The organism is Micromonospora sp. NPDC049151 (genome assembly GCF_040648395.1).
Lineage (GTDB): Bacteria > Actinomycetota > Actinomycetes > Mycobacteriales > Micromonosporaceae > Micromonospora.
On record NZ_JBEZDP010000009.1, the window covers coordinates 1 to 56998 of the forward strand.

55 protein-coding genes and 1 other RNA gene (1 of these 56 cut by a window edge) are annotated in these 56998 nt (G+C 70.6%); 25 read left to right on the top strand and 31 right to left on the bottom strand.

Annotated elements, in window-relative coordinates:
• Nucleotides 1–78 precede the first annotated feature (78 nt).
• The 4 genes from AB0B20_RS12680 to AB0B20_RS12695 all read right to left on the bottom strand — a co-directional run bounded on the left by AB0B20_RS12680 (nt 79) and on the right by AB0B20_RS12695 (nt 2077).
• Nucleotides 79–465 (bottom strand): glycosyltransferase, encoded by a 387-nt coding sequence (locus tag AB0B20_RS12680; RefSeq protein WP_357470370.1) that lies wholly within the window; start codon nt 463–465, stop codon nt 79–81.
• On the bottom strand, nt 453–1265 hold the full coding sequence (locus AB0B20_RS12685; protein ID WP_355093801.1) for a GntR family transcriptional regulator: 813 nt from the start codon (nt 1263–1265) through the stop codon (nt 453–455). Before AB0B20_RS12685 ends, AB0B20_RS12680 begins: the two co-directional genes overlap by 13 nt.
• Nucleotides 1266–1407: 142 nt before the next feature.
• Nucleotides 1408–1710, bottom strand: coding sequence for a hypothetical protein (locus AB0B20_RS12690; RefSeq protein WP_278104340.1), 303 nt, complete (start codon nt 1708–1710; stop codon nt 1408–1410).
• A 34-nt stretch (nt 1711–1744) separates the two neighbouring features.
• Entirely contained in the window at nt 1745–2077 is a 333-nt protein-coding gene (locus AB0B20_RS12695; protein WP_355093799.1) for a hypothetical protein, read from the bottom strand.
• A 548-nt stretch (nt 2078–2625) separates the two neighbouring features.
• Between AB0B20_RS12695 and AB0B20_RS12700 the strand changes: the two genes are divergently transcribed.
• Nucleotides 2626–3048, top strand: coding sequence for a GntR family transcriptional regulator (locus AB0B20_RS12700; RefSeq protein WP_355093797.1), 423 nt, complete (start codon nt 2626–2628; stop codon nt 3046–3048).
• A 168-nt stretch (nt 3049–3216) separates the two neighbouring features.
• On the opposite strand, the gene AB0B20_RS12705 is transcribed toward AB0B20_RS12700, so the two are convergent.
• From AB0B20_RS12705 to rnpB, 5 genes are all read right to left on the bottom strand, one after another.
• Nucleotides 3217–3891, bottom strand: coding sequence for a hypothetical protein (locus AB0B20_RS12705; protein WP_357470375.1), 675 nt, complete (start codon nt 3889–3891; stop codon nt 3217–3219).
• A gap of 31 nt (nt 3892–3922) precedes the next feature.
• Complete coding sequence (locus AB0B20_RS12710) at nt 3923–4834, bottom strand: hypothetical protein (RefSeq protein WP_357470378.1); 912 nt, start codon at nt 4832–4834, stop codon at nt 3923–3925.
• 74 nt (nt 4835–4908) lie between these two features.
• On the bottom strand, nt 4909–5250 hold the full coding sequence (locus AB0B20_RS12715) for a hypothetical protein (RefSeq protein WP_355093791.1): 342 nt from the start codon (nt 5248–5250) through the stop codon (nt 4909–4911).
• Nucleotides 5251–5819: 569 nt separating this feature from the next.
• On the bottom strand, nt 5820–6035 hold the full coding sequence (locus AB0B20_RS12720) for a hypothetical protein (protein WP_231921457.1): 216 nt from the start codon (nt 6033–6035) through the stop codon (nt 5820–5822).
• Nucleotides 6036–6440: 405 nt separating this feature from the next.
• Nucleotides 6441–6849, bottom strand: an RNA gene (rnpB, locus tag AB0B20_RS12725) — RNase P RNA component class A.
• A gap of 157 nt (nt 6850–7006) precedes the next feature.
• On the opposite strand from rnpB, the gene AB0B20_RS12730 reads away from it, so the two are divergent.
• Nucleotides 7007–7768, top strand: coding sequence for a sulfite exporter TauE/SafE family protein (locus tag AB0B20_RS12730; protein ID WP_210897247.1), 762 nt, complete (start codon nt 7007–7009; stop codon nt 7766–7768).
• Between the two features lie 24 nt (nt 7769–7792).
• On the opposite strand, the gene AB0B20_RS12735 is transcribed toward AB0B20_RS12730, so the two are convergent.
• Nucleotides 7793–9016 (bottom strand): MFS transporter, encoded by a 1224-nt coding sequence (locus AB0B20_RS12735; RefSeq protein ID WP_357389100.1) that lies wholly within the window; start codon nt 9014–9016, stop codon nt 7793–7795.
• A 56-nt stretch (nt 9017–9072) separates the two neighbouring features.
• Here AB0B20_RS12735 and AB0B20_RS12740 point away from each other — a divergent pair, with 56 nt between their 5' ends.
• A complete protein-coding gene (locus AB0B20_RS12740) occupies nt 9073–9540 on the top strand; it encodes a MarR family transcriptional regulator (protein ID WP_357389102.1) in 468 nt (155 codons plus the stop codon).
• Between the two features lie 57 nt (nt 9541–9597).
• On the opposite strand, the gene mctP is transcribed toward AB0B20_RS12740, so the two are convergent.
• The 7 genes from mctP to AB0B20_RS12775 all read right to left on the bottom strand — a co-directional run bounded on the left by mctP (nt 9598) and on the right by AB0B20_RS12775 (nt 16310).
• Nucleotides 9598–11250: a monocarboxylate uptake permease MctP gene (mctP, locus tag AB0B20_RS12745; RefSeq protein WP_357470650.1), complete on the bottom strand. Its 1653-nt coding sequence runs from the start codon at nt 11248–11250 to the stop codon at nt 9598–9600.
• A gap of 58 nt (nt 11251–11308) precedes the next feature.
• Complete coding sequence (locus tag AB0B20_RS12750) at nt 11309–11551, bottom strand: DUF3311 domain-containing protein (RefSeq protein ID WP_357389104.1); 243 nt, start codon at nt 11549–11551, stop codon at nt 11309–11311.
• Between the two features lie 126 nt (nt 11552–11677).
• Nucleotides 11678–12823: a bifunctional RNase H/acid phosphatase gene (locus tag AB0B20_RS12755; protein ID WP_357470384.1), complete on the bottom strand. Its 1146-nt coding sequence runs from the start codon at nt 12821–12823 to the stop codon at nt 11678–11680.
• Between the two features lie 5 nt (nt 12824–12828).
• The gene (locus AB0B20_RS12760; protein WP_151501372.1) at nt 12829–13566 is read right to left on the bottom strand and encodes a C4-type zinc ribbon domain-containing protein; all 738 of its coding nucleotides are present in this window, start codon (nt 13564–13566) and stop codon (nt 12829–12831) included.
• Nucleotides 13556–14413: a Nif3-like dinuclear metal center hexameric protein gene (locus AB0B20_RS12765; RefSeq protein ID WP_357470387.1), complete on the bottom strand. Its 858-nt coding sequence runs from the start codon at nt 14411–14413 to the stop codon at nt 13556–13558. Before AB0B20_RS12765 ends, AB0B20_RS12760 begins: the two co-directional genes overlap by 11 nt.
• 89 nt (nt 14414–14502) lie before the next feature.
• Complete coding sequence (locus AB0B20_RS12770) at nt 14503–15084, bottom strand: flavoprotein (protein ID WP_357389110.1); 582 nt, start codon at nt 15082–15084, stop codon at nt 14503–14505.
• Nucleotides 15081–16310, bottom strand: a complete 1230-nt coding sequence (locus AB0B20_RS12775; protein WP_357389112.1) for a helix-turn-helix domain-containing protein — start codon at nt 16308–16310, stop codon at nt 15081–15083. The genes AB0B20_RS12770 and AB0B20_RS12775 overlap by 4 nt, the downstream gene beginning before the upstream one ends.
• Before the next feature lie 264 nt (nt 16311–16574).
• On the opposite strand from AB0B20_RS12775, the gene AB0B20_RS12780 reads away from it, so the two are divergent.
• Nucleotides 16575–17246, top strand: a complete 672-nt coding sequence (locus tag AB0B20_RS12780; protein WP_357470390.1) for a bifunctional DNA primase/polymerase — start codon at nt 16575–16577, stop codon at nt 17244–17246.
• A gap of 409 nt (nt 17247–17655) precedes the next feature.
• On the opposite strand, the gene AB0B20_RS12785 is transcribed toward AB0B20_RS12780, so the two are convergent.
• From AB0B20_RS12785 to AB0B20_RS12805, 5 genes are all read right to left on the bottom strand, one after another.
• Nucleotides 17656–18387, bottom strand: a complete 732-nt coding sequence (locus tag AB0B20_RS12785) for an FAD:protein FMN transferase (protein ID WP_357470653.1) — start codon at nt 18385–18387, stop codon at nt 17656–17658.
• A gap of 98 nt (nt 18388–18485) precedes the next feature.
• Complete coding sequence (locus AB0B20_RS12790; RefSeq protein WP_357389116.1) at nt 18486–19088, bottom strand: FMN-binding protein; 603 nt, start codon at nt 19086–19088, stop codon at nt 18486–18488.
• A gap of 13 nt (nt 19089–19101) precedes the next feature.
• Nucleotides 19102–20517 (bottom strand): ferredoxin reductase family protein, encoded by a 1416-nt coding sequence (locus tag AB0B20_RS12795; RefSeq protein WP_357389118.1) that lies wholly within the window; start codon nt 20515–20517, stop codon nt 19102–19104.
• Nucleotides 20514–21887 (bottom strand): DUF1501 domain-containing protein, encoded by a 1374-nt coding sequence (locus AB0B20_RS12800; protein ID WP_357470656.1) that lies wholly within the window; start codon nt 21885–21887, stop codon nt 20514–20516. Before AB0B20_RS12800 ends, AB0B20_RS12795 begins: the two co-directional genes overlap by 4 nt.
• Before the next feature lie 14 nt (nt 21888–21901).
• Entirely contained in the window at nt 21902–23953 is a 2052-nt protein-coding gene (locus AB0B20_RS12805) for a DUF1800 domain-containing protein (RefSeq protein ID WP_357470393.1), read from the bottom strand.
• 446 nt (nt 23954–24399) lie between these two features.
• Here AB0B20_RS12805 and AB0B20_RS12810 point away from each other — a divergent pair, with 446 nt between their 5' ends.
• Nucleotides 24400–24657, top strand: a complete 258-nt coding sequence (locus AB0B20_RS12810) for a DUF3040 domain-containing protein (RefSeq protein WP_354872192.1) — start codon at nt 24400–24402, stop codon at nt 24655–24657.
• Nucleotides 24658–24708: 51 nt separating this feature from the next.
• On the opposite strand, the gene AB0B20_RS12815 is transcribed toward AB0B20_RS12810, so the two are convergent.
• Nucleotides 24709–25656, bottom strand: a complete 948-nt coding sequence (locus tag AB0B20_RS12815; protein ID WP_357470397.1) for an SWIM zinc finger family protein — start codon at nt 25654–25656, stop codon at nt 24709–24711.
• Complete coding sequence (locus AB0B20_RS12820) at nt 25653–28934, bottom strand: DEAD/DEAH box helicase (protein WP_357470402.1); 3282 nt, start codon at nt 28932–28934, stop codon at nt 25653–25655. The genes AB0B20_RS12815 and AB0B20_RS12820 overlap by 4 nt, the downstream gene beginning before the upstream one ends.
• An 82-nt stretch (nt 28935–29016) precedes the next feature.
• Here AB0B20_RS12820 and AB0B20_RS12825 point away from each other — a divergent pair, with 82 nt between their 5' ends.
• The gene (locus AB0B20_RS12825) at nt 29017–29877 is read left to right on the top strand and encodes a carbohydrate kinase family protein (protein ID WP_357470405.1); all 861 of its coding nucleotides are present in this window, start codon (nt 29017–29019) and stop codon (nt 29875–29877) included.
• 4 nt (nt 29878–29881) lie between these two features.
• Here the strand turns inward: AB0B20_RS12825 and AB0B20_RS12830 are convergent, their stop codons facing one another.
• Entirely contained in the window at nt 29882–30403 is a 522-nt protein-coding gene (locus AB0B20_RS12830; RefSeq protein WP_357470409.1) for a DinB family protein, read from the bottom strand.
• 85 nt (nt 30404–30488) lie between these two features.
• On the opposite strand from AB0B20_RS12830, the gene AB0B20_RS12835 reads away from it, so the two are divergent.
• Nucleotides 30489–30695 (top strand): hypothetical protein, encoded by a 207-nt coding sequence (locus tag AB0B20_RS12835; RefSeq protein ID WP_357470412.1) that lies wholly within the window; start codon nt 30489–30491, stop codon nt 30693–30695.
• A 9-nt stretch (nt 30696–30704) separates the two neighbouring features.
• On the opposite strand, the gene AB0B20_RS12840 is transcribed toward AB0B20_RS12835, so the two are convergent.
• The gene (locus AB0B20_RS12840) at nt 30705–31850 is read right to left on the bottom strand and encodes a polysaccharide pyruvyl transferase family protein (RefSeq protein ID WP_357470416.1); all 1146 of its coding nucleotides are present in this window, start codon (nt 31848–31850) and stop codon (nt 30705–30707) included.
• Nucleotides 31851–31924: 74 nt separating this feature from the next.
• Nucleotides 31925–32503: a TetR family transcriptional regulator gene (locus tag AB0B20_RS12845; RefSeq protein ID WP_357470419.1), complete on the bottom strand. Its 579-nt coding sequence runs from the start codon at nt 32501–32503 to the stop codon at nt 31925–31927.
• 92 nt (nt 32504–32595) lie between these two features.
• Between AB0B20_RS12845 and AB0B20_RS12850 the strand changes: the two genes are divergently transcribed.
• Nucleotides 32596–33171 carry a dihydrofolate reductase family protein gene (locus AB0B20_RS12850; RefSeq protein ID WP_357389135.1) on the top strand — a complete coding sequence of 192 codons (576 nt, stop codon included), beginning with the start codon at nt 32596–32598 and terminating at the stop codon, nt 33169–33171.
• Between the two features lie 41 nt (nt 33172–33212).
• A complete protein-coding gene (locus AB0B20_RS12855; protein ID WP_357470424.1) occupies nt 33213–34145 on the top strand; it encodes a phosphotransferase in 933 nt (310 codons plus the stop codon).
• A 14-nt stretch (nt 34146–34159) separates the two neighbouring features.
• Here AB0B20_RS12855 and AB0B20_RS12860 read toward each other — a convergent pair whose 3' ends face one another.
• Nucleotides 34160–35374: an ROK family transcriptional regulator gene (locus tag AB0B20_RS12860; RefSeq protein WP_357389139.1), complete on the bottom strand. Its 1215-nt coding sequence runs from the start codon at nt 35372–35374 to the stop codon at nt 34160–34162.
• Nucleotides 35375–35570: 196 nt separating this feature from the next.
• Nucleotides 35571–36446, bottom strand: coding sequence for a universal stress protein (locus tag AB0B20_RS12865; RefSeq protein ID WP_357389141.1), 876 nt, complete (start codon nt 36444–36446; stop codon nt 35571–35573).
• Nucleotides 36447–36550: 104 nt separating this feature from the next.
• Here AB0B20_RS12865 and AB0B20_RS12870 point away from each other — a divergent pair, with 104 nt between their 5' ends.
• Both AB0B20_RS12870 and AB0B20_RS12875 read left to right on the top strand, forming a co-directional pair.
• The gene (locus tag AB0B20_RS12870; RefSeq protein ID WP_357389143.1) at nt 36551–37009 is read left to right on the top strand and encodes a MarR family winged helix-turn-helix transcriptional regulator; all 459 of its coding nucleotides are present in this window, start codon (nt 36551–36553) and stop codon (nt 37007–37009) included.
• 74 nt (nt 37010–37083) lie between these two features.
• Complete coding sequence (locus AB0B20_RS12875; protein WP_357470427.1) at nt 37084–38577, top strand: MFS transporter; 1494 nt, start codon at nt 37084–37086, stop codon at nt 38575–38577.
• Here the strand turns inward: AB0B20_RS12875 and AB0B20_RS12880 are convergent.
• Entirely contained in the window at nt 38513–39097 is a 585-nt protein-coding gene (locus tag AB0B20_RS12880; protein WP_357389147.1) for an XRE family transcriptional regulator, read from the bottom strand. The two genes, AB0B20_RS12875 and AB0B20_RS12880, sit on opposite strands and share 65 nt — an antisense overlap.
• A gap of 80 nt (nt 39098–39177) precedes the next feature.
• On the opposite strand from AB0B20_RS12880, the gene AB0B20_RS12885 reads away from it, so the two are divergent.
• The 13 genes from AB0B20_RS12885 (at nt 39178) to AB0B20_RS12945 (ending at nt 52301) form a co-directional block, all read left to right on the top strand.
• Nucleotides 39178–40134, top strand: coding sequence for an NAD(P)/FAD-dependent oxidoreductase (locus AB0B20_RS12885; RefSeq protein WP_357389149.1), 957 nt, complete (start codon nt 39178–39180; stop codon nt 40132–40134).
• 74 nt (nt 40135–40208) lie between these two features.
• The gene (locus tag AB0B20_RS12890) at nt 40209–42056 is read left to right on the top strand and encodes a glycoside hydrolase family 15 protein (RefSeq protein WP_357389151.1); all 1848 of its coding nucleotides are present in this window, start codon (nt 40209–40211) and stop codon (nt 42054–42056) included.
• Nucleotides 42057–42257: 201 nt separating this feature from the next.
• Entirely contained in the window at nt 42258–43970 is a 1713-nt protein-coding gene (locus AB0B20_RS12895) for an ABC-F family ATP-binding cassette domain-containing protein (RefSeq protein WP_357470430.1), read from the top strand.
• Between the two features lie 343 nt (nt 43971–44313).
• Nucleotides 44314–44871 carry a hypothetical protein gene (locus AB0B20_RS12900; protein ID WP_357470433.1) on the top strand — a complete coding sequence of 186 codons (558 nt, stop codon included), beginning with the start codon at nt 44314–44316 and terminating at the stop codon, nt 44869–44871.
• A 63-nt stretch (nt 44872–44934) separates the two neighbouring features.
• On the top strand, nt 44935–45393 hold the full coding sequence (locus AB0B20_RS12905; protein ID WP_357470436.1) for a hypothetical protein: 459 nt from the start codon (nt 44935–44937) through the stop codon (nt 45391–45393).
• A 100-nt stretch (nt 45394–45493) separates the two neighbouring features.
• On the top strand, nt 45494–45700 hold the full coding sequence (locus AB0B20_RS12910) for a hypothetical protein (protein ID WP_357389159.1): 207 nt from the start codon (nt 45494–45496) through the stop codon (nt 45698–45700).
• Between the two features lie 322 nt (nt 45701–46022).
• Entirely contained in the window at nt 46023–46556 is a 534-nt protein-coding gene (locus AB0B20_RS12915) for a hypothetical protein (RefSeq protein ID WP_357389161.1), read from the top strand.
• Between the two features lie 75 nt (nt 46557–46631).
• Entirely contained in the window at nt 46632–47093 is a 462-nt protein-coding gene (locus tag AB0B20_RS12920) for a hypothetical protein (protein ID WP_357389163.1), read from the top strand.
• Nucleotides 47093–49933 carry an FtsX-like permease family protein gene (locus tag AB0B20_RS12925; RefSeq protein ID WP_357470439.1) on the top strand — a complete coding sequence of 947 codons (2841 nt, stop codon included), beginning with the start codon at nt 47093–47095 and terminating at the stop codon, nt 49931–49933. The genes AB0B20_RS12920 and AB0B20_RS12925 overlap by 1 nt, the downstream gene beginning before the upstream one ends.
• Before the next feature lie 2 nt (nt 49934–49935).
• Entirely contained in the window at nt 49936–50643 is a 708-nt protein-coding gene (locus tag AB0B20_RS12930) for an ABC transporter ATP-binding protein (protein WP_357389167.1), read from the top strand.
• 146 nt (nt 50644–50789) lie between these two features.
• The gene (locus tag AB0B20_RS12935) at nt 50790–51230 is read left to right on the top strand and encodes a hypothetical protein (RefSeq protein WP_357470442.1); all 441 of its coding nucleotides are present in this window, start codon (nt 50790–50792) and stop codon (nt 51228–51230) included.
• Between the two features lie 459 nt (nt 51231–51689).
• On the top strand, nt 51690–51881 hold the full coding sequence (locus AB0B20_RS12940; RefSeq protein WP_357389173.1) for a hypothetical protein: 192 nt from the start codon (nt 51690–51692) through the stop codon (nt 51879–51881).
• Between the two features lie 66 nt (nt 51882–51947).
• Entirely contained in the window at nt 51948–52301 is a 354-nt protein-coding gene (locus AB0B20_RS12945; protein ID WP_357389175.1) for a hypothetical protein, read from the top strand.
• 734 nt (nt 52302–53035) lie between these two features.
• Here AB0B20_RS12945 and AB0B20_RS12950 read toward each other — a convergent pair.
• The gene (locus tag AB0B20_RS12950) at nt 53036–56194 is read right to left on the bottom strand and encodes a type ISP restriction/modification enzyme (RefSeq protein WP_357470445.1); all 3159 of its coding nucleotides are present in this window, start codon (nt 56192–56194) and stop codon (nt 53036–53038) included.
• Between the two features lie 392 nt (nt 56195–56586).
• On the opposite strand from AB0B20_RS12950, the gene AB0B20_RS12955 reads away from it, so the two are divergent.
• Nucleotides 56587–56998, top strand: the 5' portion of a protein-coding gene (locus AB0B20_RS12955; RefSeq protein WP_357470448.1) for a hypothetical protein. Its footprint extends 281 nt past the window's final position; the window shows 412 of its 693 coding nt (coding positions 1–412); its start codon is at nt 56587–56589; its stop codon lies beyond the right edge, outside the window.

Here is a 56998-nt window from a genome sequence, read left to right on the forward strand (position 1 = left end):
CACCCGCTACGACAAGTTAGCCGTCCGCTTCCAGGCCGTCCTGACCATCACCATCATCTGCGAGTGGCTCTGACCGGCTTATGAAACACGCCCTAGTACCCGTGAAGTGGTCCAACCGATCTGTGGGTGCACGTCGAATGCGGCGATGTCCCGGGCGAGCGCGCCCGGGGTCAACTGGTCGTCGGCGTCCAAGACCTTGATGAGGTCACCGGCCACTCGGGAAAGCGCGAGGGTACGGGCGACGCCAGGCCCACCAGGGCGACCGGTGCCGAGACTGATCCGGGGATCGTCAGGCAGCGCGTCGACCAGGGCGCCGGTCTGCCCGTCCTCCTGGACGAGCCACTGCCAGTCCCACCCGGTGGGCATTTCCTGCTTGGCCAACGACTCGTAGGCGCCAGCAAGGTGCTCGATGCTGGGCGCGTGGACCGGAGTAACGACCGAGACGAGCTGCGTCAAGTTTTCCACCGCTGGAGTCTGTGGGAGTAGACAAGCTCTGTGCGGTCGCCCGGCATCACGACGTCGGCGACCTCGACGACCCGGCCGGTGGTGTCGACGGAGGTCTTCCGGACAGTGAGGACAGAGACGCCCGGGTCGATGTCCAGAAGTTCGGCCTCATCCGGCGACGGCGGACGTGCGCGGATCTCGTCGTCGATCCGGTCCAGCTCGATGCCGATGGTGTGGAGCTGATGCTGCGTGCCGCCCGGCCACGGTTCCTTGCCCTCGTCGAGCAGGTCCGGGTTCGTGGCCACCAGGTCGTACGGCAGGTACGAGTAGGACACCGTCAGCGGCGCGTTTTCGTGCCGGGAGGAGGTCCAGTAGACCCGGCGCAGCAGCGGCGTACCCGGGTCGACCTGCAAGGCCGCCGCCATCTCCATATCGGCTTCCACGCGGGTGTACTCGGCGTGAAACTTGAGGTCGTCGACGGTCAGGCCGGTGTCGTGCTCGGTGGCGCCGGTCTTCAGCCGCTCGTCCTCGTCGAGCAGGACCCGGTCCTTCTCCCACTGGTAGCGCTCGGCGTTGCGTCGGCGTACCCGTTGGCGGGGTGCCCGCACGTAGGTGCCGCGTCCCTGCTCGGCGCGGACCAGGCCCCATTCGCGGAGCTGCCGGATCGCGTTACGCACGCTGGTGCGGGACAGGCCGGAGGAATCGGCAAGCTCGGTTTCACTCGGCATCAGGGTGCCGGGAGCCAGTTCGCCGCCCATGATCTTTGCCCGCAACTCTTCCGCGAGTTGCAGGTAGCGAGGGCGCCAGTCCCGACCTTGCACACCGGCCACCGTACCCCCTAGACGTTCCAACGTCTGCCAGGTGGTCCCCCTGGCTGGGCGTTCTGGGATCGGGGCGACCGGAGGCGCAGGCCGCTTGGTCCGTCGCACGGCCGGGGAGGGAGGCCGGCCGGTGTGCCGGCGGTCAGGGGTGTTCATCGTGCTCTTCCAGATGTAGGCCCTTGGTCATCATCACCAGGCGGACGTAAGTCAGTTCGTAGATGAGCCGGTCCAGACGGACCCGGTCGAGCAGGACGGGTTGGGTCGCGCCGTCGCGGGTGGCGTCGAGCTTCACGGCCAGGTCCCGTCGCCCGAACCGGTCGAGCAGCATCTGAACGCTGACCCAGCCCGTCCGCTCCTGACCGACGGTGGCGAGGAACCCCCGGTGCATCGGGTCGTTCGGCCCACACCCCTGGCACCACGCGGGGCATCCGACGACGTCGGTCACCGACCCCAGGGCGTACTCCGGCATGGGCTCTGAATCAGTCATTACGGCTCCCGGGATTTCCGCCCGCCTCGACCACCAGGCCGCGTAGGCACTCGCTCAGTTCAACGGCCTGCGTCAGGGACATTTCAGCCCAGCCGACACCGGCCCGACACGACGCGTGCACCGCGATCAGGGGTGTTCGAGCGTCGACGCCGATGAGGTACGCCACCACCATGCCGCCCGCGCGAGCGTTGCCGATCCGGTGCATCGCACCGCGATGGTGGCGCGCCATCCCCGTCATCAGCGGCGGCACCAGGTGACCGCAGCGATCGGGGGCACACCAGTCCGGATGGGTCGTGACGCCGGCAGGCTTGTTCGTCGGCGTCACTGCGGCCACCGCCCGGCGCCGTCCCGGTAGATCTGGACTCTCACGATCGGCGGGATATGCGGCAACGCGGACGACTCCCATGCCTGCTCGACCGACCATTGCGCCGACAGCGGAACCATCGGGCACGCACCCGGTGGGACGTTGCCCTTGGCTGACCGCGTCGGGTACCGCTTTCGGGGCCAACACAGGCAGAGCCGGCGGCCTTGATGAGGACCGTTGGACATCGCACCTCCACAGGTAGAAGAGAGCCGGCGGCCGACCACGGGGGAATTGCAGCCGGCCACCGGCTCGAATGAAGGCACGGCGCACCGTCCGACCAGGACGGGTCGGGTATCGCCGAGCCAACTTGTCCGCGCGGCTACCGCAACCGGTCCGACAGGACGCCGCGCGTCAGGTGCGACCAGGGCCAGCACGAGACCACCCCTGACACGAGCCGTCACCCTGGCCGCACACAAAGAAACGTATCTACAAGTGGACGAGTTGTCTAGACGTCGAAACGGGTCGCTTGGTTGGCACTTGGTAAGACAAGTGCCAGGTACGGTGAGCAGGTGCCCACCCCGCACTACGGACAGCCCCGCTACCGCGCCATCGCCGACGAGCTGAGAGAGCGCATAGAGAATGGCGTGATCCCGCTGGGCGCCCTACTGCCGTCGGAGAGCGCCCTCGCCGCGGAGTTCCGGGCCAGTCGCGGGACAATCCGTCAAGCCATCGCGGTTCTGCGCGAGGAACGGGTGGTGGCTACCGAACATGGTCGCGGCACCTATGCGAACCCGCGCCGGCACGAGCGTGCGGTTGACCAAGGGTCCGAATCAGAAGAACGGAGCCGCCATATCGCCGCAGACGCGGAACTAGCGGCACTCTTTGTTGTCAAGGTTGGCTCGCTCCTAGTCGAAAAGCAAATCGTTACCCGAACGAACGGGGCGGTTAGGAAAGTCGTCAGAGCCTACCAACTAGTTGAGACGGAAGAATAAGGCTTTTCGCATTTCGATACATTCTCAAGGCGGGCCGTCCGATTGGGGCAAGGTCCGCTTAATGTGGCGGCAGGACGGCGGCCCGCCCACGAGGTCGGGTCGATGACGCACCGCGAGGATGGCGAAGGGTTCTACCTCAACCATTGGAAAAGACGCCTAAGTCCTCGCTCAAAGACCTAGACCCCGTCGATCGTACTGCTCTTGATTCCGCGCATAATCCGCCACAGCACGAATTAGTGAACCCATTTGCAACATCGCATACGATACTGCGGCGGTCATGATAAAAAAACTCAGTCGAGACCTATTGCAGTGCGTTTGATCAACCATATTAAGGTCACCCACCACCGCCAGATACAGAAGGCTAATTGCACCTACCGCAAGCTGCGAAGCCATCGTCCATAAGAAAACAAAAATTAGATCACCATAGAACGATCGGAACTCAGCGCCATATCGCTCCGACGGGAACAACGGCGCTTCAGTCGAACTCACAGCCTCCACTTTGTCATTATTTCGGACGACGGCACGAGGGGCATTCTTGCCGTTAACGATCATCGTGAAGTAGAGGCGTCCGCGTGGGATCGATAAAGCCAAGATGGTAGCAGAGGTCGCGGCACCAAACCCCAAGGCGGAAAAGGCTAAAATCCCGGCTACAAAGTCTTTTACTGCAACTTTAGTTAACGCCGGCAGCCACAAAAGGCGGAATGAGGCGAAGGTCAGGGCTCCGGATATTAGCAGACTCATCACTACATTACGGTGGTAAAAAGTATCGGCCAAACGAGGTCTAAGGTGACGTCGCGTGAACCCGAAGAGCCCTTTCCGTCTCCCGCCAGTCTTCACCGTCATGGCATCAACCTAGATCACGGGTACGACAAAATCACCGGACATGATCGTCTTCTAGATGAGCTGCTCGTTCTCGGACAATCGGTAGCGCTGTTTCAATGATCTCCCTGGTAACTCCGAAGATGATCTCGTCCTGCTGATCTTGTGGCAGTCGTGGGTCTACCGTGACCGCTTTTCGGACTTGATGCTTCTCCAGGGTGAGCGTCCTATCTATCGACTCGCCGAATCGGCGTCCAACAACTCTAAGGCTGCGAAGGTTTGGAAGAGGGCGCTGAAGATGACGCCGAATGATGCCAAGAACCCCTTCGTTTTTGCTTAGCGACTCCCCTCTTGCCGCCGTCACCACAACTTGAGCTTTTTGCCCGCCCGATTCATCCGCTAGTCCTGAGATCGCATCGTGCGCGTCATCCCAATCGGAGTTTGGGCGATTTACTATTAGCGCAGCTTCTCGAATTCGCGCCAGTTCCTGGATCTCGCGCTCCAGCGAAGGCGAGGGGAGCGGATCAAGGTCCATCTGCATATCGAGTGAGAATTCACGACTTCTTGCAATGTTCTCGAAGTATCGCTCCAGGTTGGTGGCGCTCACACCACGCCGCCGATTCTCAATAAGCAAGAGGCGCTCTTCGGGCACAACGGAAACTCGGGTGAGCGAAGCGAGCCATGTACCTTCCTCCATCCGCGCCGGGTTGACTTTCCCGGTCTTCTCGTCGTAGACGAAAGACGGGTCATCGGGACTCCCGCTAATAAACTTGAAATGAATAACGCCATCCTCGTCAAAGACTGATCCGGCAATAGCGAGAACCACATCGCGGCTAACAGCGACGCTAGTAAACCTACTCGGCAGACGTGTCAGCCATTCAAAGAAAGCCGGATAGTCGAGAAGCTCCCCCGGGGTGCGTCCGTGCACTACGTACGCTCGGATGTAGCGGGTCTGCGTGGGGGGCATACTACCTCCAGTTTGTGCACGTTCACCATAAAGTTGAGGCCGAGGTGAGGGCGATAGCTACGATTGCGCTGACTTCAACCCAGAGCGAAATCTTTAATGCCCGTCGCGATGGCCGATACGGTCCCGACGAGACCAGAAACGGTGGCGAGCTTGGCGCTTGGCGTCGCCCAAGTCCCCCGACTGAAATCAGCCCATCGGTGCGAGTAGAAAAGAAGCTTGAACTTTTGCCAACGATGCTCCCGTAGATGGCAGCCAAGCAGCAGTCCATAAGAGTTGTTCCTGCAGAAAACGCCGCGCCTGCGCGTCACCGCACCACACCAGGCAGGCGCTTGAAAAAGCGACCAGATCACGACGCCGCCGGACAGGAGGTAGAGCAGCTCGGGGCCTGTGTTGCCACTCAACCACAAGACAGCCAACAGTAGAACCGCTAGGAAACCCCAGTACCGGCGGAGGATTTTCATGGTTGATCAGTAACGTAGCGGCAGCGATCCGTGAAGGCTTCTGACGGATGTTTGCACTTTTCGGGTTCGCTCGGCAGGTGGTCTTGACCTTCCCGGCTGAGCGGCCTCCGGCGTAGAGCGACGAATCAGGACCATGCAGCCCTCGCCGCTGACCAGCTAAGTGATGGCCGGGCTGTCTACCACCGGCCCGGACGGAGACATTGGACAGGTGCTCGCCCAACGCCCGCAGTGATTCGAACCAGGAAAACCAGACGAAGCCCTCCAAAAGGTCGATTCAGTGGCTAGCCTTTCGTGAACCAACCGCGGCAGCAGCACTGACACGCTGACCCGGACGACTCGACACCAGCCCCATGAACAGAATTCCACTCGTGCCACTGCCGATTTCCTCTGTTCTGGATCAAGGCACCGCGCTCCGCGCGGTGCGGGGCGGCAAGCCCGGCCGGCGGCAAGCCGCACCGGCCGCCTACGGCGCCGGGGCGGTGAGCCACCGACAGCCGCCGGGACACCGCCCCCACAGTCGGCTCTCAGCTCAGCGCGAGTTCGTCCGGGAAACGCTCATGAAGCGCGGCGACCAGATGGCGTAGGCAGTCCTCAAGGCTGTGGCCATCGACTCTGAAAGCCTCACCAGGGAGCCGCTGACCCGAGACCACCACCGTCCAGGGCTTGCGCTCCCGTTCGCCGTCAATCTTGACCATCGCGACCAGGCCCATCTCCCCCAGGTGCTCCAGCAGCTCCGGCACGCACTCATCCCACTTCATCCACGGATGGGATCACCAAGACCGCTACGGAAGCCAGCGGGTCGGCCTGGTCGTGCGTCGGGGCTTCCGGCTGCCGCGCCAGTCCAACCCCGGGACTGGCTTGCCACCGGGCCATCGAGTTGCGGCACCAGCTCCACCGCCAGGACGTGCCCGACCCTCCCCCACAGCCGCCGGGAATCATCGAGCGGCGGCCCCTCAGACGGCCGACAGCGGCACAGCCAACCCGAGCCGAGGAGAGGTCAACTGAGCCGGCGCTCAGGGCGTCTCCAGGGCGTCAGGGCGTCGTCAGGGCGTCAAACGCCGGCCAAAGTTGACCAACGACGACCATCGACGCCCGGACATAGAACCAGCTCAGAGCCTTGATCAAAGCTCTGAGCTGGTGGGCGACGGACGAGTCGACCTGTACGCCGGATTCTGTGCCCGGCACGCCCGTAGGCGCACCGGCGGCGGCCATCCATCTCGGCCTGCCGTCGCCGGCAGGCTCCAGCGGCCTACCCGCAGACATCGGGCGGGCAGCCCTCAAGCGTCTGCGCGGGTCGTCATCTTGCGGTGACGGCCCTTTCTTGGCCTTGCTCCGGGTGGGGTTTACCGAGCCACCCCGGTCACCCGGGGTGCTGGTGGGCTCTTACCCCACCGTTTCACCCTTACCGTCCCGTGACGGGCCGGCGGTCTGTTTTCTGTGGCACTGTCCCGCGGGTCACCCCGGGTTGCCGTTAGCAACCACCCTGCCCTGTGGAGTCCGGACGTTCCTCGGCGACGGGCCGGAGCCCGTCGACGCGACCGCCCGGTCGACTCGTCCGTCGCGCCCTCATCCTAACGACGCACCCGCCGCCGCCATTTCCACCCCGGTCCACCCCGAGCCAGGGCAGCACGCCAAGCCAGAACAGACCCCATACGGGACGCGTAAGGCCAGCGCGGCAACGAGGCCGGCGCCGTACTAGCCTCGGGGGACCATGGATCTCTCCGACGCCGCGCTCCTGCTCGCCGCCGGTCTCGCCGCGGGCACAGTCAACGCGGTGGCCGGCGGTGGCTCGCTGATCACGTTCCCGGCGATGATCGCGACCGGCCTGCCGCCGGTGGCAGCCAACGTCTCCAACTCGGTGTCGGTCTTTCCCGGGTACGTGGCGAGCGTGGCGGGCAGCCGGGTGGACCTACCGCGCGGGCGGGAACTGTGGTCGCTGCTGCCCACGGCCGTGCTCGGCACGATCGCCGGGTGCGCGCTGCTGCTCGCCACCCCGGCGCGGGCGTTCGAGCTGGTGGTGCCGTTCCTCGTGCTGGGCGCCACAGCCGTACTCGCGTTCCAGGGTCCGCTGCGCCGCCTGGTCGGCCATCCGGAACGGCTGGGCGCGCGCCGCCGTACCGTCACGGTCCAGACCATGGTCGCGCTCGGCACCGTGTACGGCGGCTACTTCGGCGCGGCCCTCGGGGTGATGCTGGTGGCCGGGTTGGCGCTGGTGCTGGACGCGACGCTGGCCCGGGTGTCGGCGGTGAAGAACCTGCTCTCGGCGGTGGTGGGGCTGACCACGCTCGTCGTGTTCGCCCTGTTCGGCCCGGTGAACTGGGCGGCGGTCGCGGTGGTCGCGCCGGCCACCCTGTTCGGTGGGTACGCGGGCGCGCGGCTGGCCCGCCGGCTGCCGCAGGTGGTGTTGAAGACGGTGATCGTGGTGTTCGGCACGGCCATCGGGTGCTACCTGCTGTGGCGGGCGCTCACCTGACGCCGTGCGGCAAGACCGGACCCGTCAGTAGACCTCCCCCACCGGCTCCTCCGGTGCGTGCTCGGCGCGGCGGGCGGCCCGGTTCCAGATGACCCGTTCGCCGTAGCCGGCCGCCATCAGGTGACCGAACGCGAGGTAGGCGATCATGCCGGCGGCGAGCACTCCGAAGCCGACCCAGAACGGCAGCGCGAGGCTGTGCTCGGCGAGTTTGCCGGAGATGATCGGCGCGGGTGCGGCGGCGCCCCAGCGGACCAGGTTGAACGCGCCGGTGGCGACGCGCCGGTCGGCGGAGCCGAGCCCGAGCGCCAGGTCGGTGAGGTTGGCGTTGGCGAGGCCCATGAACAGGCCGGCGATCACCAGGACTACCAGTGACATGGCGGTGCCGGTGGAGGTGGCGAACAGGACCATGCAGGCCAGCAGGCCGAGGAGGGCGACGCCGACGGTCTGCACCGCGCCGATGCGGTGGGCGAGCCGGTGGCCGATCAGCAGGATGCCGGCGGCCAGGCCGAGGCCCCAGCCGGTGAACGCCAGGCCGAGCGGGATGACGTCGAGGCGCAGGAACAGCGGCGTGTAGCCGAGGACGACGAAGAAGACGAAGTTGTACGCGGCGGTGACCACGCAGAGCGTCACGAACGCGGGTCTGCGGTAGGTGGCGAAGATCTGGCCGAGGCGTACCGGCGGCTGTTTGTGAGCCGGTTCGCGGAGCTTGCGGGCGGCGACGCCGAGTGCGAGCACCATGAACACGCCGCAGACGAAGAACGGCAGCCGCCAGCTCACCTCGCCGAGCAGGCCGCCGATGAGCGGGCCGACGGCGAAGCCGAGGCCGAGGGCGGTCTCGAACAGGCCGACCACCCATTCCCTGTCGTTCGCCAGGTTGACCAGCACCACCATGGCGGTGGCGAAGAACATGGCGTTGCCCAGGCCCCAGACACCGCGCAGCACGGAGAGCTGCACGATGTCGTTGCTGAACGAGGCTCCGATCGCGGCCAGGCCGACCACCGAGACGCCGGTGACGAGCACCGGCTTGAAACCGAACCGGCCGCTGGCCAGCGTCGCCGGGATCATGCCGACGGCCATGACCGCGATGTACGCGGTGAAGAGCAGCTCGACCTGCCAGGCGGTGACGCCGATCGCCTCGCCGATGGCGGGCAGGATCGGGTCGACGACGGCGATGCCGGCGATGGCGAGGAACGCCACGAGCGTGGTGGCGTAGATGGCACTGCGGTTGGGCTCGGATCGGCGATCCACCCCGCAACCTCCCAGATAGCTGTATCGTACAGGTATTTTCCTTGTATCATACAGCTATGAGCGATGACGTCCATGCCCCCGAGGCCACGCTCGGCCGGATCGAGACCGAGGTGGCGCTGCTGATGCGCCTGGGCGAGGCGACCCGCCGGGGCACCGGCACGATGGAGCACCGGCTGCTCGACCGCGCCGCGTACGTGATCCTGCGGCACCTCGACGCGGCCGGCCCGCAGAACGTGTCGGCGCTCGCCGCGCGGCTGAGCCTGGACGGCTCCACTGTGACCCGGCAGGTCTCCGCGCTACAGCGCGACGGGCTGATCTCGCGTACCCCCGACCCGGCCGACGGGCGCGGCACGGTGATCTCCGCGACGGCGGCCGGCCTGCAGCGGATGGCCGCCGTGCGGGCGGCCCGCACCCGGCTGTACGGCGACATCCTCGCCGCCTGGCCCGAGGCGGACCGGGAGACGCTGGCGGAGATGTTGCACCGCCTGAACGAGGCGCTCGACGCGCGCAACCGCCGCCGCTGAGGCGTGTTAGGAAGGGCCCCTTGTTATGCAGAATGCGTTAATAAGGGGCCCTTCCTTTCACGCCACGGGCTCCGGCGCGGAGTCGGCGCGGTCGGCGTCGGCTGTGACGCGCGGGTCGCCCTCGTCGGCGAAGTAGTCGTCGGGCGTGGTGCCGTCCGGGCCGTCGGCCACCTTCGCGGCGCGCAGCACAAGCGTGAGCAGCGCCGCCACCACCAGGTTCACCAGCACCGCCACGATGCCGACGTAGATCGTCTTCGGCGTGTCGAAACCGAACTTCTCCAGTGGGAACGCCGACCCGGCGAAGTGCTTCTTCCCGGTCGCCGGGTTGCCGACCTGGTAGAGCATCCACATGCCCAGGCCCATCCCGGCCGCCCAGCCGGCGATCAGCGCGCCCCTGTGGAACCAGCGGGTGTAGAGGCCCAGCGCCACCGCCGGCAGCGTCTGGAGGATGATCACGCCGCCGATGAGCTGGAGGTCGATGGAGAACTGCGGGTCGAGGAAGACGATGCAGGCCACCGCGCCGACCTTCACCACCAGCGAGGTGATCTTCGAGACGTTCGCCTCCTGCGCCGGGGTGGCGTCCCGCTTCAGGTACTCCTTGTAGATGTTGCGGGTGAACAGGTTCGCCGCCGCGATCGACATGATCGCCGCCGGGACCAGCGCGCCGATGCCGATCGCGGCGTACGCGACCCCGGCGAACCAGTCCGGGAACTGCTGGTCGAACAGCAGCGGCACCACCGTGTTGCCGTCGGTGGCGCCCTCCTTCGCACCGGGCAGCGGCTTCACGTTCGCCGCGATGGCCATGTAGCCGAGCAGCGCGATCAACCCCAGCAGCAGGCTGTACGCGGGCAGCGCGGACATGTTCCGCTTGATCACGTCGCGGTTCCGGCTGGCGAGCACGCCGGTGATGCTGTGCGGGTAGAGGAACAGCGCCAGCGCCGAGCCGAACGCCAGTGTCACGTACTGGATCTGGTTGTTCTGGTTGAGCAGGATGCCGTCGCCGGGCGCCGGTGACGCCTGGAACTTCGCGTCGGCGGCGTCGAAGATGGCGCCCCAGCCGCCGAGCTTGTACGGCAGCCAGATCACCGCGACCAGGATCACGATGTAGATCAGCGAGTCCTTGACGAACGCGATCAGCGCCGGGGCGCGCAGCCCCGACTGGTACGTGTACGCGGCCAGGATCGCGAACGCGATGATGATCGGCAGGTGCCGGGCCACCGCGCTGTCCCCGGTCACGCCCATGGTCTTGAGCACCGCCTCGATGCCGACCAGTTGCAGCGCGATGTACGGCATGGTGGCGACGATGCCGGTGATCGCGATCAGCAGCGCCAGGATCGGCGAGCCGAACCGGTTGCGGACGAAGTCGGCAGGGGTGACGAAGCCGTGCCGGTGCGAGACCGACCAGAGCCGGCACAGCACCAGGAACACCAGCGGGTAGATGACGATCGTGTACGGCACGGCGAAGAAGCCCGCCGCGCCGGCCCCGAAGATCAGCGCCGGCACCGCCACGAACGTGTACGCGGTGTAGAGGTCACCGCCGACCAGGAACCAGGTGATCCAGCCGCCGAAGCTGCGCCCGCCCAGTCCCCACTCGTCCAGGTGGGCCATGTCGGTCGGCCGGCGCCACCGCGCGGCCACGAAGCCCATGGCGCTGACCAGCAGGAACAGCAGGGCGAAGACGATGATCTCGGTGAGGTGGTCCCGCCACATCACTGTGCCCCCTTCGTTCGCGACTGCGGGGCTCGCAGGCCCGGCTCACTCCTCGCGCTCACCGGTCACCCCGCTTCTTGGTCATCTGGTAGACGAGCGTGGTGGTGCCGACGCCGAGCAGGATCCAGACCAGTTGCAGCCAGTAGAAGCGGGGGAAGCCAAACAGCCGGGGCGAGTCGGCGTTGAACAGTGCCGGGATCAGCGGCACCACGATCGGGATGAAGAGCAACCAGTTCCAGGGACTCTTGTCCTTCGCCCTGGATCGCGCCGTGTCCGGCGCCTCGGATTCCGGTGCGGCCATGTGACACCCTCCGGGCATTCGTAGCGGGCCATGTGACGGCCGGAGGCTACGACCCTGTGACAGGGGTCACGTTCGATCGGGGGATGTCGATGCGCCGAGCGGCCGTCGGCATGCGCCGAACGGCCGTCAGACGTCCGTGAGGTGAGAGGTGTCGTTCACCGAGCGGACCGCGACGCCGCCGTCCGGGTACAGGTCCAGCACCGAGATGCCGGCGGTGTCCAGGTAGAGCCGGTGCAGGAACGCGTCGCTCGCGGCGAGCGCGTCGCGCAGCACCAGCTTGATCGGCGAGACGTGCGAGACCACCACCACCGTCTCCCCCGGGTACGCCGACCGCAGCCGGTCGACAGCCCGCCCGGTCCGCTCGGCCACCGTCACGAACGACTCGCCCTTCGGCGGGGCGACCGCCGTGGAGGCGAGCCAGGCGTCCAGTTCCGCCGCCCAGCCCTCGCGTACCTCGGCGAACGTGTGCCCCTCCCAGGCCCCGAAGTCGCACTCGATCAGGTCGTCGTCGGTGCGTACCGGCGGGTTTCCGACCTGCGCGGTGACCGCCTCGGCGGTGGCCGTACACCTCGACAGCGGCGAACTGACCACCGCCGCGACGGACGGCGCCAGCGCGGCCACCCGGGCGGCGCTGGCCCGGGCCTGGGCGCGGCCGCGCTCGGTGAGCGGCACGTCGCCCCGGCCGGAGTAGCGCTTCTGCACGGTGCGCTCGGTCTCGCCGTGCCGCACCAGGATCAGCCGGGTGGCCTCCTCGGTCGGGCGCGGCTCCCAGGAGGCGGGCGTGGTGGCCGGATCGGTGCCGGTGGCCCGCACGACAGTCGCCGCCCGCGCCTCGGCCTTCGCTTCCGGCGCGGCACCGGACGCGGCGGCGTCCATCGCCGCGTTGGCCAGGGCGTCGGCGTGCCGGTTGCGCTCCCGGGGCACCCAGGTGAACCGTACGGCGGTGAAGCGGCCGACCAGCCCGGCGGCCTGGGCGGCGAGCGGGCGCAGCCCGGGGTGCTTGATCTGCCAGCGGCCGCACATCTGCTCGACCACCAGCTTGGAGTCCATCCGCGCCTCGACCTCGGCCGCGCCCAGCTCGGCGGCGGCCTCCAGCCCGGCGATCAGGCCCCGGTACTCGGCCACGTTGTTCGTCGCCGTACCGATCGACTCGGACCGCTCGGCCAGCACCTCGCCGGTCTCCGGATCCCGGACCACAGCGCCGTAGCCGGCCGGGCCGGGGTTGCCCCGGGAGCCGCCGTCGGCCTCGATCACGACCGCGCGCACCGCCACGGCGGCTACAGTCCCGACTCGTTGGTCCGGACCATGATCCGCCGGCACTCCTCGCAGCGGACCACGTCGTCCGGGTCGGCCTTGCGGATGCGGGCCAGGTCGGCGCCGGACATCTCCAGCCGGCAGCCGCCGCAGCGGCCACCGGTGAGCAGCGCGGCGCCCATACCGGTGTCCTCGCGGATCTTGTCGTAGAGGCCGACCAGGTCCGCCGGGAGGTCACCGGCGAGCGGCTGGCGGGCCGTGCGCTTGAACTCCTCCTCCTTGGCGATTTCCGCCAGGGTCTCGTCGCGGCGCTGCTCGGTCGCGGCACGCCGCTCGCGGGTCTCGGCGAGCCGGCTCTCGATGCCGTCGAGCACACCCTGCGCGGTCTCCCGCTGCTCCATCAGCTCCAGCTCGGCGTCCTCCAGGTCGCTCTGCCGGCGGTTCAGCGAGACCAGCTCGTGCTGGATCGCCTCCAGCTCCCGGGCCGGGCCGCTGCCCGAGGCCAGGCGGGCCTCGTCCTTGCTCTTGCGCGCCCGCACCTGGTCGACGTCCTTCTCGATCCGGGCGATGTCCCGGTCCAGGTCGTCGACCGCCACCTGGGCGCGGACCCGCTCGTCCTCCAGCGCGGACAGCTCACGCGCCAGCGCCTCCAGCTCGGCGCGCTCCGGCAGGCTGCGGCGGCGGTGCGCGAGCTGGGCCAGCGCGGTGTCGATCGCCTGGAGGTCGAGCAGGCGGCGCTGCACCTTCGGGTCAGCCTTCACGTCGGAGCTCCTTGTCGTCCGGCCGGGGCGCGGCGGCGTGCACGGTCCACGGGTCGGTGTCCAGGTCGGACACCACGGTCTCGACGTCCAGCTCGGCGGCCAGGTAGGCGGCCAGGTCGTCCAGCCAGGGTCGCTCCGTCGCCCAGTGGGCGGCGTCCAGCAGCGCCGGGCCACCGGCGGCGAGGTGTTCCCCGGCCGGATGGTGGCGCAGGTCCGCGGTGAGGAACGCGTCCACCCCGGCCGCGGTCGCCTCGGCCAGGAAGCCGTCCCCCGAGCCGCCGCTGACGGCGAGGGTACGAACCATACGCCCGGGATCCCCGGCGGCGCGAACTCCCCAGGCGGTGACCGGGAGCACCGCGGCGGCCAGCCGGGTCAGCTCGGCCAGGGTCATCGGGGTGGGCAGCTCGCCGATACGGCCGATGCCCCGGCCGGGACCGGCGGCGGGCGAGCCGGGGCGGGGCGGGTGCAGCGGACGCAACCCGGTCAGCCCGAACCGGGCGGCGAGCGCGTCGGACACGCCCGGATCGGCCACGTCGGCGTTCGTGTGCGCCACGTGCAGCGCGACGTCCGCCTTGATCAACCGGTGCACGATCCGGCCCTTGTACGTGGTGGCGGCCACCGAGGAGACGCCGCGCAGCAGCAGCGGGTGGTGCGCGACGATCATGTCCGCGCCGGCGTCGAGCGCCTCGTCCACGGTCTCCGGGACCACGTCCACCACGCAGGCGACCCGGCGTACCGGGTTGTCGGGCTCCCCCAGCACCAGGCCGACCCGGTCCCACTCCTCGGCCCAGGCAGGCGGATAACGGCGGTCCAGGGCGGCCACCACGTCGGCGACGGTTGTGCTCACGGGCGGCCAGCTTACCGGCGTCCGCGCCGGTACACGCCGACCGCCGCCGGGCGTGGTCCCCGGGCGGGCCCGGGAACCACGCCCACCGCTCAGGCGACCGGGGCGACCGGCCGGTCCGCGCCGCGCAGGGCGGTCAGGCCGGCGTCCCACGGGAAGGCGTCCGCGCGTCGCTCACCCGTGCCGGGCGGGTGCAGGCGTACGACGTGATCGCCGAAGACCACCCGGACGCCCCACTGCGCGAGCCGGTCGAGGCTGGCCCGGAACGCCGGGTGCGCCGCCATCGCCTCGTTCGTGTACGGGACGGCCGCGATCGGCACCCCCATTCCCTGCGCCTCGATCAGCAGGCCGAGCGCCAGGGTGTCGGTGATGCCGACCGCCCACTTGTTGATCGTGTTGACGGTCGCCGGGCACACCAGCATGGCGTCGGCCGGGGGCAGCACGTCCGGGTCGCCCGGGTTCTTGTAGTGCGTACGCACCGGATGGCCGGTCTGCCGGGCCAGCGCCGTCCGGTCGACGAACTTCGCGCCGTCCGGCGTGGTGACCACGCAGACCGTCCAGCCCTCCCGCTGGGCGAGGTCGACCAGCCGGCCGACGTGACGGGCCAGCGGCGAACCGCAGGCGATGACGTAGAGCACGCGCCGGTGCCCGCTGGCGATGCGCGGATCGCTCATACTCCGACTCCCATGTGCTCAGCCAACTCCGCGATCGGCGGAGGCGGCGCACCACGTGTGCGACGGAGAATCTCGGACATCAATTCGTGCGCGATCGGGCGGCACCGGATCTCGGAGGGCGCGAGCCGGTCGCCGCGCAGCAGCATGTCCCCCGCGTTGGCGACGTCACCGATCTGGGAGTAGCCCCGGGCCAGGTCGAGCAGGTGATGCGCGCGCCGTTCCGGCAGCAACGCGTTGAACGCGGGCACCGACAACCGCATGTGCGTCTCCACCGCCCGGCCGCCGTCGCCCAGCTCGACCGCCGCCGCCGCGCGGTGCAGCTCCAGGTTGGTCGGGCCGAACGAGGTCCAGTAGTGGTTGTGGTCGCCGCCGAGCATGGTGGCCGCCTCACCGGCGCCCGCGAGCAGGTCGTCCACCGTCGCCGAGTCGCCGATCCGGGCGGCGGCCATCGCGCCCTGGAGCAGCAGCAGGCCGTACACGGAGAGCCGTTCCGGTGTGACGTCGTTGTCGCCGCCGGGCGCGAGCCGGCCCGCGATGCGGACGTTGAGCTCCAGCGCGGGCCGGGGGCGGCCCATCGCGACGAGCGCGTTGCAGACCCTCGTGGTGGCGATGCCGGCCAGCAGCGGGTCGTCGGCCCGCTGGGCCACCGCCATCGACCGGTCGGCGGCGAGCCAGGCGAGGTCGCACTCGCCGAGCTTGCGCAGCACCGAGGAGGCGATCTGGTAGACCTGCCCGAGCAGGTGGGCGGCCTCGCGTACCTGGTCGTCACCGGCGCAGCCGGCGTCCGCCGCCTGGGCGTCGCGCAGCAGCTTGGGCAGCGCGCGGGTGAGCATGCCGTACCGGCCGTACTGGTAGGTGAGCCAGGCGTGGTTCACGGCCTTGCGCATGTCGGCGAGCGGCGGGGGGCAGGGTGCCGCGTCGAAGTAGGCGCTCATCGAGTCGTACCGCTCCAGGGCGGTGCGGATCTCCTCCACCTCGACCTGGTCGATGCAGTTGAGCGCGTCGGTACGCCGTTCCGGGTCCCGGCCGTGCAGCAGTTGCACGTCGATCTGGAGGATGTCGGCGATCTCGTAGAGCACGGAGAACTTGTCCAGCCGCCGGACGCCGCGCTCCACCTTGTCCACCCAGCTCTTGGACTTGCCGAGCCGATCGGCGAAGACCTGCTGGGACATCTTGCGGCGACTCCGCCAGTACGCCACGCGCCGGCCTATGGGTAGTTCGTCCATCCCCGCTCCCTCCCCCTCACGGTGCCGGCCGGTCCCCCCACGTCCCACAGGTTGCGCCGATCGCACAGGTTGTGCGTCCACCGTCCAGCCAGTTCTCGTAGCTTTCGTGCAAGTTGCACCGGCCGTTCGTCAGCACAACGAGCGGGGGTTACGGCAGTGACGGGTTTCGACGTATGGCTTGTGGACGGTTCGGCGGACCATCTTGTGGACGGTCCGGCGGGCTATTTCGTGGAGGGTCCGGCGGGGCCAGAGGGGACGGCAGACATGTGGAGGAACGTCCGACCGCGCGTCGCTCACCTCTCGCCGCTGGAGCGGGTCCGGCTGCGCCGGGTCGCGATGCGGTACGCGCTGCACCACTGGCCGGTCACCCCCGGCGCCTGCCTCGCGAACAGCCGGTTCGTCTGCGGCCGGGCCGGCTGCCCCACTGTGGGCTGCCACCCGGCGCTCGAGGACTGGGAGCACGCCGCCAGCGCCGACCCGGCCCGGGTGGCCGCCTGGTGGCGCAACCGCCCGCACGGCATCCTGCTGCCCACCGGGCGCGCGTTCGACGTCCTGGAGGTCGCCGCCCACCTGGGCCGGCAGGTGCTGGACGCGGTCGCCACCCATCCCGCCGGCTTCGGCGTACGCGGGCCCGCGCTGGTCACCCCGACCGGCCGCTGGATGTTCCTGGTACGCCCCGGCGACCCGCTGCGGCCCGAGTTGGAGCACTGTTTCCACGTGGTGCGCCACGGACCCGGCTCGTGGATCCCCGCCCCGCCGACCCGGCTGCCCGAGGGGACGGTGCGCTGGGTGGTCGCGCCCGAGCACGCCCGCTGGCGGCTACCCGACTCCTATCTGGTGCAGAACGCGCTGATCGCCGCGTTGCGCGCGGCCGGGGTCACGTTCGGCACCGAACTGCTGCCCGGCCACCTGCCGCTGCCCCGCCGGGGCCGCTGACGCTCCTCCTGGTCACGGCCGGTCCGGTGACCCGGACGGGTGTCCGACAGCGACCTCCCCGGCACCGGACTCGTTGAACCTGGCGAGGGCGCGTGTGCGCCAGAGCGGGGGTTTTGACCATGTCCAGGGACGACGCTGCCCGCCACACCGGCGGTACCGAGCCGGCGCGGCCCCGCCGCCGCCGGCACCCGTGGGGCTTCACCCGCCCCCTGGGCGTCCGCCCCGGCCGCCCCCGCCCCACAGGCTCCCGCCCCGCCACCCTCCACCGCCCCCTCCGCTGACCCACCCCGCTCCCACCCCGCCCCCGCCCCGCCCCCACCGGTTGATCAAGGAGTTTGTGTCCGCCCAGCGCGCCCTGGAGGACACAAACTCCTTGATCACCGCGCCGACGGCCGGGGCAGCGGGCAGGTCAGGAAGGCGGGAGGGTGGGGAGCGCGCGGGAGTGGTGCAGGTGACCGTCTTCGGTGACCACGGCGTGCTGCCAGGGGGACGGTAGGTGGTCCAGCCAGGTCAGGCCCGACTCGCCCATCGCCACGGCGGCCGTCGCGTACGCGTCGGCTGTGCCCAGGTCGGGGCCGGCCACGGTGACCGAGCGCAGACCGGTCGCCGGTACGCCCCGGCGCGGGTCCAGCACGTGGTGCCCGCGCTCGTACACGCCGGAGGTGGCGACCGCCAGGTCGGTGCCGGTCAGCACCAGACAGGTCGCCGTCGCGTCCCAGGGATGCCGTACCCCGATCCGCCACGGCTGCCCGGTCGCGTCGTGGCCGCGTACCCGCACGTCGCCGCCCGCGTTCACGCAGTGGTTCGGTGCGCCGGTGGCCACCAGCCGGTCCGAGGCGACCTGCGCCGCCCAGCCCTTCACGTAGCCGGACGGGTCGAGCCGGCCCGTCGCGTACGCGTCGAAGAACCCGTCGGTGGCGGTCCACAGGTCGGCGCAGGCCGCCAGCACGGCCCGCAGGTCTGCGGACGCGTCGGCGGCCCGCAGCTCGCCCCGGTCGACGCGGCACACCTCGCTGTGGTCCCGGTACGTGCTGAACCGCGCGTCCACCTCGCGCAGCCAGCCGAACGTCTCCTCGGCCAGCTCGTCGAGCGTGGACGCGGGCAGGTCGTCGGCCAGGTCGAGGCTGATCGCCGTACCCATGACGTGTTCGACCCGGCGCAGGCCGCGCCGGGCGGACGGACCGGGACCGACGGCGGACGGACCGGGACCGACGGCGGCGCCGGCACGAGCCGGCACCGTCACGCCTTGTCCAGCGCGGCCTGCAACGACTGCTTGTACGCGGTGCTGGTGTAGGTGGCGCCGGAGACGGTGCTCAGGTTGGCGCTCTGCCGGGCCACCACCTCGCCGGAGGTGCCGCTGTAGCGGGCCTGCACGTCGTCGCTGCGCTGCCCGGACTGCCCGCCCAGCGGCAGTCCGATCGCCGTGGCGTCGACGATCCGGCTGCCGCTGAGCGTGATCCGGACCTGGAGCGAGCCGTACTCGTAGGTGACGGACGGTCCGGTCACCGTGCGGGTGGTGACCTTCGGCGCGCTCTTGGTAGTGGTCCGGGGCGCGGCCGGCGTGGTGCGCGTGCCGGTGCCGCCCCGGCTGGCCGCGCTGCGGTCGGCACTGGGCTTGACCGTCGGCTTCGCCGAGGCCCGGGGCGTTCCCGGCGGGGTGGAAGCGGGCGCGGAGCCGGTGGGCGACGGCGGTTCGGGCGCGGCCGAGCCGCCCGGTACGACGGGGGCCAGCGCGGCCGGTACGTCCGGCGCGGTCTGCCCGGCGCCCGGCGCGCCCTTGAGCACCACCAGCGCGGTGGTGCCGGCGGCCAGGCCGGTGATCGCGAACAGCGCGCGACGCATGGCGGTGCCTCTCCTACAGCTCGAACGCGGTCAGGTGGATCTGGCGGCGGGGCACGCCCGCGGCCCGCAGCGCGGCGACCGCCTCGTCGACCAGGCCGCCCGGGCCGCACAGGTAGACGTCGCGGCGGGTCAGGTCGGGCACCAGCCGGCGCAGGCCGTCGGGGTTCATCACCTGGCGGGGGCCGGGGTCGCCGCGGCGGCCGACGACGTACCAGACGGAGGTCTGCCGGGCCTGGGCGAGCCAGTCCAGCTCCTGGTGCAGCAGCACGTCGGCCGGGGTACGCGCCCGGTAGATCAGCGCCGCGCCGGGCGGCAGTTCCTCAAGCATCGCCCGCAGTGGAGCGATGCCGCTGCCCCCGGCGATGAGCAGCGCCCGTTCCCGGGTGCGGTGCGCGGCGGTGAACGTGCCGGAGGGGCCCTGCGCCCAGACCCGGGTGCCGGGCGTCAGGTCGCGCAGCTCGGCGGTGTACCCGCCGACGACCTTGACGGTGATCCGCAGCCAGCGGCCGTTGGCGGCGGCGGAGACGGAGAACGGGTGCGACTGCCACCAGCAGCCGGGGTTGAGGAAGCGCCAGCGGAAGAACTGCCCGCCGAGCAGGTCGATCTGGTTGAGCCGCTGCCCGGTCAGGTAGACCGAGACGGTGTCCGGGCTCTCCGCCACCACGTCCGCGACGCGCAGCCGGTGCCGCAGGTTGAACACCAGCGGCGCGACCACCCGGCCCCACACCAGCGCGGCCACCACCAGCAGGTACGCGGCGATCCAGCCGGTACGCACCGGGCCCGGCTCGTAGAGCTGAGCGCCGTTGCTGAACTGGTGCGCGTAGCCGAGCAGCAGCGTGAGGTAGCTGGCCGCGTGCAGCAGACGCCACAGCTCGTACGGCAGGCGGCGGCGCACGGCGCGTACCGCGGTGAACGCGACGGTGACCAGGACGCCGGCCGCGGCGAACGCGGTGATCATGTCGTCGTAGTCGGTCAGCAGCGCGCCGACCTCGCCGAGCACCGTCTTGCGTTCCTGGCGGGCGTAGCCGACCACCAGCAGCGACATGTGCGCGAGCACCGCCACCAGCAGCGTCGCGCCGAGGTCCCGGTGCAGCCGGGAGATCCGTTCGCCGCCGAGCGCGCGTTCCAGCACGCCGAGCCGGCTCATCATCAGCACCTGCACCAGCAGCAGGTAACCGGCGATCAGCCCGGTGATCCGGCCGCCCGCGGTGAGCAGGTCGGCGGTGTCGGCGAGCGTTCCCGCCGGGGTGTCCAGCCACCACGGCAGGACGGCGGCGACCAGGCCCAGCCAGAACACCGCGGCGAGCGTACGCCGGCCGCCGGGTCCGCGCCGGGGACGACCCGGGGGTACGGGGGCAGCCGGACGGCCGCCGTACGGGGTGGGATGCCCGGTACGGCGGCCGGCGGCGTGGGTGTCCTGGTACGTCACGCGTAGATCTTGACCGGGGCGAACTTCTGCCGGGGGAAGACCTTGTCCACCTGGGCGGTGGTCAGGCCGAAGCGGCCCTGCGCGACCGATCCGTAGACGTTGAACATGTTGTTGTATTCCGGCACGTCGCCGCTGTCCAGCTTGTCCAGGCCGTTCCAGGTGCCGAGCAGCGAACCGGCCAGCTTGCGGCCGGACAGCACGGTGACCACGCCGCCGTGCCCGTGGTCGGTGCCGCCGCCGTTCGAGCCGACCCGCCGGCCGAACTCGCTGGACACCATGATCGTCACGTCCGCCGCCTGGTCGCCCAGGTCGGTGAAGAACGCGGCCATTGCGCCTGCGAGTTCGTTCAGCCGCCGCCAGAGCTGGCCGCCCTCGCGGGTGCCCTGGTTCTCGTGGGTGTCGTAGCCGCCCATGCCGACGGTTGCCACCCGGACGTTCGCGCCGCCCTTGATGAGCTGGGCGAGCTGCTTGAACGCGTTGCCGACGCCCTGGTACTGGACGCCCTCGGCGGCGGCGTACGGCTTGGCGGCGAGCTTCTGGGCGGTGGCCAGCGCGCCCATGCCCTCCTGCACCGCCTCCTCGACCGGGTGGTTGATGCCGGTGAACAGGCCACGGATGGCCTTCTCGGTGGCCGCGCGGAACTTGTCGTCGCCGTTGAGCCGCAGGTCGCCGACGTTGTTGAGGGAGATCGCGCCGTTCACGCCGACCAGCGAGCGCGGCAGCGTGCTGCCGATGCCGACGCTGCGGAACGCGGTGCCCTTGCCGAGCGAGTCGACCAGGCTGTCCAGCCAGCCCCGGCCGCCGGTCTCGCCGGGCAGGCCGCCCAGGTTGCAGGCGTCGGCGGCCTGGAAGTGGCTGCGCGACAGCCGCGGGTCGGACACGGCCGGCACGAAGCCGAGCTGCCCGGCCTTGAGCCACTTCTCCAGCGGCGCGAACGCGCTGGTCAGCTTGAAGCCACGGGCCAGCGCCAGCGAGTCGTCGCCGAGCAGCAGGTCGGGGCGGGCCTTGGCGAGCACCGGGTCGTCGGCCGGTGCGACAAGGCTCAGCCCGTCCAGCCCGCCGTAGAGGAAGACGTGGATCAGCGTGCCGGTCTTCGTCGCGGCGAACGACGCCGAGGTGGTGACGAACTGCGCGGTCGCCAGCGCGGTGGCGGTCGCGGCGGCGCCGGCGACGAAGGTACGCCGGGTGACGCCCCGGCCGTCCTGCTGCGCCTCCTCGACCTCCTCCAGCCGGCGGTACCGGTCGGCCTCGGCGGCGTTCTCGGCCGCGACGATGTCCGCCTCCGCGCGCAGCAGCGCCTCGGCCGGGTTGTCGGCCAGCCGCCGCAGGTCGGGGCATTCGGGGTGCAGGGGGTACGGGTTCACGGTCATCTCCATCGAATGCCTCACCGGAGGTGGTGCTGGGGGGACGCGAGGATCGTCCGCGCGACAGCGGCGATGGCCCCGTTGAAGGTGGCGTCGACCTTGGCGCTCTCGGACACGCCGGCCACGGCGAGCACGAGCTTCTTCTCCTTGGCGCTGAGCTTCTGCTGCACCAGCCGCTGGGCCAGCGCGTCCACGTACGCCCCGGCGGTGGCCGGCGGCTTCGCCACCAGCTTCTCCGGCTTGGCGAAGGTGAACTGCTTGCGGTAGCCGGCGATCAGGTCGCCCGCCTCGTTCCAGCCGTCGATCATGGTGCCGGCCGAGGTCCAGGCCAGGTAGACGTCGGCGTAGCCGTCCGGGGTGGGCTTGCCCATCGGGTACTGGCCGAGCTCGCGCATCTTGTCCTGGATCTGCCGCAGGCCCTGCCCGAACGGGGTACGCCGGTTGTCGCCGGAGGAGTAGCCGGGGGCAGCCTCCGGCGAGACACCCAGCGCCCGGTACGTGGCGACCAGGTACTCCATCGGGCGGCGTACCTTCTGGCCGACCGCGGCCCAGAACTCCGAGGAGCTGAACAGCGTGGCCAGCACCGGGCGGATCTGCCCCTTGTTCGTGGTGTACGCCTTGGCGAGGCGGTCCACCACGGACTTCGGCGGGGTGTCGGAGACGAACCGGGTGGCGAGGTTCTGTGCCACGTACCGCGCTGTCGACGGGTGCATCGCGATGTAGCGGATGTACGAGTCGATCACCTTGTCGGCGGCCACCGGGTCGTCGGAGTTGTTGGCGTGGCTGAACCCGAGGATCTTCACCTTGCCGAGGTAGTGGCGCTCGGCGAAGAACTTGTACTTGCCGTCGGCGACGCCGCGTCCGGTCTGGAGCAGCGCGGCCTGGCGGACGTCCTTCTCGGTGTAACCGCCGTCGACGCCGACCGAGTACAGCTCCAGGTTCTCCCGGGCCAGGTTCTCGTTAACCGCGTCCTTGCGCGAGTCGACCTGGTTCAGGTAGAGCAGCAGCGCCGGGTGCTTGTTCGCGGCGACGAGCATCTCCGGGTAGCTGCCCAGCGCGTGCTTGCGGATGACGTCCCGGTCGAACGCGTTGCGGTAGTTCTCCCCGCCGTCGAAGTCGGCGGCGACGTGCAGGAAGTCGTTCCAGAAGTCGACCATGACCTCGAACAGCTGCCGGTCGGACCAGATCTGCCGGGCGATGGTGGCGTCCACCGTCTCCCGGGCCGGGTCGACGCCCTTCTCGTTGAGCTGCTCGCGCTGGTCGCGCAGCTGCGTCGGGCTGAGCTTGAGCGACTGCAGGTCGGCCAGCTTCAGCTCGGCCTTCGTCGGGGCGATCTTCTCCGGTTCGAGCTGCTCGCGCAGCCAGTCGTCGATGCCGAGCCGCTTGATGTCGGCCATCACCTTCGGGGTGGCGCCGAACGTGGTGCGGACCGCGAGGTGCCGGATCGGGTCCTTGGCGAGGACCGTCTTCACCGTCACCTTCGTCGCCTCGGCGGCTGCGGCCGGGCTGCCGTAGAGGCGGCCACCGGACGGCGCGTTGCGCTTGAGCGCCTCACCGGCCCGGGAGCCCATGTAGCTCTCGTTCTGCTCGGTGTAGGTCCGTACCGTGCTGGGCTGCTGGCCGCTGGGCCGGGCGGAGCTGCCGTCGGTGGTGACGGTGCCGGTGGCGTCACCGGCCGGCGCGTCACTGAAGAGGCCACGCACCTGCGGGGACATGGCCAGGGCGGCGCCACCGGCGACCACCACGGCGCCGCCGAGGGTGGCCAGCGCCCGGCGCCGGCCCCGCTTGGGGGCCCCGTCACCGTCGTCGTCCAGGTCGGGCAGTCCACCGCCGGTCGGCGGGCCGTATCCGCCGGCGGGCTGGGCGTATCCGCCGGGCTGGGGGTAGCCGGCGGGGGCCGGCGCGGCGGGGGCGAAACCGTTCGGCCCGACCCACTGCGGGCCCGGGGCGGGGTGACCGCCGGCGTACGGTGCGGCGTCCAGGTCGCGGTACCCGTCCGATTGGGGGTGCTGGTATCCGTCCCAGCCGCGGTCGTCCCGGGGGCGACGCGGTGGCACGTTCTGGTCGGCCATGTAGCTGTCCCGTTTTCTTCGAGCGCCGGCACGCCTGCCACCCGGGGGGTCGGGTGACGCAGGGGCGGCGACGGTTGCCGGAGAAGTTGCCTACGGGAAAGTAGCCATGCCGTCCCGGCCACTCAAGGCGCGCCGAACGCGCTCGTGAGCGCACTTAAGACAGTGCTGAGAACCGACGGGAGAGACCGGTCGCGACGGCCGGCGCACGGCGGCTTCCGGAGCAGGGACGACCCGGGCCCGCACCGACCGGATGCGAGGTTTCGCACCCCGGCGACGCCGCCGGGCGCGTTCACCACCTCACCGAAACTTAAGGTACGGATAAGCCTGCGCTGAGAACCTCGTTCCGCCTGTCCGGCCCGCCGAAACAGCAGCAGCGGCGGCGCGTGACCGGCCTCCGATCCGGGTATGCCGCCGAACCGCTGAAGCCGTGAGGGGAAGGCACCGCCATGCTCAGCCAAGAGGATCAGCGCAGGTTCGAACAGATCACCCGCCATCTACGGGAGAGTGACCCACGGTTCTTCGCCCGGTTGAACAACCGGGCCAAGGGCCGCCGGGGCCGGTACATGATGCTGTTGACGATCGTGCTGTGGGCCTCGCTGCCGGCGATGACAGTGCTCGTCGGGCGGCTGGCCGGGGCGATCTGCGCGGTGGTGCTGGTCGCCAACGCCGCGGTGATGTGGCGCTTCCGCCGCCGCTTGCTGTAGGCGTAAGGAAGGGCCCCTTCTTAACGCATTCGGTAGAGGAAGGGCCCCCTGTTAACACTCGCCTTCGGCGCGACCGAACTCCCTGGGGGACGCGGCTCCGCCGCTGCCGAACTCCCTGGGGGACGCGGCTCCGCCGCTGCCGAACTCCCGGTACGCCCGGCGCAGCCGCTCGGCCAGGCCCGGCCCGCCGACTGCGGCCCCGGGCGGCCCGAGCTGACGCAACAGCAGCTCCGGGCCGGTGGCGAGCGTGGGTGGCCGGTCCGGCAGCGCCACCGGCGCCAGCCAGAACCGGTCCAGCTCGTCGTCCGGCTCGACCGCCGGCAACCCGGCCAGGGCACGCGCCGCGCCGCCAATCCCATCCGCGCCGCCGGCCCGGTCCGTACCGCCGGTCCCGGCCGAGCCGGGGTGAGCGCCGCGCAGCGTACGCAGCCGGTCCAGCAGGTCGGCGCGGGACCGTCCGCGCCAGTGCAGCAGGTGGAACGGGTCCGCGTCGAACGCCTCGGCGAGCAGGTAGAACGTGGCCGCCAAGTGTTTGCACGGCACCGCGAAGTCGGGGCAGCCGCACCGCTGGTCGAGTTCGTCGACGTCGGCCGGGAACAGCGGCGCGCCCGCCTCGGCGAACAGCTCCTCCAGTTCGGCCGGCAGGTCACCGGCGAGCAGCCGGGCGCTGAAGAACGCCTGCCCGGCCAGCTCCGCCTCGATCCGCCGCCACGTCTTCTCCGGGTACGCGGCCAGCCCGATCCGCACCGGGTAGGGACGCGGCCGGGAGCCCTGCACCTCGGCGGTGACGGTTCCCGGTGACACGTCCAGCCGGAGCACCTGCCCACGGCGCGCGTACGCCCGGCCGCGGGTGAGCCGGGAGCCCAGCGCGAACGACTCCAGCACCTCCACGAACCGCCGGGACCACCAGGACTGCCCGATCGCGCCCCGGGTGCTGCGCGCCCGTAGCCCGCCCTCGACCCGTACCGGCGGACCGTAGTCGTCAAAACCGGGGCTCACTCGACCACCGCCCCGGACTCCAGCCGGAACAGGTCGCGCAGCGTCTCGGTCGACAGCTCGGTGACCCACTGCTCGCCGCTGCCCACCACCGAGCGGGCCAGGCTGCGCTTGTCGGCGATCATCGCGGCCACCTTCTCCTCGACGGTGCCGGCGCAGACGAACTTGCGTACCTGGACGCGGCGGCGCTGTCCGATGCGGAACGCCCGGTCGGTGGCCTGGTCCTCGACGGCCGGGTTCCACCACCTGTCCACGTGCACCACGTGGTTGGCGGCGGTCAGCGTGAGCCCGGTGCCGCCGGCCTTGAGCGAAAGGACGAACAGCGGCGGCCCCTGCGGCGACTGGAACCGGGTCACCATGGCGTCCCGTTCGGCCTTGCCGACGCCGCCGTGCAGCAGCAGCACCTCCCGGCCGGTACGCGCCGACAGGTGCCCGCGCAGCATGCCGCCGAACTCGGCGTACTGGGTGAACAGCAGCGCCTTCTCCCCCGCCGCGAGCACCTCGTCGACGATCTCGTCGAGGCGTTCCAGCTTGCCGGACCGGCCGTCCAGCGCGGAGCCGTCGTGCAGCAGCTGGGCGGGATGGTTGCAGACCTGCTTGAGCCGGGTCATGGTGGCCAGCACCAGCCCGCGCCGCTCGATCCCGTCGCTGGACTCGATCTTCGCCATCATGTCGTCGACCACTGCGCGGTAGAGCGCGGCCTGCTCGGCGGTGAGGTTGCAGACCACCTCCATCTCCAGCTTCTCCGGCAGGTCGGTGATGATCGTCGGGTCGGTCTTGAGGCGGCGCAGCACGAACGGGCCGGTGATCCGGCGCAGCCGCTCGGCCACCTCGGCGTCGCCGTGCCGCTCGATCGGTTCGGCGAAGCGCTTGCGGAACGTGGCGGCCGGGCCGAGCAGCCCCGGGTTCGCGAACTGCATGATGGACCAGAGGTCGGCCAGCCGGTTCTCCACCGGCGTACCGGTGACCGCGACCCGGTGCCGCGCGGGCAGCGACCGGACCGCCTCGGCCTGCCGGGTCGCGGCGTTCTTGATCGCCTGTGCCTCGTCCACCACCACCCGGTGCCAGTCGACGCCGGCGAGCTCGAACGCGTCCCGGGCCGCCACCGAGTACGTGGTGAGCACCAGATCCGCCTCCCCGACGGCGGCGGCGAAGCCCTCGCCCCGGGCCCGCTCGGCGCCGTGGTGCACGTGCACCCGCAGCCCGGGGGCGAACTTCGCCGCCTCCCGCTGCCAGTTGCCGACCAGCGACATCGGGCAGACAAGCAGCGTGGGCCCGGTCTCCGGCGGGTCACCGGCGAGCAGTGCGAGCAGTTGCACGGTCTTGCCCAGGCCCATGTCGTCGGCGAGGATCCCGCCGAGTCCGAGCGACTGGAGGAACGCCAGCCAGGCCAGTCCACGCCGCTGGTACGGCCGCAGCGTCCCGCTGAAGCCCGGCGGCGGGTCGGCCGGGGTGAGCCGCCGCTCCGCCTCACCGGCCAGCAGCTCGCCCAGCGCGCCGTCGGCGACGACGTCCAGCACCGGCAGCTCACCGGCGTTGTCGTCGCCGGACAGGCCCATCCGCAGCAGGTCGGCCACCGTCAGCTCGCCGGAGGAGCGCAGCAGCTTCAGCCCCGCCTCCAGCCGCTGCGGGTCCAGCTCGACCCACCGGCCGCGCAGCCGGACCAGCGGCGACTTCAGGTCGGCCAGCGACGCCAGTTCCTCGGCGGTCAGCGGCTGGTCGCCGAGCGCCAGCTCCCAGCGGTAGTCGACGAGCGCGTCCAGCCCCAGCTTCCCGGCGGTGGTGGCGACCGCACCCGGCGCGGTACGGCTGCGCGCCCGCAACCGTGCTCCCAGCCGGGACGAGGAACGCCGCCACCACGACGGCAGCAGCACCCCGAACCCGGCCGCGTGCAGCACCGGGGCGCCGTCGCGCAGGAACCGGTGCGCGCCCTCGGCGTCCAGCTCCATGCCCTCCGGCGCGGCGGTACGCAGCGCGACGTCCACCTCCGGCCATAGCCGGCTGGCCCGGCCCAGCTCGGCGAGAAGCGTCTCCTGCGGCTCCACGCCCCGGGCGGCGAGCGCGGGCGCGGGCCGCTGCCAGATGTGCGCGGCGTCCACCACGAGCCCCGGCTCGTCGGCGGGGTGCAGGCCGAACTCGACCCGCCAGACCGCATCCTCGACCAGTTCGGCGACCGGGTCGACGGCCGGTTCGACCAGGCGGAACGTGGCCCGTACCGCGCCGCCCGCGGCGTCGCGCTGCCAGGCGTCCATTTCCTCGCGCAGCGTCGCCAGCGCGTCCGGCTCGGCCGGGAAGGCGCGTTCCGGTCCGGTGAGCGCGGCCAGCCAGCGCGGCACCGCGCCGACCGGGCGCATCCCCCGGTGCAGCCGGGTGTCGGCCAGCGCCACCCGGGCGGCGGCGTCGACGAGCGCGTCCAGCGCCTCCGCCACCAGCGCACCGGCCCCGACGTCGTCGGCCCGCCCGTCCCACGCGTCCGTCGTCGTCGCGGCAGACCCGCTCAGCGGAGGCTCCGGTCGCCACTCCCGGGCGGCGCGGGCCGCCGGTGGCAACGCCAGCGCCAGGTCACGCGCCCAGGCCGCGTCGGTGCCGGTGAGCAGCGGCCGCCAGAGCGCCCATCCCATCGCCACGTCGTCCGCGCCCACGGCCCGCAGCCGCCGCCCGGCCCCCGCGACACCCGAGACCGCACCGGCCGCACCCGCCCCCACGGACCGCCGCCCGGCCGCCGCCCCGTCCGAGCCGGCGACGCCCGGGACCGTCGGTGACCGCCGCGCCGAGGTCCGTCCGCCGGTCAAGGCCGGCCCTCCGTCGGCCACACCAATGGGGTACGCCTCCAGCGCGACCGGCAGCAGCCGGCCGCGGGTCACCAGATCGGCGGCGAAGTCTGCCAGTTCGCACAGGTGACGCAGGCTCGCCCCGGCCGGGCCCGGCATCGGGGCGCGCAGCAACGCGTACGCGGCGTCCGGGGCGTACGCCAGGGCGGGTGCCCGCCATCCGGCGCGGGTGACCGGGCCGCGGACCGGTTCGGTGACTGTGGCCCGGACCAGCTCCGGCGAGTCCAGCGGCGAGCCGGCCCGGGTCGGCAGGTCCAGCAGGACGGAGACCGGCTCGCCCGGCATGCCGTCGAGCGCGGCGGCGAGCGTGGCGTGGTCGGCGGCGAACGGGTGCGGGCGCTCACGCGGCACGCGGCCGGGGCGGCGCGGCGCGCGGGCCGGGAGCGTGCTGTCCTCGGCCCACAGGGCGAGTCCGGCGCCGGGCAGCCACAACCCGTGGATGACCAGCACTGCTCCCCCTCGCAACCCGGGGCGGAAGGACGGCGCCCCGGGGAGTCAGGATAGGCCGCCGGGCGCGGATATCGTCGGCGCCATGGTCGACCTTCTCGTGATCGGCGGACTCGGCGTGGACATCCGTGCCCGGGTGCCCGCCCTGCCGCCACCTGTGGCCGACTCGCTGCTGGTGCCCCCGATCGACCTGCGGATCGGCAACACCGGCTCCGGCGTGGCCCTGGCCGCGCACGCGCTCGGCCTGCGGGTGGCGCTCGTCGACGTGCTGGGCGCCGACCCGGCCGGTGACGTGGTGCGGGCGGCGCTGGCGCGTACCTCGATCCGGACCACACTGGCCGACGCGCCGGCCGGCACCCGCCGCTCGGTGAACCTGGTCGACCCGGACGGCCGGCGGATGTCGCTGCACGATCCGCGCCCGTGGTCGGGGCCGGCGCCGTTCGCTGAGGCGGAGCTGGCGGCGCTGGTCGCCGAGGCGGCCCACGTCCACCTGTCGATCATGGATTGGGCCCGGGACGCCCTGCCGGTGCTGCGTGCCGCCTCGTCGGTCTCCACCGACCTGCACGACTGGGACGGCGAGAACGACTACCACCGCCCGTTCGCCCGGATCGCTGACCTGGTCTTCGTCAGCGACACGCGGCTCGGCGAGCGGGCCGGGACGGAGGCGGCCGGGCTGGCGCCGCGCACGGTGCTGGTGACCGGCGGGGCGGCCGGCGCGACCCTGCACACCCCCGGCGCGCCGCCGGCGCACGTCCCAGCTGCCACCCCGCCGGGGCCGGTGGTGGACACCAACGGCGCCGGGGACGCGTTCGCGGCCGGGGTGATCGCCGCCCGGCTGCGTGGCGCGGACGTCCTCGACGCGGCCCGGTACGCCGCACGGGTGGCCGCCGCCGCGTGCACGCACGACGGGATGGAGTACCCGGACGGGCTGCTGCCCCGCGAGTGACCCGTCAGATCGCGCCGGTCTCGCCGTCGGTCAGCTCGCGCAGGATGTCGGCGTGCCCGGCGTGCCGGGCGGTCTCCTCGACCAGGTGCACCAGCACCCAGCGCAGCGACACCTCGCCGAGCTGCGGGTGCGGCACCACATGGTCGAGGTCGAACCGCGCGGCGACCCGGCGGGACTGTTCGCACGCCGCCTCGTACGCGGCGGCGAGCGCCTCGACTGTGTCGCCGGGGCGCAGCGCGAAGCTGGCGTCGGCGTCGGCCTGGGAGGTGACGTAGACGTCACCCGGCTCGGGGTCGAACAGGCAGCGGAACCAGTTCCCCTCGACCACCGTCAGGTGCTGGAGCAGCCCGGCAAGGGTGGTCAGCGAGGGCACCAGACGCCGGGTGGCGTCGGCGTCGGTCAGGCCGCGCACCTTGCGCAGCACGGTGGCCCGGTGGAAATCGAGGAACGCGTCGAGGATCGCCCGCTCGCCGCCCGTGCGGGCGAGGACCGGACCGAGTGTCGGATCGATCGTCGGGTGCGCCATTCCCGGACCCTAGTACGCGGTGTGCTCGGCCCGCCGCCCCGCGTGATCCCCTGCGCGGCCGGGCCGGCCGGGGCAGGATGGGCGCATGGCTTCCTCGGTGCAGATCCCTCTGGTGGGCGGCGCGGCCGACGGCGAGACCGTCACCGTCGAGCTTGACGGCAACGGCCGTCCGCCGCTGACCCACCACCACCTCGGGGCGCAGGGTCTGGCGGAGGCGCAGATCTACGAGCTGGAGTCGGACGACCGGCCGGGCCGGGAGTGGGTCTACGCCTGGCGCGGCCCGGCGGTCTGACGGCCCGGCTCACAGCGCGTGCGTCAGCGTGCGGGCCCTGATGCTGTCCAGCACGCTGCGGGTCACCTGCGAGGTGCCGCGCGCCTGCTCGCACACCTCCGCGACCCGGCGCGCGGTCTCGTCGGCCCGGGCCGCCCGCTCGTCCCACAGCCGGTCCACCTCGGCCAGCAACGGCCCCTCCACCTCGCGTTCCACGCCGCGCAGCGCCGGCACACCGAGCCGCTGGGCCAGGTCGAAGACCTTTCCGGCGTACGGCAGCGGCAGGAACGGCGTGCCCATCATGGCCGCGAAGATCAGGAAGTGCAGGCGCATGCCGACCGCGAGGTCGAAGTGGCGCATCAGCCCGAGGATCTGCGCCGGGCGGTAGTCGCCGTGCAGGATCCGGCCCCGGTCGGCGGCGGTCATGTGCGACAGCACGCCGTGGGAGTGCCGGATGTCGTCGCGTTCCATCGGCACGAACAGCACGTGCGCGTCGATCCGGTGCACCAGGAAGTCACCGATCTGGGCGAGCAGGCGGTGGTAGCCGTCCACGTCGAGCCGCTCGGCCGCCCGGCCCGGCTCACGCACGCTGAGCCCGACCAGCCGGGACCCGGCCGGTACGCCCTCCTCGCGCAGCCACTGCTGGGGGAACTCCTCCGGTTCGAGCAGGAACGCTGGGTCGGCGGTGACGGTGATCGGGTTCACCAGGCCCGCCTCCTCCAGCACCATCCGGGACTCCTGGTCGCGGACTGTCACCTCGACGGCCTGCGCCAGCGTCTCGCGCACCATGCCGCTGTCCAGCGTGTCGGTGAGCGGGCCGACCCCTACCGCGTACGTGAGCAGCGGCAGCCCTCGCTCCTGGGCCACCCGGACCACCCGCAGGTAGCGCCGGGCCTCCTTGTCGTAGAGGATCCCGCCGCCGCCGAGGATGAGCAGGTCGAGCTGGTTGAGCACCGGGGACGAGTCGACCCGGCTGACGCCCTCCCACGGCACCGCCTCGACCTCGGGGTGGGCCAGCGCGGTGTGCGCCGGGTTGCGGGAGAAGACGATGATCCGGGCGTTGGGCTCGTGACGGCGCAGATCGTCCAGGAGACCCGTGAGGATCGCCTCGTCGCCGAGGTTGCGTCCGCCGTAGGAGCCGAGCACGCCGATGGTCAGTCCGGTGCGTTCCCTCATCCGTTGCTCCTTCCCAGGGGCGTCCGGGCCAGCGTTCCCGCTGGCCACCCCGGGTTAACGCGCGGCGAGGACGCTCAACCGGTGGTGTCGCCGACCAGACGGGAGACGAGGGTGGAGACCACCTGATCGGTGTCGAACCCGGCGTCGATCGAGGTGGTGAGCAGGTCGAGCAGGAGCCCGTCGACCGCGTAGTGCAGCAGCGCCACCTCGTACGCCCCGCCTGGTAGCCCGGCGGCGGCGTGGTGGGCGACGTCGTCCGCGTACCCCTGGCGCAGCACGCCGCCGAGCGCGGACCGCAACTCGGGGCGGCGCGCGGCCTCCAGCCGCAGCTCGAACAGCGCCCGGGTGAGGCCCGGCTCGCGGGTGGTGCGGGTGACGATGTCGCGCAGGTAGTCGGTCATCAGCGCGAGCGACGGCTCGCGGCGGCCGAGGTCGGCCAGCACGGCCGGGTCGGGCGCGATCCGGTCGAAGATCCGTTCGGCGAGGCCGGCGAGCAGCGCGGCGCGGGACGGGAAGTAGTTCGAGGTGGTGCCGGTGGGCACGCCCGCCTCGGCGTCGACCGCCCGGTGGGTCAGCCCGCGCGCGCCCGCGTCGGCGAGCACCCGCAGGCCGGCGTCGGCGAGCAGGGTACGGCGTTCCGGGTTCCTGGCCACGCGAACACACTAGCAACAACCACGACAGGTGTTGTAGATTCGCCACCGAACCACGACAGCCGTCGTGGATCACCTCGGACATCGGAGCCGGTTTGCGCAAGCTCGTCTACTTCGTCGCCAGCACCCTCGACGGCTTCATCGCCGCGCCCGACGGGTCGTTCGACTTCCTCCCGCTGATGCCCGACGTGGCGCCCTACCTGGTGGCCGAGTGGCCCCAGACGCTGCCCACGTTCGCCCACGCCCAGCTCGGCGTCGACTCCCCGCCGAACGGGCGCTTCGACACCGTGCTGATGGGCCGTGGCACCTACGAGCCCGGCCTGAAGATCGGGGTGACAAGCCCGTACGCGCACCTGGAGCAGTACGTGTTCAGCCGCTCCCTGCCCCCTGCCGACTACCCGGACGTGCACGTCGTCGACGGCGACCCGGCCGCCTTCGTCGGCGAGCTGAAGAGCCGGCCCGGGCGTGACGTCTGGCTCTGCGGCGGCGGGCAGCTCGCCGGTCAGCTCCTCGACGAGATCGACGAGCTGGTGGTCAAGCTCAACCCGGTGCTCGTCGGCAGCGGCATCAAGCTCGTCGACAGCGGCTTCGACACGCGGCGGCTCACGCTCACCTCGACGCGTCCGTTCGACTCCGGCGTGGTGGTCCTGCGCTACACGCGCAACGGTTAACCCGCTTGCCCCGGACGGCGGGCGGCACGCACCGTGTAGCGGTGACGAAGATCCGGCTGCACTGGCCCGAACTGCCCGCGCACGTCCGCGACGCCGTCGAGGCCGTCCTCGGCGACCGGGTGGTGGCGGCGGTGTCACAGCCGGGCGGCTTCTCCCCCGGCACCGCCGACCGGGTCCGTACCGCGGGTGGCGGCCGGGCCTTCGTCAAGGCGGTCAGCCCGGCGCAGAACGACCGCAGCCCCGGCCTGTACCGCGCCGAGGCACGGATCACCGCCGCCCTGCCGCCGGGCGCGCCCGCACCCCGGCTGCTCGGCAGCTACGACGACGGCGACTGGATAGCGCTCGTCCTCACCGACGTGGAGGGCCGGCACCCGGCCACCCCGTGGCGGGCTGACGAGCTGGCCGCCGTGCTGTCCACGCTGGAGGCCATGGCCGCCGCGCTCACTCCGGCACCCGCCGGGGTGAGCGTGACCACCGCCGCCGAACTACTCGCGCACGACTTCGGCGGGTGGCGACGCCTCGCCGCCGACCCGCCGGCCGGCCTCGACCCGTGGGCCCGGTCCCACCTGCCCGAACTGTGCGCCGCCGCCGACCGGGGACTGGCCGCGCTCACCGGCGACACGCTCTGCCACGTCGACGTACGCGCCGACAACCTGCTGCTCGGCCCGGACGGGTCGGTCACCGTCGTCGACTGGCCATGGGCCTGTCGCGGGCCGGCCTGGTTGGACACCCTGCTCACCGTCGTCAACGTGCAGGTGTACGGCGGGCACGACCCCGACGCGCTGCTGGCCGCCCGACGGCTGACGGCTGATGTCGACGCGGCCGACCTGACCGGAGTGCTGGCCGGGTTCACCGGCTTCTTCCTCGACGGCGCCCGCCAGCCCCCACCACCCGGCATCCCGACCGTACGCGCGTTCCAGCGCCTACAGGGCGAGTCCCTGCTCCCCTGGCTGACCCACCGCCTGCCCTCCTGACCCGCCCCGCGTGGCTATGCGCGGGCGGGGGTGCCGAGGGGGTCGGCGAACAACGGGGAGAAGCCCAGTTCGGCGGCGCCGATCAAGGTCGCGTCGTAGCCGAGTGCGGAGACGCGCAGGCGGGCCTTGTCGCGGGAGATGGGCAGCACGTTGGCGGCGATCCGGCTGCGTACGTGCGCCGCCGAGGCGGGGAAGACCTCGCTCAGCGTGCCGCCGAAGATCACCACGCCGGGGTTGAACAAATTGATCACGTTCGCCACGCCGATGCCCAGCCAGTCACCGATGTGCCGCAGCGCGTCCTGGGCTGCGGGTTCGCCCCGCGCGGCGGCGGCGACGACCGCCCGTACCGCCTCGCGCCCCTTCTCCCGCGCCGGGCGGCCCGCGACGTCGAGCAGCGCCCGCTCCCCGACCTCGGCCTCCAGGCACCCGCGCGAGCCGCAGCCGCAGGGCCGCCCCTGGTACGGGTTCACGAGCATGTGCCCCACCTCGGAGGCGTACCCGCCGTCGCCGTCGAGCAGTTCCCCGCCCACGATGATGCCGCCGCCGACACCCACGTCACCGTGCAGGTAGACCAGGTTCTGCACGCCGACGCCGGCCCCGCGCTGATGCTCGGCCAGCGCACCGAGGTGCGCCTCGTTGCCGACCAGGACGGGCAGGCCCAGATCCAGCCGCCGCGCCAGCTCGGCGCCGAACGCCTGGTCCACCCACCCCATGTCCGGTCCGAACCGGACCATCCCGTCGCCCGGCCTGATCATGCCGCAGTAGGAGGCGCCCACGCCCACGCACACCGACCCGGGTGGCGCGGCGTGGTGCAGGGCCCGCCCGAAGTCGGCGAGCACCGAGACCACGGAGTCGAGGTCGGCCCCGGCACGTGGGCGCTCCGCCTCCAGCCGTGCCGACACCACCCCGCCGAGCCCGACGCGGGCGGCCACGAGCCGGTCCACGGCGATGTCGAAGGCCAGGACGTAGACGGTGTCGGAGGCGGGACGCACCACACGCGAGGGACGCCCGGCCCGGCCACTGCCGCCGGCCGTCACCTCGCGGACCAGGCCGGCCGCCGCCAGTTCCGCGGTGAGCCCCATGACCGTGCTGCGGTTGACGCCCATCCAGTCGGCCAGCTCGACCCGCGTCACCGGGCCGGTGAGGTGGACACGCCGCAGCAGCGCGCCGAGGTTGAGCCGGCGGCTGTCCCCCTGCGCGTGCCGGTCTGCTGCCAGACCTTTCAGCATCGACAACTCCGTCGGATGGCGACTGGCTCTCCACGACCGAGGATAGTGGCCACACATCGACCGCTGCCAGCGTGCAGACCGCTCACCCGGCAGCGGGTCCCGCACGCCGGACGGCGAGTGGAACACCACGGGTGCCTCCCGGTTCCGGAGACATCCACGGCGTTCCACCCGCACGGCGAACAGCGCCGGAGAAGGGTTACTCCGCCTCGCGGACCGGGCTCTGCGGCACCACGAGCACCGGCCGGTGCGCGCGGTGCAGGGTGGCCATGGCGACGCTGCCGAGCAGGATCTTGCGGACCGCCGTCCGCCCGCGCGAGCCGACCACCACCAGGCTCGCCTTACGCTCGGTGGCGACCGTGGAGAGCGCCTCGGCCACCGCGCGCCCGGGCGCGCCGCCACCGGCGCGGACCCGCACTGTGGTCACCGGCTGCCCGTCGAGGGTCTCCGGCGTGTCCCCCTCGTCGCCGTCGACGGCGACCAGGACGATCTCCCGCTCGGGGAGGAGACGGCGGGCGGCCGCGAGCGCGGCCTCGGACCCGGTCGAGGCGTCCCAGCCGACCACCACCGGCCCGGCGGCGAGCGCGTCGTGCTCGTCGGTCAGCAGCGGGTGCGGCACCACGAGCACGGGACGCGGGCTGTAGTGCACTGCCATGTCGGAGACGCTGCCGAGCACCGCGCGGGCGCCGCCGAGGCCGCGTGAGCCGAGCAGCAGCACGTCGGCCTGCTTCTCGTCGGCCAGCTCGGCGAGCCGGAGCCCCTCACCGCCGTAGCTGCGGCACACGAGCGGCTCGGCGTCCCAGCCGGCGGCGCGGCCCAGCATCACGCCGACCGCTGTCATCCGGTCGGCCTCCCGGCCGCCCTCGCGCTCGATGGCCTCCACGAACACGTTGATGTTGCGGTTGCCGGTCCAGAGCCGCTTGCGCAGTTCCTCGCTGGCGAACGGGGGTGTCCACAGGTGCCCGATCCACGCGTGCGCGCCGGGGAACAGCAGCGCTCCCGCCTCGATAGCGGCACTGGCGGCCGGAGACCCGTCGTAACCCACCACCACTTGCCTGACCTGCACGTCGCTCACCGCACCAAACCCCTCTCGCCGACGACTTCTCACAAGATCGTATCCGGGCCCGGACCGGGTCCGAGCCGGATCGTCCGGCACGGAAGCATCGGTACGCTGGGCGGATGAGCAGCCCGGACCTGTCGTACCTCCTCGACCACACCAGCCACGTGTTGCGTACGCGGGTGGCGGCGGCGCTCGCCGAGATCGGGCTAACCGCCCGGATGCACTGTGTGCTCGCACATGCGCTGCCCGAGGAGCGTACGCAGATCCAGCTCGCCGAGATGGGCGACATGGACAAGACGACGATGGTGGTGACGGTGGACGCGCTGGAGCGGGCCGGGCTGGCCGAGCGGCGCCCGTCGCGTACCGACCGGCGGGCGCGGATCATCGCGGTGACCGAGGAGGGCGCCCGGGTGGCTGCCCGCAGCCAGGAGATCGTCGACCGGGTGCACGCCGAGACGCTGGCGAGCCTGCCGGACGACGAGCGGGAGGTCTTCCTGCGCGCGCTTCGGCGCCTGACCGCCGGGCACCTGGCCACGCCGGTGCAGAGCCCGAAACCGGCGCGCCGCGCCCGCCAATAGTTCCCCAATAGATTGTCTGCAACGGAACCATCCGTTACGGTCTCTCCTGTCGCACCTCTCGACAGGAGGACTCCATGTCCGCTCCCCGCTCCCGCCGGCTCGCCCTCGGCGTGCTCGCCACCGGCACCCTGATGACCATCCTGGACGGCAGCATCGTCACCGTGGCGATGCCGGCCATCCAGCGCGACCTGCGCTTCTCCCCGGCCGGCCTGAGCTGGGTGGTGAACGCGTACCTGATCGCGTTCGGCAGCCTCCTCCTGCTCGCCGGCCGGCTCGGCGACCTGATCGGGCGCCGGGCGATGTTCCTCGGCGGCACCGCGCTGTTCACCGCCGCCTCCGCGCTGGCCGGGCTGGCGACGAACAGCGCCACGCTCGTCGCGGCCCGCTTCCTCCAGGGCGTCGGCAGCGCGGCGGCGACGGCGGTCAGCCTCGGCATCCTCGTCACGCTCTTTCCCGACGCCGCCGGGCGGGCCCGGGCCTTCGCCGTCTTCGCCTTCACCGGCGCGGCCGGGGCAGCCATCGGACAGGTCGCCGGCGGCCTGCTCACCGACGCGCTGGGCTGGCACTGGATCTTCCTGATCAACCTGCCGATCGGGCTGGCCACCATCGTCCTCGCGGTCCGCACGCTGCCCGCGGACCGTGGTCTGGGCCTGGCCGCCGGAGCCGACGTGGCGGGCGCGCTGCTGGTCACCGCCGGGCTGGTCCTCGGCATCTACACGGTGGTCACCATCGAGCGGTACGGGGTGACGTCGGCGCACACGCTCGGCCTGGGCGCGCTCGCCGTCGCGCTGGTCGCCGGGTTCGTGGCCCGGCAGGCCACCGCGCGCCGCCCGCTCATGCCGCTGCGGCTGCTGCGCTCACGCGGCGTCGCGGTGGCGAACGTGGTGCAGGTCCTCACCGTGGCCGCGACGTTCGCGTTCCAGGTCCTCGTCACGCTCTACCTCCAGCAGGTGCTCGGCTACGACGCCACCCGCACCGGGCTGGCGCTGCTGCCGGCCGCCGTGGTGATCGGCGCGGTGTCGCTCGGCGTCTCGGCCCGGCTCAACGCCCGCTTCGGCGAGCGAGCCGTGCTGACCGCCGGGCTCGTCCTGCTGGTGGCCATGTTCGGGCTGCTGGCCCGGGTGCCGGTGGACGGCCGGTATCTGCCCGACGTGCTGCCGGTGATGCTGCTGGCCGGCGGGTTCGGGCTGGTGCTGCCGGCGCTCACCGCGCTCGGCATGTCCGCCGCCCGCACCGAGGACGCCGGTCTCGCCTCCGGGCTGTTCAACACCACCCAGCAACTCGGGATGGCGTTCGGGGTCGCGGTGCTGTCCACGCTGGCCGCCGCGCGCACCGCGGGCCGGGCCGCGCTCGGCGACGACCGGGCCACGGCACTGACCAGCGGCTTCCACGCGGCGTTCGCGGTCGGCGCGGGGCTCGTGGTGGTCGCCGTCGTGCTCGCGTACGCGCTGCTGCGCCCCCGCACGGCGAAGCGCGCCGACGCCCCGGCCCTTGTGGGGCGAGTCAGCGGGAGGCGCGAGGGCGGGCGCGCAGGTGGGCGCGTTCGCCCTGGCTGCCGAAGAGGCTGAGGAACTCCACCCCCTCGCTGTCGGCGCGGCCGAACCAGTGCGGTACGCGGGTGTCGAACTCGGCCGCCTCACCCGGCACCATCACCAGGTCGTGCTCGCCGAGCACGAGCCGCAGCCGCCCGTTCAGCACGTAGACCCACTCGTACCCCTCGTGGGTCTTCGGCTCGGGCTCGGACCGCCCGCCGGCCGGGATGATCAGCTTGTACGCCTGGATGCCGCCGGCGCGGCGGGTGAGCGGCAGCATGGTCATCCCGTGCGCGGCGACCGGCCGCAGGTGGACGCGCGGGTCGCCGGTGGGTGGGGCGCCGACCAGCTCGTCGAGCGTGACGCCGTGCGCGCGGGCCAGCGGGAGCAGCAGTTCCAGCGTGGGCTTGCGACCGCCGGACTCCAGCCGGGACAGCGTGCTCACCGAGATGCCGGTGGCGGCGGAGAGGTCGGTGAGGGTGGTCTCCCGCTCGCGGCGCAGCGCGCGCAGCCGGGGGCCGACCGCGTCGAGGGCCTGGTCGAGGTCGTCGTCCATGCCTGCCAGTTTGCCACATCAGCAACAGAGTTTGCAGTTCTGCCGGACCCGGTCGCAGGCTGGTCGCGGAGGTGGTCACGATGACCGAGAACTACGAGGTACTGGTGATCGGCGGCGGCGCGGCCGGGCTCAGCGGCGCGCTGATGCTGGCCCGGGCACGCCGGTCGGTGCTGGTGGTGGACGGCGGCGAGCCGCGCAACGCATCCGCCGACGGCGTGCACGCGCTGCTGGGGCACGACGGCGTGCCGCCGGCCGAGCTGCTGGCGCGCGGCCGGGACGAGGTCCGCGGCTACGGCGGGCACCTGACCGAGGGCCGGGTCGAGACGGTGGACCGGGACGGCGACGGGTTCGCGGTGGCGCTCGCCGACGGCCGCCGCTTCCGCGCCGGCCAGGTGCTCGTCACCACCGGCCTGGTCGACGAGCTGCCGGAGGTGCCCGGCCTGCGTGAGCGCTGGGGGCGGGACCTGGTGCACTGCCCGTACTGCCACGGCTGGGAGGTGCGCGAGCAGCCGATCGGGGTGATCGGCACCGGCCCGATGTCGGTGCACCAGACGCTGCTGTTCCGGCAGTGGAGCGACGACGTGGTCTACCTGCGGCACACCGCGCCGCCACTGACCGGCGAACAGGCCGAACAGCTCGCCGCGCGCGGCGTGCCGGTGGTCGAGGGCGAGGTCGCGGCCATCGAGACGGCCGGGGACCGGCTGACCGGGGTACGCCTGCGCGACGGCCGCACGGTCGAGCGTGAGGTGCTCACCGTCGCGCCCCGGATGGTGGCGCGGGCCGGGTTCCTGGCCGGGCTGGGCCTGCGCCCGCAACCGCACCCCAGCGGGATGGGCGAGTACCTGCCGGTCGACGAGTCGGGGCGTACCGACGTCTCCGGGGTGTGGGCGGCGGGCAACGTGACCGACCTGTCGGCGCAGGTCGGGGCCGCCGCGGCGGCGGGCGCCCGGACCGCGGCGATGATCAACGCGGACCTGGTGCAGGCGGAGACCCGCCGGGCGGTCGAGGCGCGGCGGGCCGCGCGGGAGAGTGGGTGACCACTAATCCCCCCTAACCTGACAATTCTTCCCTTAGGTTGAGCCGGAGAGGGCAGCCGAACCGGGGAGACGACGTGAAGAGCTATCCGGCGATCGAGGATCACGGGCTCATCGGCGACCTGCAGACCGCCGCGCTGGTGACCTGCGACGGAACGATCGACTGGTTCTGCGCGCCGCGCTTCGACTCGCCGAGCATCTTCGCCGCGCTGCTGGACAAGGAGAAGGGCGGCTTCTTCCAGATCGCCCCACACGAGGTCCGGTACGTCACCAAGCAGCTCTACCTGCCCGGCACGCCGATCCTGATCACCCGGTTCATCAGCGCGGACGGCGTCGCCGAGGTGATCGACTTCATGCCGGTCACCGGCGAGCGCGTCACCGACTCCCACCGCATCGTGCGCATGGTCAACATGGTGCGCGGCACCATGCGCTTCCGGGTGGAGTGCCGGCCCCGCTTCGACTACGCACGCGAGAGCCACGAGTTGGAGCGGCACCGCAATGGCTACCTGTTCCGCAGCCCGTCGGAGACGCTCGCCTTCAACCCGATCGACCCGGTGCGGCAACTCTGGGCACAGACCGGCGAGATCCGCATGGAGGACGGCGACCTGATCGCGTACGGCACCCTGAAGGAGGGCGACACCGGCGGGGTGGTCCTGGAAACCAGCGGAGAGGAACCCCGGACCATCCCGCCGGAAGAGGTCCAGGGCATGTTCGAGTGGACCCGGGACTACTGGCGGCGCTGGGTCGAACGCTCCCGTTACACCGGCCGCTGGCGGGAGATGGTCGAGCGCTCCGCCATCACGCTCAAGCTCATGACGTACGCGCCGACCGGCGCGATGATCGCCGCGCCGACCGCCGCGCTGCCCGAGCTGGTCGGCGGCACCCGCAACTGGGACTACCGCTACACCTGGGTACGCGACACCTCGTTCTCCGTGCACGCGCTGCTCGGTCTCGGGTTCACCGAGGAGGTCAGCCGGTACATGGACTGGCTCGACGAGCGCATCCGGGAGGCCGGCGACCACCAGGACCCACTGAAGATCATGTACCGGGTCGACGGCTCCTCGGACCTGCACGAGGAGGTGCTCGACCACCTGGAGGGGTACCGGGGCTCGCGGCCGGTGCGGATCGGCAACGGCGCTGCCGACCAGATCCAGCTCGATATCCACGGCGAGGCGCTCTACGCCATGCACCTCGCCGACGAGCAGGGCATCCGTGTGTCGCACCAGGTGTGGAAGAGCACCGTGCGCCTGATCGACTGGGTCTGCCACAACTGGGACCAGCGCGACGCCGGGATCTGGGAGAGCCGCCACCATCCCCGCAACTACACGTTCGGCCGGGTGATGTCCTGGGTGGCGCTGGACCGGGCCATCCGGCTGGCCAGCCGCACCGGCCGGCCCGGGGACATGAGCTGCTGGATCGAGCAGCGCAACCGGATCTACAACCAGGTCATGGCCCGCGGTTTCCACCGGGAACGCGGCAGCTTCGTGCAGGCGTACGACGAGAACGTGCTCGACGCGGCCCTGCTCTACATGCCGGCGGTCGGCTTCGTCACGCCCAGCGACCCGCTGTGGATGTCCACCCTGGAGTCGATCGAACGGGACCTGGTCTCGGACAGCCTGGTCCACCGCTACGACCCGGTCCACTCCCCCGACGGGCTGCCCGGCCACGAGGGCACCTTCAACATGTGCACGTTCTGGTACGTCGAGGCGCTGGCCCGTTCCGGCCGGCTCGACGACGCCCGGCTCACGCTGGAGAAGATGCTCACCTTCAGCAACCACCTGGGCCTCTACGCAGAGGAGATCGCCTCCACCGGTGAGCAGATCGGCAACTACCCGCAGGCGTTCAGCCACCTCGCGCTGATCAACTCGGCGCTGGCGGTGAACGACCTGCTCGACGCCGAGGCCTCCGCCCGCCTCCGCCGGTAATTCCGGTGATCTCCGGCCCGGCCCCGGGTACTGTTGATCGCATGAGGTTCTTCGCCGCTGTCATGAAGCCCTGGTCCCTCCGCTGACGGCGGCAGGGTGACCGGCTTCTTCTGACGTACCAGCTCTGCTCCGCCGTCCTGGCGTTCCCGCCGGGCGGTGTCCTCGCGCTGCCCGGCTCCACGACGAGCCGAAGAGCGGACTGTGCGCAACCTCGACAACATTCCTTCCTCCCCATCCACCTCGGGCGGTTCGCTGCCCGCCGGACACCGGGCGCACGTGCGGGCCGACGGCGTCCGCGTCGTACGCGGCGGCCGGGTCGTGCTGTCCGACGTCAGCGTGACCGTCTCCGCCGCCTCCCGACTGGCCGTCGTCGGCGAGAACGGGCGCGGCAAGACCACGCTGCTGCACGTGCTGGCCGGCCTCCTCGCGCCCGACCAGGGCACCGTGGAACGGCTGGGCACGATCGACGTCGCCCGGCAGAACCTGGAGTCACGGCACGGCGAGACGGTCGGCACGCTGGTCCGGGAGGCGATCCGGGAGTTCGAACGCGCGTTGCGGGCGCTGGACGACGCCACGATCGCGCTCACCGAGGGCCGGGCGGGCGCGGACGACGCGTACGCGACCGCCCTGGACGCGGCGGCCCGCCTGGACGCCTGGGACGCGCAGCGGCGAGTCGACGTGGCGCTGGCCGGCCTGGACGCCTGCCCGGACCGGGACCGGGAGCTGGCCACGCTGTCCGTCGGCCAGCGCTACCGGGTACGCCTGGCGTGCCTGCTGGGAGCGCGGGTCGACCTGCTGATGCTGGACGAGCCGACCAACCACCTCGACGCGGACAGCCTGGCCTTCCTCACCGCGCGGCTGCGCGACCATCCGGGCGGCGTCGTGCTGGTGACCCACGACCGCGCGCTGCTGCGGGACGTCGCCACGGAGTTCCTGGACCTCGACCCCAGCGCCGACGGGCGTCCGCGCCGCTACGCCGGGGACTACGCCGCCTGGCAGGACGGGCGCCGCCGCGACTTCGCGCACTGGGTACGCGACCACGAGGCCCAGCAGGCCGAGCACCAGCGGCTGGCCGACGGGGTACGGGAGGCGCAGGACCGGCTCAGCACCGGCTGGCGCCCGGAGAAGGGGCACGGCAAGCACCAGCGCCAGTCCCGCGCGCCCGGACTGGTCCAGGCGTTGCGACGCCGGCAGGAGGCGCTCGACGCGCACCGCGTCACCGTGCCGCAGCCACCGCAGCCGCTGCGCTGGCCGCCGCTGGACACCCGCCCCGGCCTGCCGATCCTGCGATGCCACGACGTCACGGTGGCCGGGCGCCTGCGTACCCGGGTCACGCTCACGCTCGACGGCGGGGACCGCCTGCTGGTGACCGGACCCAACGGCGCCGGCAAGTCCACGCTGCTCTCCGTGCTGGCCGGCGACCTCACGCCGTCGACCGGGGAGGTCCGGCACCTGTCCGGGGCGCGCGTCGCGTACCTCGGTCAGGAGGTGCCCGACTGGCCACCGGCGCTGCTCGCGCACGACCTGTACGAGCAGCACGTGGGCCGGTTGCGCTCCACCGGGCGTCTCGGCGCCGGCACGACCCTGCCGCTGGGCGCGACGAACCTGCTCGACGCCGAGGCCCGGCGTACCCCCGTCGGCCGAATGTCGCACGGACAGCAACGGCGGTTGAACCTGGCACTGCGCCTGGCCGAACGTCCCGACCTGCTGATCCTCGACGAACCCACGAACCACCTGTCCGCGCCGCTCGTCGACGACCTCACCGCCGCCCTGCTGACGACCAGGGCCGCGGTGGTCGTCGCCACCCACGACCGGCAGATGCTCCACGACCTCGCGGCCTGGCCCACGCTGCCGCTCACCGCCGGCAACGCCGGGCCATCCGGTCACACAGGGTCATGCCTGCCGGAAGATTGATGCCGTCGAGCCGATATGACTGAGAGGAATATTTATGCCTCTCAGTCATATCGCTCGTGCGGACCGGCTTCCCGGGTCCACCCGACGAAGCGGCGGTGCGGTGCGCCGGCCGGCGACCACGAGGTAGGCGCCGAGGTAGAGGGCCAGCGACACCGGCGCGCCGGCGTACTCGGCGCGCCGCTCCCGCCTCCGCATCCACAGTGACGTCCAGGTGCACCATCACCTCGACCAGTGGACATGAACAGTGCTCGCGTCGACTACTCTCCAGCGGAATGCGGCACGGCGGGGTGTCCGCACCCAGGCGAGGCGCACATCGTGCTCGCGACGACAACAGGAGAGCGCTGTGACAGTCCGCGCCACGGGCCGGCCGTTGACCCGACTGGAAGCCGCCCAGGCGCAGGCAGAGCACGTGCTCGGTGCCCGGAAGGCCAAGCGGATCGCGATGTTCGGCAACGGCACGCTGTATGTCAAGGCCGGCACGATGGCGCAGGTCATGTCCTGGCTCATCGACTTCGTGGTGTGCCTGTTCGCTGTCGCGGTAGGTGTCGTCGCCCTGTCCGTGGTGGACCGCGCCGTGCCCCTCTCCGGCGGTGCCCTCGCCGGGGCGGTGCTCGCGTTGTTCGTACTGGTGCCGGTTCTCTACGGCCTCTGCTACGGCAACGGCCGCGCGCTCGGCGCGGTCCTCACCGGCACACAGCTCGTGCGGGTCGAGGACGGCAGCCGGATCGGCGTCAAGGCGTGCTGGGCCATGCTGGTCCGGACGCTGTTCATGCCGGTGCTGTCCGTCGTGCTGGTGGTGAGCGCGTTCAGCACCGGTTCCGCGGATGCGCCCGGTTCGCTCGCGCGGACCAGCATCGACCCGGACGCCACCCGGCGCCTCCACGCCGCGGGCATCCACTGACCCCGCGCTACACCTCATCGCGACGGTCGACGCTGTTCTCGTCCGTCGCCTAGCCTCTCGGGCGTGGAGCACCTGCGCGACCTCGCCATCCGGCTGGCGATGGACGAACCGGTCGGCGAAGCCCTGCCGATGGCGGCTGCTCACGCTCTGACCCGAGGCATCGACTCGCCGGGTCTGCGTGAGCTTGCCGGCCTGTCGAAGGGCCAGTCGCGGGAGGCCGTCGATCTGTTCCGGCAGGCGATGGACGAACTCGGCTCGCCGGTGCCGGACGAGCGCGGCGCTCGGCTGCACCTCATGCGTCAGGCAGCGGCGAGCATCGTTGCGGGAGAGGGTGACGCCCAGGACCTGGCGCACGAGATCTACTGCCAGGCGGCCACATCCCGGTTGCCGGAGCTGCGACCCGTGGCCGATCGCTTTTTCGAGCTGTACGTCGGATGGGGCGCGGCCTTCGACCAGACGGAGGAGGCGACCGCGGCCGCGAAGGCGGCGGCCCAGTCGTTCCTGCACGACCATCCAGCCTGAGCGGCTCCCGAGAGCGAGCCAAACAGCGGTGATCGCGAGGGAGCGGGCCCTTGACCGGCTGCGGACACTGGGGGCAGGCATATGACACCGGGAGGTCGACATGCGCTGGGTGATCCTCGTACTCGTCATCGCGGCCGCCGTGTTCGTCGCCGGCCTGTTGCGTCGTCGTCGGCAGACACGCGTGGACGGCCGCCGGGTACGCGACCTCCGGGCATCCGCCGAGGCCCGCCGCCGGCTCGACGACCACCGGAATCGTTCGGACGGCAGCAACACCGGGAGCGGCGGCGTGGGCGGCTGGAGCTCCTGACCTCGACCGGAACTTCCAGCGCCAGGGCAAGAAGACATCCGTCGGAGCTACCAGGTGGTCCTTCCAGGTCGTCCACCAGATCCATCCGGCCTGCGGTGACGTGCTCGGTGATCGTCGAAGGGGCCCTGGTGACGGACGCGGCGTCCCGCGACGGGACAACCGCCGTGAATTGATTCTGTTACTGTTTCGCCAGGGAAAAGAGGAGCTTCTATAGCCCTTAGTGCGGCTGCGGTGCGCCAACACCGCAGCCGCTGTGTTCCCACGTCAAACCCTCGGAGGTCCCGTGAGTACACAGTCCATCCTACCCGTAACGAGAAGGACAGTGCAGGCCGGGCTCATGGCCGCTGCTCTCGTCGCCGTCGTTGCCGCCCCGGCAGCACCGGCCTCGGCGACGGAGGCCGGGCCCACGGCCTGCGTCGCCGACTCCTACTACTACAACATCTCGAGCTTGGGTAACGATCACGTGCGCGTCGGTCCCGAGCTCTATGTCCGGAACCAGAATCCGACACCCACAAGCGCCTCCTTCACCTCGGAGGTAACCGGCTCGGTCTCCGTTACCGCGAGCTACTCGACTACCATTTCGGGTGGCATCAGCCTTGCGGTGATCAATGCGGACGCCGCAACCACCCTGGGCATCGCCGCTACCTACACCCTGACGGCAAAGGCCGGAATTACCGCCGGTCCGATGACCGTCCCGGCGAACAAGATCCAATGGGCCACCTACGGCGTGAACGTGCGGAAGACCAAGGGAACTTTCGGTCGCGAATACACCAACTGCACGGGTGCGACGACCTCGATCACCCTTGCCAAGCATCCCACCGGTGTCGGCTGGAAGTTGTGGCAGACCTCGATCTGAGCTCGTAGGGTCCAGGCGTCCATTGGGACGCCTGGACCCGAGCGGTTTCGATACACCGGCCGAAAGGGCGTTCACATGTCCAAGCGAACCTTGTCGACTTCGCTCGTCGTCGGCGCGCTGTGCGCCGTGGCGCTTGGCGGATGCACCTCGGCGGGCACCAGGTCGACGGAGACCGCCACGACAACGGGCAGCGCTCCGACGCCGGACACCTCCCGTCGACCCACGCCCCGGCCGGAGCCCATTGTCGGGACCCCGCCCGCCGGAGACGGTCCGACACTTCTGGTCGTCGCGGCCACCACCGGATCACGCACGGTGGGCAAGGCCAGCGTCGCGGTGGGCGATCTGTGGCTGACCGGTCGGTGCGACCACGGCACGTTGAAGCTGCATATTGAGCCGCTGGCTGTCCTGCCAGTGCCGTGTGACGACTTGGCGGGCGCGCCTTTCGCCAATCAAATCGTCATCGACACACCCGCCACGTACCGCATCCGGGTCGAAGCCCCATCCGGCCTCACATGGAACCTGCGGGTGGAACAGTAGTGCTGAAGCTCGCTATCCAGCAGGGCATCGCTCGACCCTACCGCCTGGTCACCACGATGGCGGCTGTCGTCATCGTCATGAGCGGATTCCTCGTCCTGGCTGGAACGTCGGAAAGTCGTCGACTGGCAATCGATCAATTCGTCAGCGCCAACTCCCGAGGAGCGTACGACCTGCTGGTCCGTCCCGCAGGTTCGCGCAGTCGTTCCGAGGTCGAGTCCGGTCTGGTCCGTCCGGGATATCTCATCGGACATGACGGCGGCATCACCCTCGCGCAGTGGAAGGCGGTCAGCTCGATCGCTGGAGTGGACGCCGCCGCTCCAGCAGGGGTGCTCGGGTACATCGGGGTGAACCTGGAGGTACCGATCGCCCTGTCGTCGATCATCGACCGCACCCGCGAGCAGCAAGTGGTCCGGGTTCGACCGTCGACGCTCGCGGATGCCGGCCTCACCAGGGTTGATGATTCCGAGCCCCGCTTCGCGTACGTCACTACCCGCCCCGTGGCGGTTCCCCGTCACATCGTGACAGACGACGGACGCGAGGGCTTCACCACGCCCGACAACCGTCTCCTCTCGCAGGAAGACCTTCTGGACCTCGGCTGCGCGCACGTTCAGGTGCCGTACGTCTATCTTGAGAAGACCGACGCGGGCGATTGGGTTCCCATCTGCGGCACGCAGTTCCTGGCGCCGCAGCCCGGGGTCGACCGAGGCAGTCCGCAGCTGAACATGTCCACGTTTTCGGTCTTCCAAGCTCTGCCGGACGGCCGATACAAGGATTTCACCGGCGTCAACGAACTGCCCGATCCAGTCACGGGCGCTCCCACTGCCCCGGCAGTCGTCACGGATCCGCAGCTCGTCATGACGACTCCGCTGTGGCTGCCGATCGGTGTGATCGATCCGGCCGCCGAAGCCGATCTGGTCGACCTCCCCGCCTCGGTGCGACGCGGACGCTACCTGGCCGGTGGCGTGGGAGAGTCCACGGCGGACTCCGAGCTGATCGTTCAAGCACTCGTCGCCGAACGGCTTCCGCTCGATGAGCGGCTCTTGGTCGAGACCGCGCTGGTGGATGCGGGTGATCTGGTCAAGCGCCCTCCTCGCGAGTTGTTGTCGGAGCTGACCTCGGCTCGCAGTATCCGGAAGGTGACTTCCTCGCACGACCTGGCGGACGTCTACCATTCCCAGGTCTCGCCGGGCAGTGAGGTTCGGCTGGATCGCGGTCTCAAGATCGGCCCGGCCAGCGTCTCGACCGCCCCGGACGGCCGGCAGCAAGGCATACCCGTTTCCGCTGATCCTCCGGCCGCATGGAGCACGGCAGTGTCCGACCATGGCGAACGGGCAACCGGGCGCCGGGCGCTGCAACCGTTGTTGAGCGGGGACGTCGTTTTCCGGTCCGTGGTCGGCCCTGCCTTCCTCGACCCGCAGGACGTCAGGCGTCCCGCGCGCGTTCGTACGGTGGGCACGTTCGAGCCGAACTCAATCCGACAGTTCTCCGAGTTCGCTGCTGTGCCACTCGAGCTGTACGACGCTGGGCTTCCCGCGCTGGCCGACGGTCGGCAGGTCCACCTCGGTCCGAACTCCAACCCGACGAGCTATCTGGCGCTGCCACCGTCGGCCCTGATCTCCGTCGAGAACGCGGTGCGGCTGACAGGACGCGACGACGTCGTGGGGGCACTGCGGGTACGAGTGTCGGACGTCGACGGTGTCGACGGACGCTCCCGCGAGCGGGTCACGCAGGTGGCGGAACAAATCGCGGCTATTCCAGGCCTCGAGGTCGACGTGACCCTCGGTTCCTCGCCTGAGGTGCGGTCGGTCAACCTGCCATCCGGCCAGTTCGGACGGCCACCCGTGCTCCTTGATGAGATGTGGCCCCGAAAGGGCGCCGCCCTGACCGTCGTACGCGCTACTGACGAAAAGACGGTGACACTGTTCGGCCTGGTGACCGTGATGTGCTTCGGGCTCCTCGCCGGCAATATGGTGGCCAACCTGCGAGGTCGCCGCCGGGAGTTGGCCGTCCTCAGCGTCCTCGGCTGGCGTCGGCGTCGGGTCGTGGGCCTCCTGGTCGTCGAGGCGACGATACTCGCTTTTCTGGGGGGCCTCGTCACGCTTGCTCTTGGCGGGGTACTGGTTGCGATCACCGCACTTCACGTGCCTTTGGTCGCGTCGCTTGCCGCACTCGCGATCGTGACTGTGATGACCGCTCTCATCGCGCTCGTTCCGGCGCTCCGCGCGGCCCGTCGTTACCCTTCGCTGGCCCCAGATGTCCGGGCAGTGTCCGTACGCCGGACCCGAGGCCGACCGACGCCAGCAGGCCTCGCCTGGACCAACGCCCTGAGCTCGCCGGGTCGCACCCTTACCGCGGCGACGGCGGTGGCCTTGACGGTGATCGCAGGATCGGCACTGTTGGCGATCAGGAACGATTACGCGGGAACAATCACCGGAAGTCTGCTCGGCAACGAGGTGCAGGCCCGGGTTTCGGGCGCTGACGCAGCCCTGATGGCGATGCTCCTGGCGACGAGCCTGATGACGGTCGCCAATGTCATCTACGTTGGTCTTCGGGAGCGAGCCATGGAGATCAACACCCTGCGAGCAGTGGGCTGGACCGAAAGTTCGATCCGACAGCTCGCGGGCGTCGAAGGGGCGATCATCGGTGGAGCCGGTGCTCTCCTGGGCGCTGTGGGTGCCGTCATCGCCGTGGGATGGCCGCTCGGCGGCGTGTCAGGGGCGACGATCGGCACGGTCGTTGTCTTGGCGGCAGTTGCCGTGGCCTTGACCAGCGCCTGTGGGGCGGTAGCAGCCGCCGCGACGCCGGCACTCTCCGCTGCCACGATGTGTGATGAGGGGTGAGCATGGGATCGGAGGTCTTGCAACCCGACCGGACCGTGTTGTTGACGAACGTCTCCAAGTACTTCGTGTCGGGCGACGTGCATACCACCGCACTGGACAATGTCTCCCTGCGCGTTGATGGTGGCACGTCCCTCGCCGTGACAGGTGCGAGCGGTTCCGGGAAATCGACGCTCCTGCACCTGATCGGAGGTATCGAGAAGGCCAGCGCCGGCACGATTCAGGTGGGTACCCGGCAACTGGCCGCGCTCCGCGCATCAGAGTTGGTGCGGCACCGGCGTTCCGTCGGTTTCGTGTTTCAGCGCTTTAATCTGCTCCCGGCACTCACTGCCGCCGAGAACGTCATGGTCCCGCTGTACGGCACCGGCCTGAAGGCCGCACGTCGCCGGAGCCTCGCATTCGAGGCGCTCGAACAGGTGGGGCTATGTGAACGCGCGGGCGCCCTCCCATCGCAACTGTCTGGGGGCCAGCAGCAACGCGTCGCCATCGCCCGTGCGATCGTCACAGACCCGAGCGTCATTCTGGCGGATGAGCCCACCGGCAATCTCGACAGCGCCAGCGGGGCCATGATTCTGGAACTTCTGACACGCACGTGTCATGAACGTCAGGTAACCCTCCTCATCGTGACGCACGACCATGAGATCGCACGGTCCTGCGCGCAGGTGATCCGCATGGCGGACGGGGCGGTACTGACCGCTCCCTCTCCTGACTGATCACCGGCGCAGGCATCCTGCCGGGGTCAAACGCGGCGCAGGTCCGCCGACGCGGCGTCAAGCGGTTGCTGCGGCGAGCCGGCCAGAAGCGCCGGCTGTTGCCACCGCTGGAGGCAGCCTGAGCAGGTGCATGATCCAATGTCGCGGTGGAACTCACCAAGCAGTTCAGTGAGCGGGAATTCGCTGCGGCGCTGGAGTCATGGGCATGGCTGGATCTCGACGGGAAGGCCGCGCGGTTCACCTCGCTGTTTGGTGATGTGTTCCTTGAGTCTGCCGACGGCGCGCGGTGGTTCCTCGACACCTTCGAAGGGCAGCTCATACGGGGGTGGGGCTCCCGTGCCGACCTGACTGCCGAGCTGGACACCGAGGATGGCCAGGACCGGTATCTTCTGGCCCCCTCGCCATGGGCGCATACCAGCGGCGCGGGCTCCACCTGGACGCCAGTCAGATCTACGCCTACGCGCCACCGCCGATCGTCACGGGAAGCTTCGACGTCGATCGGATTGAGGTGTTCGGCTTCGTCGCAGTGGTCAACACCACCGGTCAGCTCCACAGACAGCTACGGAACGAGCCCACCTAGGAGCTGAGGGCCGGCCGGTAGTGCCCACCACGACCGACATCCTGTCGCCGCTGGCTTGCTGGATTCTGTTGCACATCACCTCGCGGAGCTGCGTCGACATCAACTGTCGGATCGCATCGCCGGCGGCCGTTCCGGATTGAACGTGCGTTCGATGGAACAGGGCCAGACGCCTTGTGCTGGCGAACGGCGGCTCAGCCTCTCAGCCGGTGACAAGCGAGGCGCCCTCTTCTAGGTAGGCGGTACGAGCCCGCATGCTTGCTCGTAGAGCTTCGATCCGATCTTCTGGAGGCAGAACGCCTGTTCGGCACGACCTGGCCGCTCGAAGCCACCGCGTACGCCGACGACCAGGACGCCGAACACCGGCCGGGCAACGCCCGGCAGTGACGGCTCGGCTCACAGGTGCGGTCGATGCCGGTAGCGGTTATTGAAAGGCGTCGCCGGACCTTCGGACCCTAGAGTGACGCTCATGTCGGGCCGCCGGGAACGCATGCGCCGGGAGCTGGGCGGCTTCCTCAAGGAGTACGGCCGCAGCTCTCGGTCTCGCAACGGGATGAATCCGAACGACCGTCACTACAGCCGCAAGTTGGAGACCCAGATCAAGCGGATGCGTCCCGAGGATCTGGACCGCCTGATGCGAGACGATGACGAGGACCAGTAGCACCGGGCCGTCCGCCGGGGAGGTAGCGTGCCTTCGCTGTTCTCCTCGCCGGCCCGAAGGACGCTCATGGACGACCGCATCGACCCGATCGAGATCATCGCTCGGGTGTCAGAACAGCAGGGCAAGCACCGCGCCTTCGAGGTGTGGCTCTACAGAGCCGACAAGGAGGGTTGGTCGGTGACTGTGGAGTCGACCTCGCTGGATCAACCGGGCGACGAGTGCGGTGTCGTGAACGTGGAGGGTCTGAGGTACCGGATCCGCCACACCAAGAGAGTCCGGCGAGAAGTCATCATTGTCCCTCCGGGCCGGCACTTGATCACTGCGCCCCTGAACCCGGCACGGGCCGAGGCGGACGGCCTCCGGCAGACATGGCAGTTCCACCACGCCGCGTGGGCCGAACCGATCGTCGAGGACGACTGACGCAGCCCTCAGGCACCGCCGCTGTACGGCGCTGCCGTCGCCGCCCGCTGCCCGAGGAACTCGCAAGAAGCAAGCAGAGGTTCAAGATTGCCTGCTAGTGGTCTTCATCGCTGACGAGGCTGCGCTCCGCGGCACCGTCACCGAAGGTCTCCTCCAGCACCGGAGACCAGAAGGCGAGGCTGCTGCCAGATCGGCTCGTCCGGGCCGGCGGTCAACCTGCCCGGCGGTCAACGCCCCTGTCGTTCTGCGGCGGCCCCTTGGGCTTCCCGCTTCCGCGCCAGCCGCCGGGCGTGTTGCGTGGCCGGAGTCGCAGCGCCAGCGGAGCGACGGACGCGCGCCCAGGCGGCGGCGCGTGCGGCCCGTTCAGGGCCGTCTGGAAGACGTACAGAAACTTTGAACATCGCCGGCAGCCGGCTTGTCCGGTCTCGGAACCTGCCTGACACATCGGTATCAGAACCTGGGTGACACTCCGCCGAGTGTTGGTGGAGATGAGCGTGATGGAACAGCGGTATCGGGCCGTCCAGGATGCTGCTGGTGGTGAAGGGTGGGCGCGGCAGGTTTCGAACCTGCGACCCCTCGCTTGTAAGTTCTGGGCGCTGTGTCCGCCGGGGTTCGTCCACGTCCGCGACCTCGGGCGGCTGTCCGTGTCAGGCGGCTACCGGCCCTCCTCGTTCGGACCCGTTGCTGTCACCGTTGCTGTCGTCACGGCCCAATCTGCCTGGGCGGCGTCTCGGTTACAGCAACCTTGCGACGCCATCGCCCGCTGCCTCGTGTTGATTGCCGCTGAGACTGAACACCGGTTTGCGGTCTGCCGGGGCGGCGGGCCAACGGACGCCGGTAGCGGCCAACTGTTCCCGGTTGATGACGTCGCCGGCCAGGACTGCGGCGAGGAGTTCAGCTTGGGTGGCTTCCAGCTTGACGAGCCGGGTCAAAACGGTGAGTAGGTCGATGAACTCGCCGGTCCAGCTCGGCTCCCAGGCGTCGACGTGCACGTCGTCGAGTGGGGACCCACGCCGCCCACCCGGTTCCCTCTTGCGGTAGTTGAACCAGGATTTGATGATGTTTCGGCCGCCTACGGCGTAGCCCCACACGTCGGCCCCGACCGGCCCGAACTCGCCCTCGCCGACAGCGATGACCCGGCGCTGTGGGTCATAGCCGATCGTGTCAGGTACTGCCGTGACCGGTGCCAGCGACAGCGGCTGCCGCGCATCGCCAGCGGGGTACCGAACCGAGCCGGCCGGCCGCTCTGGGCCGGTGAACGCTTCACCGTAGGTGTGCAGCCAGAGAACTTGACGACCGAGCTCGACGGCAGCGCGCCAGAGCGCAGGATCAGTGGTGAGAGGCACACGGACGCCGGGCGTAGTCAGCTCGTCGGCGAAGGTGGCGGTGAATGCTGGATGAGCCGTGATGCCGGCGATGTAGGCGAGAACGTCAGCGGCGGTGACCTTGACATCGAGCCTTTCGGCGAGCGCCGGCAGAAGGCCAGGGGCGAGATTCGGGTTGCCACCTGGGTGCAGGCGGGGCAAAGTCCGACCGCCCTCCGACCCTTTGAAGTGGTCGAAGTCCGGCATCAGCGAGGTGAATACGAGCGCTGGGCCAGACTGGATGGTCTTGCGATGCTGCTCGACCGCGAAGACCTGACCGGGCATCCGAGCCGACCAGAGGTCGCGGCGAGGCATGTCCATAAGGCGGGGATCGGCAAGTACCCATTGCCGGTCGAAGGCCCGGTAGCCGATCTGCACGAGGGCTGCGGTCGGTTCGACTTCGCTAATCACCGGGATGCTGGGGTTCGGGTGCGTATCGTCGCCGGGAAGACGAGGCTTCACCTTCACGAGGTTGGCGTCACGGCCTTCCTTGAATAGTTCGGCCTTCCGCTCCCGGTCCGTCTCACTGACCAGCATCGCCCACCGTCGCCTCAGCACGTCTGGGCTGGGCGCGTAGACCCATGTGCGGGTTGGAAACAGTCCCGGGGAGTACCACGGCATCAGGTCGTCAAGAGCGGGATAGGTGTCCCAGCTACTCGTGGCGGCCGGGGTGAGCGGGGCCTGCCACTCGGTTCGGCAGTCTCGCCAGCCGTTATCGTCGAGCTGCACCTCCGCCAGTGCGGCTAGTTTGTCTTCTCGGCGGCCCGTCAGGCTGCGGTAATGGATCAGTGCGGGTTTGTCGCGGGTGGCATCGGCGGTTCGGACAAAGATGCCGATAGCGAGCGGTTGCCGGACGCCGGGGAAGATGCGGGTTGGGATGTCTGGGGTCTGGCCCTCGGGCGTGAGGTCGATAATCCAGCCCTCGGAGGCGTAGCGGCGCAGGTATTCGCGCATGCCAGTGAAGGCCGGACCGGACAGGTATCCGGAGGTGGTGACGAAGCAGATCACTCCGGCGTCGCCGTCGACCTGGTCACGGGTCGACTCCCACACCTTCCAAGTGGCCCAGCGCCAGAAGTAGACGTATAGGTTCTTCAGCTTCGCCTTGAACCGTCCGGTTCCCGGGGCGTACCAATCCTCTAGGGGCGCGGAAGCGCGACGCTTGCTATCGAGGCCGGTCGTGCCGTTTTCCACCCAACCGCCCTCGCCATTGGCAAGTTCCGCGTACGGAGGGTTGCCGATGACCACGGTGACGTTGGCGCGCGCCTTGATCTCGTTGGCCTTGCGACGGGAGCGGGCGATGAGCTGCATTCCTGAACCGAGCTGAACGTCGCTGGCGTGGGGGTCGTCCAGTGTGTTGGTAACGAAGAGTTTCATCCCCCCGGGCGGAGCGGACGCCTTGTGGGATGCGAGCAGGTCCGCGGCGCGCAGCTCGGCCACCGCGTACGGACCCATCTGAAGCTCGAAGCCGACTACTCGCTCGGCAGCCAGGCTAACTGCGCCGGCGACTGCCCCCGGCCCGTCGTGGGCTTCGGCGACCTTGGCGATCCGCTCAAGAATGGTTTGTAGATAGGTGCCGGTACCCATCGCCGGGTCGACGGTGAGCACGTCAGGATCGGCGAAGCCCCGCCGCTTGTCCAGCCGGGAGACGAGGACGGTCTCGGTCAGCCGGACCATCTGCTCGACCAGCTCGACTGGGGTGTAGTACGACCCCGACGCCTTCCGCAGGTCAGGGTCGTACTCGTCCAGGAAATGCTCGTACAGGTGTAGGTAGGTGTCCCGCTGACCCCTTCGCACCCTGGGCCAGTTGACGGCATCAACGACCCGGGCGAGCAGGTCGAGGGTGACCTTGAAGTTGGCAACGAGGTCATCGGTGAGGAGCTGCAACGCTCGGCCCATCAGCGAGTGCTCGGCACGGAGCTTGTCGCCAATGGTGTGCAGTGATTGCCCTGTGACGGTGATCGAGTTGGTACGGGCCAGCAGCAGCGCGAACGTCACCGTCTGCGCGTACCCGTCGGCGAAGGTCTCGTCATCGGCCTGCGGGAACAGCATCCGTCGCCAGTCCTGCGCCAGTCCCAGGAACGGCTGAACCTCCCGCTCCTTTCCCCCGCGGACCGCCTTCCGCTCGGCGGCGAGCTGGTCCAGGACCTCTCCACGCAGTAGCCGTGTTAGCGGAGCGACAGCGCGCACCAGCGCGCCGACACTCGTGATCGGTGCAGGCCGCCACTTCAGGAACTCCGTGAGCAGCTTCTCGAACGCTGGTGGGGCGATGACACTGCCGCTGTCGAGGTCGCCGGTGAACCGTACCGGCGCGTCGACCAGCTCCCTATCGCGGTAGAGCCGCCACTCCGTGCCGTTGGTGTAGAGCAGATTCGGCAGGTCGCGTTGGCGCTCCCACTGCACCCGATCGTGACCGCGCAGTCCGGTCGGATCGATGCTCTTGCCAGGTGCCTTGATCTCCACGTATCCGGTGATCGCGCCGCCGACGCTGACGCCGTAGTCCGGCCGGACCTGGCGTTCGGTGTCGCGCACCTCATCGTGAAAGACGGCTCTCACGCCCAGCTGGTTGCCCGCTGCTCCGAGAAGCTGTTCGATCGGGCTGCGGATCGCGGCCTCACGCTCGCCTGGACCAGCCAGTTTAGAGGCGCAGGATGCCCCAAAATGCCGGATAGCCTTGTCTAACCAATGCGCCGGCCCAGACACCCGTACCCCCGCTGGCAGGTTAATGGCGTCTCCATCCCGTTCGGACAGAGCGATGTGGACAAGCTACCTGAGACATGAATGCCCGTCACCGCCTGTAGCTTCGTCTGAGCAACGCCGCTATCCCGCATATGCCCGATCGCGTCCTTGGGCCTGGGCCACCCGCTCGCGCTTACATGTCAAGCAGTAGCGGGAATGTCACCGGGCGAAGTTAGTCTCTGTCTATGGATCTGGCGCTTCGCTCGTCGCGTGCGGCCGAGTCCCTGAGCAGGTGGCTCGCGCCTCTCACCTTCGCTGACTGGTCGGCACCCCGGGTCACCGCTGCATTGACGCAGGGAGTGGTGGATTGGGGCGCCGCCCACGGTTGGCGGGTTCGGCGCGAGGTTCCCAGCATCGCTGGCCTGCCCGGTGCTCATCCGGATCGGCCCGGCTACCTGGACGTCGTCTGTGAGCGGCTCGATGGGCCACCTATTGCCATCGAGATCGACCGGAGCGACAAGCAATGGTCTTCCCGCAAGCTGCTCTGTGAAGCCGATGCCGGAGTCGTCGCAGTATGGGTTCGCTGGGGCAGCCCCCGGACATGGATCGTGCCGCACCCGGTCGCCCTGGTCGATATCCCTACCACCCGCCGCCGTG

Coding starts and splice junctions, on each gene's coding strand:
- AB0B20_RS12705 (WP_357470375.1), bottom strand. CDS start 3,891: ATGACGGTGAAGACTGGCGGGAGACGGAAAGGGCTCTTCGGGTTCACG.
- AB0B20_RS12710 (WP_357470378.1), bottom strand. CDS start 4,834: ATGCCCCCCACGCAGACCCGCTACATCCGAGCGTACGTAGTGCACGGA.
- AB0B20_RS12730 (WP_210897247.1), top strand. CDS start 7,007: ATGGATCTCTCCGACGCCGCGCTCCTGCTCGCCGCCGGTCTCGCCGCG.
- AB0B20_RS12740 (WP_357389102.1), top strand. CDS start 9,073: ATGAGCGATGACGTCCATGCCCCCGAGGCCACGCTCGGCCGGATCGAG.
- mctP (WP_357470650.1), bottom strand. CDS start 11,250: ATGTGGCGGGACCACCTCACCGAGATCATCGTCTTCGCCCTGCTGTTC.
- AB0B20_RS12750 (WP_357389104.1), bottom strand. CDS start 11,551: ATGGCCGCACCGGAATCCGAGGCGCCGGACACGGCGCGATCCAGGGCG.
- AB0B20_RS12770 (WP_357389110.1), bottom strand. CDS start 15,084: ATGAGCGATCCGCGCATCGCCAGCGGGCACCGGCGCGTGCTCTACGTC.
- AB0B20_RS12775 (WP_357389112.1), bottom strand. CDS start 16,310: ATGGACGAACTACCCATAGGCCGGCGCGTGGCGTACTGGCGGAGTCGC.
- AB0B20_RS12780 (WP_357470390.1), top strand. CDS start 16,575: ATGTGGAGGAACGTCCGACCGCGCGTCGCTCACCTCTCGCCGCTGGAG.
- AB0B20_RS12785 (WP_357470653.1), bottom strand. CDS start 18,387: ATGGGTACGGCGATCAGCCTCGACCTGGCCGACGACCTGCCCGCGTCC.
- AB0B20_RS12790 (WP_357389116.1), bottom strand. CDS start 19,088: ATGCGTCGCGCGCTGTTCGCGATCACCGGCCTGGCCGCCGGCACCACC.
- AB0B20_RS12800 (WP_357470656.1), bottom strand. CDS start 21,887: ATGACCGTGAACCCGTACCCCCTGCACCCCGAATGCCCCGACCTGCGG.
- AB0B20_RS12805 (WP_357470393.1), bottom strand. CDS start 23,953: ATGGCCGACCAGAACGTGCCACCGCGTCGCCCCCGGGACGACCGCGGC.
- AB0B20_RS12810 (WP_354872192.1), top strand. CDS start 24,400: ATGCTCAGCCAAGAGGATCAGCGCAGGTTCGAACAGATCACCCGCCAT.
- AB0B20_RS12825 (WP_357470405.1), top strand. CDS start 29,017: ATGGTCGACCTTCTCGTGATCGGCGGACTCGGCGTGGACATCCGTGCC.
- AB0B20_RS12830 (WP_357470409.1), bottom strand. CDS start 30,403: ATGGCGCACCCGACGATCGATCCGACACTCGGTCCGGTCCTCGCCCGC.
- AB0B20_RS12835 (WP_357470412.1), top strand. CDS start 30,489: ATGGCTTCCTCGGTGCAGATCCCTCTGGTGGGCGGCGCGGCCGACGGC.
- AB0B20_RS12840 (WP_357470416.1), bottom strand. CDS start 31,850: ATGAGGGAACGCACCGGACTGACCATCGGCGTGCTCGGCTCCTACGGC.
- AB0B20_RS12860 (WP_357389139.1), bottom strand. CDS start 35,374: ATGCTGAAAGGTCTGGCAGCAGACCGGCACGCGCAGGGGGACAGCCGC.
- AB0B20_RS12870 (WP_357389143.1), top strand. CDS start 36,551: ATGAGCAGCCCGGACCTGTCGTACCTCCTCGACCACACCAGCCACGTG.
- AB0B20_RS12875 (WP_357470427.1), top strand. CDS start 37,084: ATGTCCGCTCCCCGCTCCCGCCGGCTCGCCCTCGGCGTGCTCGCCACC.
- AB0B20_RS12880 (WP_357389147.1), bottom strand. CDS start 39,097: ATGGACGACGACCTCGACCAGGCCCTCGACGCGGTCGGCCCCCGGCTG.
- AB0B20_RS12885 (WP_357389149.1), top strand. CDS start 39,178: ATGACCGAGAACTACGAGGTACTGGTGATCGGCGGCGGCGCGGCCGGG.
- AB0B20_RS12910 (WP_357389159.1), top strand. CDS start 45,494: ATGCGCTGGGTGATCCTCGTACTCGTCATCGCGGCCGCCGTGTTCGTC.
- AB0B20_RS12920 (WP_357389163.1), top strand. CDS start 46,632: ATGTCCAAGCGAACCTTGTCGACTTCGCTCGTCGTCGGCGCGCTGTGC.
- AB0B20_RS12930 (WP_357389167.1), top strand. CDS start 49,936: ATGGGATCGGAGGTCTTGCAACCCGACCGGACCGTGTTGTTGACGAAC.
- AB0B20_RS12940 (WP_357389173.1), top strand. CDS start 51,690: ATGTCGGGCCGCCGGGAACGCATGCGCCGGGAGCTGGGCGGCTTCCTC.
- AB0B20_RS12945 (WP_357389175.1), top strand. CDS start 51,948: ATGGACGACCGCATCGACCCGATCGAGATCATCGCTCGGGTGTCAGAA.